Raw genomic sequence first — 57,671 nt, 5'->3', positions numbered from 1 at the left:
CTAAAGAAGACATTTACGATGCTCGCTGTTTGTGGGGCTATTACCATGACTATGCACATCATACTGGACCGCGGCCATTAGATAAAAATCTGTATATAAAATTAAATTGGTTCACAGGTCTTCTAGAAGAAACTAAAGTTGATTTAATTACAGTGCGTATTATGCTACAAAATCATCCAAAATTTTGGAAAGAAATAACTGAATTTATCCTATTAGAACGCATATTCCGTTATCCAAAAGATTCTGATCAGCATATGACATTCGATGCTGGTACAGGGATCTTGCTTTTTGAAATGTTAACGCGGAACAAAGCATTGATTGAAACAAATCAAGGTTATCTTCAATTTGATTTGGAGCGTCTTGAAAAAGTAATAATATTGATGATAGCAGATATAGAAGCACTTGAAACATTAGATGATGACGCTTATTTGGCAGGAGCTAAGGATTATATCCAAAATAATCTTGGTAAGCCGCAAACTTCACAGTCACGATTTAATTTTTCAACATCATATTATGCACAGCGAGTGATTAGGGGATTAAATCATTGAGTTTTATAAAAGGACGGTTACTATTATTTACTTTTGCCATTCTAGCATTGTTTTCCATAAGTTGGTTATTATCTAAGAATTTGGTTAGCAATATACCCGTCATGCATGCGGTTGGACTTAGGTTGTTTGCCACCGCTGCCACCTTATGGCTGATTGCAGTATTTCGTGAGAAAGCTGTTTTCAGATCCCTACCATTGCTTTCCATGATACCTTCTTTTTTAATTCTATCAGTGTTAGGATTCTCGTTATATTTTGTATGCAGCTTTGGTGCATTAAAATCGCTCAAAGCCAGTGATTTAACTATGGCTCTCGCTACTATTCCAGGTATTACCTACATATTGGGTGCACTGACGAATAGCCTTACGTTCTCATGGTTAAAACTTATCGGTATGATAATTGTCAGTGTAGCAGCTATAGCATTTAATATAAACAGTGCAGAGGGTGGATATTACAGCCTAATAGGAATAGCTCTTGCCTTAACAGCAGCACTTTCTTACTCTGCTTATGGCTTATTGTCTAAACGTTATCTTGAAAATCTACCTTTGCTCACCTCACTGGCTTGGATCACGACAATTTCTGCAGCATCATTTATGCCATTATTTATTTTTGATCCTGCCCCACTCTTATATCTTAAGTTAGAAGACATACTTAGGATATTGATTTTAGGAGCTTTTTTATCATCACTAGGTTACGTATTGTACCAAAAAGTTTTAGCCGAAAGAGACGTATTATACACCAATACTATCGGCGTATTAGCTCCTTTTGCAGTCGTAGCATGTGAACGGATAATCGGTTCGAGCACTTCTCTAAGTGCTCTCAAAATAATTGCTATGATTGTAGTTGTTACAGGGATAATACTCTTAATTTATAGACGCGTCAAAAGTATCTGGATAGCAACTAAAACACCGTTCCAAAAATTCTAAATTATAAGGAAAAAATAAAATGAAAAAACTGGCGTTAGTATGTCAGCGTAATACAAAAATACCCTTTATATTTGAAGCTGCAAAAGCAGCTAACATCGAATTAATAATGATTTATGATATTGCTGAAAGTGCACCTATTCAGCTACCAGCGGCAGTAACCTCAACTTGGCAACTTCCTGTTTTTGATAATCCAGAGTTAGCCCTAGACGCTTTTGCAGCCGGAGTGAAAGAACGCAATATTGGTGGAGTTATGACCCTTTTCGAAAAAGCCATCCTATGGACAGCTTTAGCTGCAAAAAAAATCAATACTCCCAGTATTGAGCCAGAAGTAGCGGCATTAACCCGAAACAAATATCTAATGCGTCAAGCTTTTGCTAAAGCAGGGCTGAGAACACCAAGATTTTTTTATATAGATAATCCAGAAGATCTATCACAAGCTCATACTTTAGGCTGGCCGCTAGTCATTAAACCCGTTTCTGGAGCCGGTAGTATAGGCGTAATGTTAGCTAAAAATTCTGAAGAATTTCCTGATCTCATCAAAGCGGTATGGAATGTTCAGCATAAAGATATGGCACGTTTCAACGATAACAATAAATCTTTAGGTTTAGTAGTAGAACAGTATTTACCAGGAAAAGAGTTTGTTGTGGAATGCTTTGTCGATGCAGCAGGTGTGCATGTTCTAGCTATTGGAGACAAGGGACAGCCTGAAGGACCGTGGTTCGAAGAAACAATTTATCGTCAACGCCGTGATATAGATGATCCTTTAATTATTGCTTTATGTGAGGCTGCATGCTCTGGAGTTAAAGCTCTTGGTATAAACATGGGAGCTGCCCATGTAGAGCTACGCTTAGATGCTAATAACTTACCTTATGTAATTGAGATCGGCGCTCGTATAGGTGGGTCAGGTGTTTCCCATTTTATTGTGGAGCAAGGTACAGGGATTTCATTTGCAAAACTATGTATGAATGCCGCTTTAGCTGAACAAAACTTAGACCTTCCCGATATACTCCCAGCTGAAAAAGTGGCGGCAAATTACATTATTCCTCTTCGTGGTCATGGAAGGTTTTCCGGATTTTCAGGTCTAGATAAGGTTGCACAGCATCCACTAACTGCTAGAACTATCATTTTCTTTGAAACCGATCATATTTCACCACCTCCACCAGCATTCGGTGGATATCCTGGTTTTATTTTCTCTGTTCATGACTCAAACGAAGAAGCACGCAATTACCACAAATGGCTCGATGACACCTTAAGCATCATATGGAAACACCATGTTTATCAATAGTCCGATAAAGATATTTCTACTGACGCTCAACTTTGATATAAATCTTATCGATACAAATGAAGTCACAATGCGAATGCGATTGCCTAAAACTTTGCAAACATTTTCCCATTAAAGATGCATATTTCAAAAACCAAGAATTGAGGAAGATATGACCTACTTTTACACCCCATTTTAATAAAAGCTCTTCAATATTTCTATATTTGAAACAATAATGAAAACTTATAAACGACTTTTTTGATACGACCAATTTCTTCTCCCCATATCTCAAAGAAGAAAAGAAAGATCTTACCGCCTCCACTCTAATTTAAAAGTTATATTTCATATCTATTTCACAAATAAGACATGATCTTGTTCATATATTCAATACAGTCATTAGAACATTTTTTTTAAGGATTTATCCTTATAAGAACTAAAGATGTTGCATTTGATTTTAAAAGTATTCACGCTTTACCACTTTTCTCATTATCCACCTACAATAATGCGATTGATACAAACAGCTTCAAAAACGCTTTTTACAAAATTTTAAAGCATAAAAACACGAAACGATAGAGCTCTATATTTTTCAAATCCCCTCCTTTCCTTAACAGCAAAAGCTCTTAATCAGCAGGCCAATACTCCCTGCCTTTCATGATTGATATCAGCGACCTCAAATGACAGTACTTTACAGCATGATAGGATAATAATGCTACTATTTTAAAAAGCTGATGACGAATACATCCCCAATATTTATAGCCCAAATAACACAAATAGATTTACAGTCTCATTGTCAATTTTTTTTGAAGCATTTAAGCACCTTTATCAATCGGATAAAAAACACATCAACGTGATCCTTTGATACTTATTAAAACACATGATACCATTATTAAAAGAAGGGACTAAAATTCTGCACCATCAATGGTTTTAATCTCGACAATAAAACAAAACTTTAAAAATCACATTTATTATTTTTAAAACGATTTATTAAAAATGATAGCGCAAACCACCAGAAAAATGAACTCCAGAAAAACCAGCCTTGGTTAACCTATGCTGATAGCTAAGATCACTGTGAAGTGTAACTTTAGAAGAAAACTGCGCATTAATACCCAAACCTGTTTCTAAAGAAGAACCAAAAGAACCCAACTGGAAAACATCTTTAAAATGAACAAATTGTTTTTTACCAAAACGATTAGAAAGATGAATATTACCATAAAAACAAATGGTACGATCCTTTTCAGATGCTGAAAATGTTTTATTTAAACGCCCCCCAATACGCACCAACCATTGACCTATTTTTTTCATCTCAACATCAAATCCATCAATATCACGAAACTTATCAAATTGAAGATGTTGATAAATAAGCTGGAGTTGCGGATCAAAAATAAGATCTTCATATCCTGTCATAAACACTTTACCAGCAGAAAACGAAACGTTCAAAGGATTTGCTTTTAATGTCGCCGTTTTACCCCAAGCATGGGTAAGCACATTCCCTTTAAACAAACCATAAGATAAAAGACCATCTACATAAAAACCAGTGTTGTGTTTCACACTACCGTATGTCGTAAATGACCATTTATTAAACGTACTCTTTTGGCTTTGTTCCACGTTACGAGGTTGTAAGGAAAGCTTTCCATAGGTTCCCATAATCCCAAAAGATGTCATACTATATGCGCTCTCTATTGTTTTGAGCAAAATGTCTGTTTTTATAGCGTTATAATCAACATTACCATCGTACCCATATTTAAGTGTAGAAAGATCTGAGACATAACGATAACTCCCACCATAACCGTGGACAGATAAAGCAAAATTCCCTTCAACTTTTAATAATTTGCGAGGAATAGACTGCGTAACTTGCAATTCCTTTTGTTGATTACTGATATCCATGAGTCCAATATGAAACAAAGCATTTGGTAACAAAAGATAGGTTGGAACTTGTGGAACAACCTCTCTGACCTTTAACTCAGAATGAGGGATAACAGACACTCCCAAAGAAGGCTGAATATACTTACTTTCAAGGCGAAAATCCCAAAAATCTCCATTTCCTTCAACCAATCTTTGAGAAATTTGTGCATTTCCAAGCGTAGAATTTGGACCATAAGCATGAAGATAATATTGATAAGGCAACCCCTCTAATGCAATATAAGCACGATTTAACTGAAAAGAATCTTCTGCCGCTTTTCCAGAAACCTGAATAAGTGAAATACTATGAGCATTTTCACCGGTTGCTATCTCCCCCTGATTTCCTGCAACAAATTGCACATAAACTGTCGTTTTTCCAGAAACATCGCCATGTATCAAAAGCCGATCAGTCTTTTTATTATCGAGCAAACCCTCACTACTGAAATGTGTATTGAGATAAATATCTGCCCTATCTTGCGCACTATAAACTTCTTTTTCTCCCTTCCCAATATGAAGTGTCTGATACTCCTGAAACATTGGAGTCTCAAAAGCAATAAAACTATCAGAAATTTTTACAAATGAAATAAATGAATTTGTGCGGTTTGCAACTTGCGAATCTATCTCTCTTCTTTTTGTCAAAAACCATTTTGATCCCCCTGTCAAATAAAGCTCAGCAATAGAATTATCGGCAACACGAGTCCCTCCTATCAATGAAGAAGAATCAGCCAAAATCGCTACAGCCCCCCCCTTTTCAACTGTTAATAATAAGTCACCAAAAATTTTTGTACCTTCTGTTACTCCAATATAACTACGACTGTTATTACTATGAACAGCTGTCCCATCTGGAACCTCAAAAATCGTCCTTTTCAAAAAGACAAACCCCTGTTCATACGCATTATTTTCCCCATCCCTCTCAAAATACATACCATGTTTGTTACCTATTGCTTTAATTGTTGAATCTTCAATATTAACCCGCGAAATTAAAATATTTCCTTCCCTGCCATTATTGGACAGTGTATTAGAATCTTGTCCAACTGTTAAAACATGAACATCCGTAGAAATAATATTAGTATTTTTTAAATAAACAGAGCCCTGATGTTTTACATTGAAAACTGTATGTGCAATCTTTTTATTTGTATTTTCATTGTCTTCTGTTTTTTGATATTTTGAAGTAATGGTAACACCATCTAAAGTCGCACTCCCCCCTCTCCCCACATAAAGCGCAGCAGCATCATTCACATCAATAAATCCGCTTTTCATCTGAATACCCGCATCAGCCCTAACGAAAAGAGCACTCTCTTGACCGATACCCAAACCTTCCACTTTAATTTTTGTATTCGTTAACGTAACAGATGCTCCTCGCTTCTCTGCATAAGCTGCAATCTGAGAAGCCTCAATTGTTCCACGATTAACCTCAATCATTCCACTATCAGCTTTAAGACCTATTGACACATTTTTAAAAGCTGAATCACTCAAAACAATTCTTCCCCCTTGTGATACAGAAACACCATAAATATCTTCTATACCCGCAGTAGCTTCAACCTCTACACGCATTGCCTGAATAACTGTATTTGGCTCCTGCACTACTATAGCAGCAGGCAACATGAGAGAACTACCCTCCCCATTCTTTTCTTTAACAGGTACCGTGAACTTATATACTTTATCACTAATTGTATGCTTTACACCATCACTGCATTTATAAGGCAATTTGTTTTCGTCACATAACAGTGATACAAATGCATGAGAATGCGCCTCAATATTTATATTTAATAAAAAAGAAAAAATAGCTGCTGTAAAAACACACAAATACAAGTGATTGTTAGATACCTTGGTTATCATTGTTTTTCAAAACTTTCTTTTTTTCAACAAAACAAAAAATGCTGGCAAAAAATAAAACCACGAATTAAGCACAATAAGAATAAAACAAACAAAATTATTTTATTTTTTCTGATAAATTATAGCGTTTCATAATATGTTTTGTATTTTATGTAAAGAAAGAACAAAAAGTTTAAAAATACCATTTAGGATGACAATCTTTTTAAAGAGTACATCCCAAGAACCACTGAGAACTGCAATACGAAATGCAAAAAAACTAATCTCAAAAAAACGCGAAAAAATGCAAATTTTTAAGAGATATAATATTCAATTTATCTCACCACCGAAAAATAAAAATATAACAAAATGAGAATAATTTTTAAGATCTAAACAATCAAAACGTTTTAATAAAAACACGACATAATGAGATATAGTATATGAAAGCTATAACAGCATCATTTCTTCAACTACAACAAAAAAATAAAAAATCGCACACTAATGTATAAGCTAATGTACACAGTTTCTGTATTAAAAATGCTAGATATCTAATAAAAAATTTGAATAAATAAATGTAATACTTTATAAATATATTATCTCAAAAAAATATCATAAAATGAAAAGATCTTTATATCAAAATTACTTGTATAATACTTTAGATCTTTTGATAAAATCTAAAATACAGTAAAACACTCACCATCTTGAAATTAAAAAACACCAAAATAAAATTTCATCAAAATCAGTTTTATGAAAGCTATCTGTTTATTATCGTTAAAGAAGATATTTTAGAAAAGCTATTATTTACCATTCTTTATATTGAATAAATTTCTCTAAACAACAACTCACTATCCTCCGCTATCATCATCTGACAACAACACTATTGCTAATCTCGTAGCTGCTGAATATAATTATATTGGAGACAAAAGAGCCGTATTTCTCTCTTCTTCCGTTTAATATTTTCATTCAATTATTGCTTTAAAATGAATATTCTACTGTTGATAATCACTTGTGCAAAGCTTTTTTTATTTACTAGCGTTTTTTATTATTCATCAAGACGTAACATCTTTTTCGTCTAATTGGTTACACCAAAAATATCATTATCTATAGCCTGCTGATACCTTACTACCATTAAATTGGCTAAAAATGAATCACTTTGTGATACTGATAAAAAATAAATTCTCTTTGAATGTTACGATTTGTATCGATAACCTTCTTTAGTCATGCATTCATAAATTGCTGCAAACTCACTTGCACACAAATCCATATTTTCAGGAAAAGCGTAGATCGGCTGCCTGCCACATTTGAACAGTGCTTGTGAGATCGTAGATTTATTGACATTGGACTTTTCTCATAATGCCAAGATCGATTGGGGGAGATTTGCTAACACATCCAGCAGCGCTTAATAAAATTATAACACTCAATAATTTCAATATTTTTCATTTCCCCTCCTTCAATATTTACGATAGAAAGGCTGAAAAGCTTGCTAGTATTTTTTCGCATGCAATATGGCTAGTACATTAAAAAAGCAACCTCGCCCCCCCATGCGAGAAAAAGAACACGAGAATTATTGATTACAGAAACATCAACACCTAAGGTTGACATTCAGGTTGTTCTTTATGCTCTTTACAATGAGGACTATTCAAACGCCTCTCTACACTTCGCTGAGGAATAACTGCATCAGGCTGACAAATTGGAAGATGTTCATATTTCTCACACCACTTCACCCTTCCCAATTTATCTCGGAAACCTGCTTGGATCATACATGCATTCTCTGCCTCCTCAGCATTGAATTTCTCATCCATACTTGTTTCTGTATCAAGACGACCATCAAAATGCTGCACTCCGCATTCCAACAGAGCTTTTTTGATCTCAAGCTGATCTGCGCCGGGCTTTTCCCATGCATCTACGGCTGTTCGAGAAGGCTGCTCTTCGTAACATCCAGCCATAACAAATAAAGTTATCCCGCTTAATAATTTTAAAATATGCTTCATTTTCCTATCCTTGAGTAATTTTGATATTACGAAACAATCTATAAATTATTTTACATGCTGTTTTTTTATTTCCAAAACAATGATGGATATTATCAACCTTTATTATTTTTACCTTTCCGAAGATTATACCATTATTGTTATATCAAAAATACGGTAAAATTATTACTAAAATCATATTCTATCAACAGCATACCTATAATTATTATCAATATTTTGATTACAACAAAAATAGATATTTTTATATTATTGCGCCTACAGTTGTAGTACCCATAAATAAATAGCATTGAAATGGTGAATTAAGTCCCCCCCCCCCGCACAGGCATGAGAAACATGAAGGTAGTGATTGTTGATCATCACCAGCAAAAATTAAGGCTGGCATTCAGGTGCGGTTTTATATTTTTTACAAAACGAGCTGTTCAAACGCTTCTTGACACTTCGTTGCGGGATAACAGCACTAGGACGACAAATGGGGAGGTTTTCATCTTTATTAAGTATAACACCAATATAGTCCTCCCCATTTGTAGTGGAATTTTGCTTGGATCATGCAAGAATCAATGGAAGCCTCTGCATTGAGGCTTAACTTTTTATTTTCTGGAAAGACATCATACGAGGTTGGCATGCCACATTCTAACAGTGCTTTTCCTACCTCAGTAAAGTCTGCTCCAAGCTTCTCCCAAGCACTCAAAACTCCTAGTGGGGCTTGTAGATGTTATATCCAGCGACCTTTAACAGAATGAGACCACTTAATAATTTTAAGTTTTGTTTCATTTTTTTCTCCATAAATAACCTAAACCTAAATTATCTAAAATCGAATAAATTGGCATAATATGAAGCGTTCCATACTACCTTGCACACGTATAAGGCGCATGACTATAACAATTCTAGGATCATAGCCCGCCTAGCGCTCTCCCCTCCTTTCGCATGGGAATTGCTGGTGGAAATAATACATAAGGGAACTCCGAGGGTACCTTATAAAAAGTAGGTGGATTGTGACCAAATCCTATACCAATGGGGTTAAGTAAATGATTTTGTAGGTAGACATGATCTTTTTCGCCATCATTTACGACATATAATGGATTCGCTATCGGTAGAGCCTTATCAGCTGTTCCAAAAAGATAGATATCTGTTTTCTTTGCTATATTGTGAATGCCACGCTTTTTAAAGTCACGCAATCCTTTACCTACTGTTATGGCACCTGGAGCTATGTGCACGAACAATCGCTGCTCTATTGCCATTTAGTCCGCCAATCAAACCATTGCCGATTTTGTGTTTCACATCCCCATGAGCAAAACGTTTTGCTACATCTCTTGTATCTTTTATGGTACCAAGAATGCCCACATTGACAGATCCTGTCACACCAGCAAAGGACTTTTCAGGCATCTCTTGTGTCTTAGAGATATCATAGTTTTCCGAAAGCGTGATATTATTGCCAGCATCGACGTTGACATCACACTCTGCCGAAACATTTGTCGGCTTTCATGTTTACATCATGATCAGCAGTAATCCGCACATCTCCGCGCACTTTGAAATAGGATTGAACGGAGGTATTTTCCTATTGATCGCCATTGTCTTTCACACTCGTAACCCCAAACACCAATAGAAGCACCGTTGCTCTTTTCAAACTGAAAGCCAAAGCCTGTGCGCTCTTCCTGTGTACTCGAACTATGATTATTGTGACCCACAAACACATTGACATCATGCGCTGCCGAAAGGTTAATACCCTCCCCTGCAAGATCAGAGTCTACTACGCTCACATCTTTTTTCTTGAGCGTAATGTTGATATTACAGTTAACATTGAGAGAAGAGCCTTGATGTTCAAAACTCTCTTTATTTTTTGTCTTTGTTTCGCTCCCGTATATCGAAACAAAATTTTTGCCTGAACCCACATCAAAACCTGTTGCATGCGTCTGTAAATGGCTGCTATGATGGTCTATCATGCCAACAATCGTCACACTTTCTCCCATTACATTGATATCTTGACCGGAAATCAGATGAGAAACAATAATCATAGCATCTCCGTGTAAATCCGTATCAATTTTGCCCGTTGCCTCAAGGATAGAGGAAATCGTTGTGATATGCGTTTCAGAGCTATTGGAAGATTTCTCGTGTAAAAAGCCACTTTCCGATGATTTTTTTGCTGATCGTAGTGTTCTTGAGCACCTTTTATAATAATATTGAATAATTTTGCACCACAATACAGTTGCGGAGTGCATTTTGTCCTTCTCCACTTGTGATAAAAATTACTCCCGTATCAATTTTATAAAAAATAAGTTTGATCCTTGCTCTTTTGCTCGCAATAACAACAAGAATCGTAAAACTATCACACGTTCATTGTTCTCTTTAATTTACTCTTCTTAATTTACTCTTCTATGAAATTTTATTGTGATACCTTGCTGCTCTTTATTGAAGTTTTTGCAAACACAATGATACAATGCCTCCAATGACTTTATTATCCACTATTTTCTACCAACGCCAATCCTCTTTGAGAAAAAAATAATAGAAATAAAAAACTTCTCCCCTTTACCCCATAACAACCAAAATATCCTTTTAAAGGACACAGAAGACTCCAACCCTTTTTTTCAAGAGAATACATCAAGAACTTTATCTTCGCTTCTAAAAGCAATAGTAGTTCCTTAAACAACAAAATTTAAACAACCAATTTTTTAAAGAGCTTATAAAACAATAAAAATAATTCTTACAATAACTTATCTTGTAAAACAGAAATCCATTAATGCGTTTGAAAAAAGATATCTGCCTATAATCTTGTCTCTAGTAAAATCCATTTGCGTTGTTAGGCATTTTAACATGAAAGACTTATATTGATTGCAGAGCTCACCATCAAAAAACGCCTAATATTTATATGATTTGGTCATTACCATAAGCAATGGCTCACAAAAACTCCCAAAGTAAAATAATAACGAGCAGATTTTCTTCAATCTAGATTATACTAATCTTTAGAGAATAACAATCAAACAACTCTTCTCCTGATAACATCAGCTATTTGTTTTGAGTTTAATCTCTATTCACATTTTATTGCAGTTTCTTTTGCTTAAAATTATAAAGTTTAAGTGCATAAAAACAAATAACAAGCCAAGCAATCCAACTAAAACCTATAATTAAAACTGGTCGTGTCTCATCAAAATACCATAAGAGAATAAAAATAAAAACCATAAATAAAATAGAAAAAATCGATCCTATTGGCCAAAATGGAATTGGAAATTTTAAACTATTCTGTGCTTCTTTAGGCATCTTAATTCGCATAAAAACTTGTGAAAGTAGAATCATCATCCACACAAAAACTGTCGCGAATGTTGCCATTGCAGCAATAAGAAAAAAAAGCTTTTCATGGTAAAAATAATTAAGGACAGCACCAAGAAGAAAAATACCGAAGATCATCAAAATAACAAAAATTGGTATACCATTTTTTGATAAATATTGAAACTTCTTTAAAGCATAACCTTCCTGCGATAAACCATGTATCATGCGACAAGCACCATACATTCCACTATTCATTGCAGAAATAGCCGCTGTAACAACAACAATATTTAAGATATTTGCCGCATATGAAATCCCAAGATTTTCAAAAATGGATACAAAAGGGCTGTCCATAAGACCAATCTCATTCCAAGGATAAAGTGACATTAAAATAGCTAACGTCATGATATAAAAAAGCAAAATACGAACTGGAGTAGAATTAATTGCCTTTGAAATTGTTTGATGAGGGTTTTGAACTTCCATGACTGCCATCCCAATGATTTCTATACCACCAAAAGCAAAGACAACAACACTAAAGCAAGCTAAAAAACCAAACCAACCATTAGGAAAAATACCACCATTCTTCCATAAATTATGAACAGTAACAGTAGAAGAAACTGCACTTTCACCCCAACCACAAAAAATAATTACTATTCCTAAAATAATCATTGCAATGATAGCAATAACTTTAATAGAAGACAGCCAAAACTCTAGTTCACCATATACTTCTACGGCAGCTAAATTAATACCCGTGATAATTAACGTAATACTAAATGCCCATACCCAAGGAGCAACATCAGGATACCAAAAACCCATATAAGTCGCAAAAGCTGTAATATCAGCCAAACCAACAAGAATCATTTCAAATACATATGTCCATCCCGTTAAAAAACCTGCTAATGGCGATATGTAATTTGCTGCATAACGTGCAAAAGAACCAGGCAATGGATTATGAATAATCATCTCTCCTAAAGCCCGCATAACCATAAAAATAGCTAAACCAGCAATACAATAGGCAATCAAAACACTTGGACCCGCAAGCTTAATTGCCTGTGCAGACCCATAAAAAAGACCTGTTCCAATAGCAGAGCCAAGAGCTAAAAAAATAACTTGGCGCTTACTCATACCTCGTTTCAGTTCATTTCGTGCCATTACTTTCCTTCTTTATTGAAATGTTGACGAAAATCCACACCACAATAACAGCTTTATGATAAATAAAGCCTCATGTTTCTCTTTCGAAGATATACTTTAAAAGCATTCAACAATAGCCTTCCAGGTGCTTTATCCTAGGCAATGAAAAATACTTTTATTGCGAATGATTCAGCTTTTTATAGCCTAAGTTTTGTATCATTTTATTGAAATTACGTGATAATAAAATTTTTTATAATTGTCATTTAACTCATTTTTATATTTTCTATTTTTCTGCAGAAAATGTGGGATTGAATGCAAGATAATGTAAACATTTTTATTCATAAGGATAATTTATTGTTTTATATATTGAATTGGCTCCTCAATATCATAAGATTTTCTCTTTTCCAAACCTGTTCATATTGAAGCAATCAAAACTTTTCGTTTACACATTCTAAGCGAGATTGACGTGTGAATAAAAAACACATAAAGAAAGAAATAAAAATGCCTTTTAATAAACTGTCTCAAGTACAAAAAGCTGTCGAAACTCGGAAAATAGATTATCTGATAGTATCAACTCGTATCTTCGTAACATAAAAAATAATGATGCACTATTAATCTTATACTTTTCACGAGAGTTTTTAGATTATACCAGTCACGGATGCAACCCTGACATGTAAGCTTAAGTATTGAGGAAATATTTTCTTAAAACAAACCCGTGTACGCAAAAAACAACACTGTTTTACATGAGAGGCATAAGCTTCCATTCATCATATGTGTTTTTCAAGGCTATAAATAAAAACCTTAAATTGATATCATCGTATTCAAGAGAAACATGCGTTAAACTTTCTATTAATACCGTATAAACCTTCTATACTTTTTAGTTTGTCACATCATCATAAATTGCATTCAACACCACGTGCACTCATTTTTAAAACCAATTGATATAGCTTAATCAATGATAAAGTGAATCTCGCCATTCCTCAAAGGCGTGAGAAATTTTAGCCCCAGCCCATCTTTTAAAAACTCCAGCCGCTTTAAATACAAGCTTTCCAAGCAAAAGAGCAACTGCGGCAAATATCATCTTTTCAACCTTTGGTCCAACAAGAGAGCGACTATTATTTCCACTTCTTTGATCTGAAACATTCATGATAGCTCCTCTTGTTACCTGAACAAAAATATCTTTCTCCTGTACCCATATAGCAATAAAACCACCCTGTTGAGATCTTCCTCTCCAAAAATTCGCGTGAGCCTCCACAATTTGCGAAAAACAAACAATGATTGCCATTAAAATACATAATAGACGATTTTTAGACATTTATTTTCCCTTTCTCGTGATTTAAAAGTACAAAAATTATAAACTATCTTTTAAAAAGAGAAATACTCAATAGAAATATTAATTTTAGTAAGTAATAATAAATATAATACACTCATTCATAAACTTATCTAAATTAGTTTATATCAAAAGATAAGCGTATTAAAGAGATAATTGTGAATAAACACAATACATAACAGCCAATAAATGGAAAAATATTTATTAATTATTATAAAGATATATTCATCATCTCTCCAATTTTTGTATAAAGAAATCTCATAATTAGGTCTCTCCTTCTCTTTTGAACTCAAAAATAAATATTATTTGGGTTCTAGTGAAGGAAAAATTGTTTCTGGTAAAATAGATAATAAGTGCCCTTCACGCACAAGTATATGTGCTTGATGAAGATCTGGAGCCAGATAGCGATCTTCCTTAAGAGAAGCAACATTTCTGCGTAAACATTCCATAACAGATTGCAAAAAAGCACTTGTTTTTAAAGGTGCACGATATTCAATTCCCTGTGCTGCAACAAGCGTTTCAATGCCAATAAGTGTAAAAAGATTTTCGCTCATTACCAATAACCGACGAGCTCCATGGCAAGCCATTGAAACATGATCTTCTTGATTAGCTGAAGTTGGTGTTGAATCAACGGAAGCAGGATGAGCCATTTGCTTATTTTCAGACATTAAAGCTGCTGCTGTTACTTCAGCAATCATAAAACCTGAATTAAGACCTGCATTATACGCTAAAAAAGCTGGAAGTCCATAAGAAACTGCTGGATCAACCATCAAAGCAATACGCCGTTGAGAAATAGATCCTATTTCACATAAAGCAAGAGCAATCTGATCAGCAGCAAACGCTACAGGCTCAGCATGAAAATTCCCACCTGATACAACTTCACCATTCCTTAAAATCAATGGATTATCTGTAACAGCATTTGCTTCAATAATCAGTGTTTTTGCTGCTGCTAGCAAAATATCAAAACATGCCCCCATGACCTGTGGCTGGCAACGTATACAATAAGGATCTTGTACACGCTCATCACCACGTAAATGTGCTGCACGAATTTCTGAATCCTCTACAAGCTTTTCTAATGTTTTCGATACAGCAATCTGCCCATGATGTCCTCGTAAAATATGGATATCAGGATGAAATGGCGCCGTTGATCCCATAATGGCATCTGTCGTCAAAGCTCCTGCCAGCAATCCACCACACAATGCCCGATAAGCTCGAAAAAGACCGGCAAGTGCAAGAGCTGTTGATGTTTGCGTCCCATTAATAAGAGCTAGACCTTCCTTTGCCTCTAAAATAATAGGGGACAATCCCGCTTTCTCTAATGCAACCGCTCCACTCATACGAATATTTTGAAAAAATGCTTCTCCTTCTCCCATCATAACAGCCGCCATGTGAGCAAGTGGAGCTAGATCACCTGAAGCACCAACAGACCCTTTTTCAGGAATGATAGGAATGACACCCTTTGCAAGCATATTTTCCAGCAAATTTACCAATTCTAGACGAACTCCTGAAGCCCCTCTTCCTAAAGAGATAAGCTTTAAGCTCATTATCAAACGCACAATATTTTCAGCTAAAGGCTCTCCTACCCCACAACAATGGGACAAAATAAGATTTCTCTGTAAAACAGCGACATCGTCCGCATCAATTTTAATAGAAGCCAACTTCCCAAAACCAGTATTAATACCGTACACAGGCTCACTTCCAGCAGCAATTTCAGCAATGCGCTGAGCCCCTTTCTCGATAGCTAAATGCGTGTCATTATGAAGTTTACTCACTTCACCATTAAAATAAATAGCTTCAAGTTCACTAAGCGTCACCTCGCTCGGTTTTAGTATAATAGTCATAATTTACTTTCTTTTTTAATCAAAGTATAATGTTTAGCATTATTGATCCTCCTATAAAACAAAAAAACTATAACGACTCTTTAAAACAAGAATGCTTTCTTAAAGGCATTCCTTACAATGGAGCCATTATCCAAAAGTAGAATAGTTGACGATAAATGAAAATGAAATATTGACAAGCACAACCAAGGTCATGGATTTCAAAAATAGATAACGCATTAATTTATAATCATAATCTAGCATTATTCATATTGAATGAGAAAGCCGAACATCTTAAGATTCTCCCATTCTAAATCCGTGTACGTTGAATCAGTCAAAACCATTCGCTTGCACGTCATAAGCGAGATTGGCGTATGGATAAGACTGTACAAAAAAGAACTAAAAACTCCTCTTATGAACCGTCTCAAAGGCTGTCGCAACATTGGGAGATGATAAAGTGTGTGATGGTGCAGGCTTATTCTTGTGTATGAAGCGTAAAGGGAGGACTCAATGAATTTATCATATGGATATATCATTAAGCTATTCCTACTAAACTTATAAAAATCTTAGATAGATAGCTGCCACAATCTATCATGATTGCAAAAATTAAACTCTATAGAAAATTAAAAAACTTATTTACACATCACAACATAGAAGAAATTAAGCTTATTTACCACTTCTTTGCCACTTCTAAAATTGTATTTAAAGCGCCATATTGAAACCTGAAAAGCACATCTTCAATAAAACCACACAAGGCTCGAGCTAACCCGTTATTTAAAATAAAAATAAGATGTAAGATGTAATAAGATGTCAATTTGAATGCTGAAGAAGAAAAAACTCTCCCTCCTCAAAATCTGCCTTAATAATGCGTTAATCTCCTGAATACCGCCTACTCTGATGTGCTAAAAGAGCAAAAGTAATCATCGATATCGGATTATCCTGCATACATATAGAGCTCACTTCGATACAAAAGCTCCAAATTACCTTGCACTTCATATTTCTTTATCAATGCAACCAATTGCCGCAAATATTCTTCCCCATAGCAAGCAATAGCGCGTTGCGCTTGCGTTGAAGAGCGGCTCATTCCAATAAAAGCTTCAGATGGGATCATCATCATCCAATTGTGCGTATGGAAAAAAATCTTTTCTGGATCTACCCCAAAGCCATCACTCATTTCCTGTAAAAAATCAAAATTACGATAATACCGAGAATAGTTCGGACTCATTTTCTCTAACAATGTCTCATAAGCCTCTAGAAATTCACTATGCTTGAAATCACGATTATTTTGAATAACAGCCATGACACCATTGACTCGAAGTTGATCTGAAACAGAACAAAGCAACTTAGGACGATCCGTCCACTGAAACGCTTGCGCTGCAATGACAAAATCGACCTCACCAATTTGAGGCAATAGGTCTTCGGCACGGCCCTGATACCACTGCACCGTAGGAAATTTTCTTCGCCCCTTCTTAATCATATCTGCCGATACATCGATAGCATGATATTGGTGCTCATTTCCTAAAAATTTAACAATTCCCTCTAATGCGATACCTGTCCCAGCCCCCACATCCACAATGGACAAATGCTTTTTGTTCTTAAAAGGATGGAGCATGGTTTTAAATAAAGTGAGAGGATAGCGAGGACGATAACGATCATAATCATTAGCCAATCCATCAAACTTTTCACTTTGCCGTTGAACACTTTCTATCACAGGATTTTCCCCTCTTTCACAATTACTACCATACATAATTAAAAACCCTTTTTTATCCGATGTATTAAGCATAACTTCTAAAGGAGGGAAAATAAGAACTGCCCTACCTTCTATCTTTCCATAAGATTGATGCTTAAATTTTTCCCTTTTTCAATTGTTATCTGCACGTTGTGAAACACAAAAAATACTACAAAAATATATAATTTTCTGTAATAATAATTGATATGAATATCATTGATCTTTTATAAGATGATCTCTATATTACCATTATTATTTTAATATCAACAAATCACTTAAGCGTGCCTAAAATGCATAGAGATGTCGGTTTATTGATAAATATACCTGTTTATAAAATTTAAAATACTTTCCACCAAAAAGATAAACCCTATATATTACATAAAATATCTGTGGAGGCATCTTTATGTTAAACGTACAAACTTCTTCAATGTTTAAAATATTAAAACAATTTTCAATCGTGATTTTTTTGGCATGGTTAGTCCCATTTTTAAGTGGGTGCGGATTTAATACGATACCAACAAATGAAGAAAAAGCACACGCAGCATGGAGTGAAGTGCTCAATCAATATCAACGTCGTACAGATCTCATCCCCAATCTTGTAGAAACAGTTAAAGCTTACGCAGCTCATGAACAAAGCGTTTTCACAAATGTAATTGAAGCACGTGCAAAAGCAACGCAAGTCAACATTAATGCAGATATGTTGAATAATCCAGAAGTTATGCAGCAATATCTCAAAAATCAAGCAAATTTATCAAGTGCACTTTCGCGGCTTATGGCTGTTGTCGAAAACTATCCGGATCTTAAAGCAAACCAGAACTTTCTTGCTCTTCAATCACAATTAGAAGGAACAGAAAACCGAATTTCCGTTGCACGCCGCGATTATATTGAAACAGTACGTGCCTACAATACTGCACTCAAAACAATGCCGACGATGATTTGGGCAAAGCTATGGTTTCGTGATGCTAAACCTATGCCTACTTTTACCATCGATACTGATAGCCAACAAACACCAAAGGTTAATTTTAATTAATGAAAATATTTCAACACTCTATACAACGTCGTACTTTTCTACGTTTATGGGTTCCTTTGAGTATTCTATATTTGATCATTGCATTGGGGAATGTCACTTACGCACACACTAAGTTTCCTCCCTTAACCGGCCATATCAACGATATGGCTCATTTACTTGATCATGCAACACAAAGAAATTTAACGGAAAAGCTAGCTACACTCGAAGAGAAAACAGGAGATCAAATCGTTCTTGTGACGCTCCCTACTCTTTCGGGCAATGATATAGAAACATACAGCAATTCTCTTTTTCGTACATGGAGATTAGGTCAAAAACAAATCAATAACGGCATATTAATCGTCATTGCACCAAATGAACGCAAAGCACGTATTGAGGTAGGCTACGGTCTGGAAGGAGAACTAACAGATGCCATTTCCTCTGTCATTATTAATAGCTTCATGATTCCTAATTTTAGTGAAGGAAATTATCAAAAAGGAATTGTCGAATCCGTTCACGCAATTATCAAAGTGATCACACAAAGTGATGCTGATTTTTCTTTTCGAATCAATCAAAAAGCTAAAGCTGTTGAAGAACAACGCAAACAAGCTGAAAAAGAAGAAATGATTATAAATACAATCACGTTTCTCATTCTCTTTATAGTCGTTGGTTTGCCCATTCTTGCTATGATTTTTGGTAAAAAAATAGGTCCACGAAAGTATCTTTGGCTGGGTATTGTCTTCACACCTTGGTTTTTAAACTTAAATGCGAGCGGTAGAGGTTCTGGTAGAATCTTTGGCGGACCTTCAGGGGGAGGAGGATTCAGAGGTGGTGGTGGATCATCAGGTGGTGGCGGTGCAACAGGAAGATGGTAAAACGAGCATAATGATTTTTTTAATAAAATTCATTGCACTTCTTATAAATATCTCTTAATCCTGTTCTTTTTTTATTTTTCTGATTACAATACAAACTCAAACATCAAGATAAATATTACCAATGACATTTGAATTAAAACATACGGATCGTAATCACTTATCACATCATTTTAATGCAATTCTAGGAAATCCACCCGTTGAATGGAAGATAAGTAATCATCTAGTTGAGTATCCTGAAGCTCTGCGTTATATGCAAGAACGTGTAGAAAAAATTCTTGCAAAAACCGCGCATGAACAAGTTTGGCTTCTTGAACACCCTTCCCTTTATACAGCAGGGACGAGTGCAAATAAAAAAGATCTTTTGGCGCCTAATTTATTTCCTGTTTATGAAGCAGGACGTGGAGGTGAATTTACATATCACGGTCCAGGACAGCGTATTGCTTATATCATGCTTGATCTTAAACGCCGAAAACAAGACATTCGTGCTTTCATTAGTGCATTAGAAGAATGGATCATACAGATGCTTGCAAACTTTAATATTAAAGGCGAACGCAGAGAAGATCGCGTTGGTGTCTGGGTTAAACAGTCTCATTGCCCATCAAAACAAAATGATCTTTCTTCCGAAGATAAAATTGCAGCTATTGGCATTCGAGTGCGCAAATGGATAAGTTTTCATGGAGTTTCTATCAATGTTAATCCTAATTTAGCCCATTATTCAGGAATTGTTCCTTGTGGAATTACAAACCACGGTGTAACAAGCTTTCTTGATCTAGGTTACCCTGTAACAATGCATGATATTGATATTGCTCTCAAACACGCCTTTGAACAAATTTTCGGTCCAACAATTGATGTTTCCTAAGTGCATTGATTTTTAAATAAAAAACAGGCATAAAATTACTTTAATAAATATTTTATTTTATGAGGTAGATAGTTAAACGCTATGAGCGATAACAAAAAGGATCTTTTTAGTGTTTTAAATAAAGCCCAATCTCGGGTAAATACAAAAGAAAACACTCTGCAGTCTCCAATGAAATCAAAAGCGATGATTTCAAAAAAAAGTGCAAAAGATACGCAAGAAGATGACTATAATGCCCTCTCTATTCGAGTGCTTGAGGGTTTAGAGCCCATACGTTTACGCCCTGGAATGTATATTGGTGGAACAGACAGTAAAGCGCTTCATCATTTATTTGCCGAAATTATTGATAACGCAATGGATGAAGCTGTTGCGGGTTATGCAGATTTTATTGAGGTCTCATTAGATAGGAACGGTTATATAACCGTTACAGATAATGGACGTGGTATTCCTGTCGAAAATCATCCTCAAATGCCTGAGAAATCTACTCTTGAAGTTATTATGACACAACTCCACTCAGGGGGAAAATTTGATGGAAAGGCTTATCAAACTGCGGGTGGGCTTCATGGAGTAGGAATTTCTGTTGTCAATGCTCTTTCTGATGATATGGAAGTTGAAGTTGCACGAGAACGAAAACTTTACCGCCAACGTTTCTCACGCGGTATTCCTCAATCTGGATTGGAAGATCTAGGAGATGTTTATAATCGTCGTGGTACGCGCGTTCGTTTTCATCCTGATCGTGAAATTTTTGGTGAAAAAGCAGCTTTTGATCCAGAAAAAATCTATAAGATGGCATGCTCCAAAGCTTATCTTTTTGGTGGCGTAAAAATTCGCTGGACTTGTGATCCCGTCATACTTGAAAGCGCAAAAAATATTCCTGAAAAAGCTGTTTTTCATTTTCCCAATGGGCTTAAAGACTATTTACTCTCGTCACTAAAAGATGAATATCGAGTAACATCAGAAGTTTTTTCTGGCAAAACACAACAAAATAATGGCCATGGCTCCGTTGAATGGGCTATTGCTTGGCATGGTGGTGATTCTTGTGTGCAATCTTACTGCAATACGATTCCTACAGGAGAAGGCGGAACACACGAAATAGGATTACGTCAAGCTCTTTTGCGTGGATTGAAATCCTACGCTGAGTTAATAGGAAACAAGCGCGCAACAATTATTACGTCTGACGATATTATGATTTCAACAGCCGCAATACTTTCAGTCTTTATCAGTAACCCTGAATTTGTTGGACAAACAAAAGATCGATTAGCAACCATTGAAGCACAGCGTATCGTTGAGAATGCAATCCGCGATCCTTTTGATCATTGGTTAGCAAATTCCCCGCAAGAAGCAACAAAACTTCTCGATTGGGTTATTGAACGTGCTGAAGAACGTGTTAAACGACGCCAAGATAGAGAAATAAGTCGAAAAACTGCTGTCCGTAAATTACGTCTGCCCGGTAAACTTGCAGATTGTAGCCAGAACCATGCTGTGGGTGCTGAACTATTCATTGTTGAAGGGGATTCTGCAGGAGGATCTGCTAAACAAGCAAGAAATAGAGCAAACCAAGCAATTTTACCTCTTCGTGGTAAAATCTTAAATGTCGCCAGTGCTGCACATGAAAAAATGAACTCAAGCCAAACAATTAGCGATCTTATCCTTGCTCTTGGATGTGGAACACGCTCCAAGTATCGTGAAAAAGATCTCAGATATGAACGTATTATCATCATGACAGATGCTGATGTTGATGGTGCTCATATTGCGTCACTGCTCATTACCTTCTTCTTTCAAGAAATGCCTGACCTTATTCATCAGGGACATTTATATCTCGCCGTCCCTCCCCTTTATAGAATATCGCAAGGAGGAAAAGTTGCTTATGCTCGTGACGACATTCACAAGGATGAATTACTCAAAACTGAATTTACTGGAAAAGCTAAAGTCGAAATCGGGCGTTTTAAAGGGCTGGGTGAAATGCGCGCGGAACAACTTAAAGAAACGACTATGCATCCTCAAAAACGTACATTGCTTCGTGTTTCTATTGATGCCGTGGAAATGCAAGAAACGAAAAAGACTGTAGAAAGTCTCATGGGAACAAAACCAGAAGCACGATTTCGTTTCATACAAGAAAATTCTACTTTTGCTTCTAATCTAGACATCTAATGTAAAAAATATCCCTTTCAAACCACTGCGGCTGCGTCAATCACACGCAGTTGCGGATTGGTCGTTCCATTCCAATAATTCAAACTAAGATGACCAGCTAAATGAATCATCTCACCAATATTTTCAAAAAGAAAATCACCAAGCGATGTCCCTACAGCACGAAAAGCTATTCCTTGCAGTTTTTTTCCTTCAACATTAGATACAATGAGGCGAAGATGTCCTTTACCAACTTCAGATAGATTCACCAATCGATGAGAGGGAAGAACAAAAACAGGTGTTGCATTCCCTGTCCCAAATGGCCCTGCTTTTTCAAGCAACTCAAACAGCGCTTCATTAACACCAGAAGCAGAAAGAGAACCATCTATACTAAGAGACTTTTTAGCATGCAACTCAGAAACCCTTAAAGAAACTTTTTCTTCTAGCCATTTTCGAAAGATTTCAATTTTTGTTGATTGAATTGTAATTCCTGCTGCCATACTATGTCCCCCTCCTTTTTCTAATAAATTTAATGTAACAGCTTCACGAACGAGTGCTCCTAAATCTATACCATTAATTGAACGTCCCGACCCTACGCCATTTCCATCTTCTTTTAAAGCAATAGCAAAAACAGGACAAAAAAAACGCTCTTTGAGACGGGAAGCAAGAATACCAATAATTCCCGGATGCCATTCTTTATGAGAAATTACAAGTGACAAGGGTATTTCTTGATCTTGATAAAGAGAAGCAATATAAGATTCCGCTTGTGTTAATTGAATGTTCTCCATTTCTTGGCGTTCTTGATTAAGCCGATCTAATTGTTCTGCTATTCTGTCCGCTTCATCTTTATTCTCACAGCTAAGCAAACGTGCTCCCAAAGCTTGATCACCAATGCGCCCTCCTGCATTAATTCTAGGACCTAACAAAAAACCAAAATGAAAACTATTAAGCGGCTCCCCTATTCGTGCAACCTTTGTTAAAGCTGTTATTCCTGGATTATGCATAGAACGAGCAACTTGAAGCCCTTTTATCACAAAAGCACGGTTAACCCCCTGTAATGGAACGACATCACATATGGTTGCCAATGCAACAAGATCAAGCATACTTAAAAGATCAGGCAGCTGCCCTTGGAATTGTTTTTTCCGCAGCAAATGATGAACCCAAGCTAACGTAACAAAAACAACGCCCGCTGCACATAAATGCCCCTGTTTAGAAAAATCATCAGGACGATTAGGATTGACAAGAGCAACGGCTTCTTGATGAATCTCTGACATTTGATGATGATCTAAAATCACAACATCAGCACCAGCAAGCCTCGCTGCTTTTACCGCATCTGGGCTGTTTGCGCCACAATCAACAGTGATAATTAACCGAGCACCTTCTTGCACAAGCATCCTCATTGCTTGTTCATTCGGACCATAGCCTTCAACAATACGATCAGGAATATAAATTTTGACTTCAATACCAAAATAACGAAAAAAACGCGCTATGAGTGCTGAAGAACAAGCACCATCAACATCATAATCACCAAAAACAGCAACCTGTTCTTGATTGAGAAGAGCCTTAACAATACGCTCTGCAGCGCATTGCATATCCCTAAAACTTTCTGGATCAGGCATAAGCGTACGTAATGTTGGATTAATAAAAGCAACAGCCTCAGCTTCATCCACATCTCTTGCTGAAAGTACTCGAGCTAACTGATCTGGAAAACCAAATTTTTGAGAAATAGCGCGCGCATTATTTATCCCTTGAACATCAAGGGCATCTAACCAAGCTTGACCACAAGCAGAAGATTCAACATTCAGAAAATAACGAGACCACTGCATTATTGCTCATTCTATAATGAAGAAAGATAAAATACAATCATGCGGTAAAGATAAAATAGTCTTTTGCAACATTCATTTTAAGTTTAAATGGTACACAAACTTCTTTTAATGAGGTATTATAATACCATTCTCATAACATATTGTTTTATAAAGTTTTTATTTTCTCTTGACGTCAATCAAAAGACATTATATCAGAGCAAGTAGTATGCGTTAAATATTTCGCTATGGTAACAATTTTCAACGCAAAACAGTAAAAATTCCCTTATATTAAAAGGGTTCTAATAAAGGATACTTCTATGGCAACTTTTTCACAAAAGCCAACTGAAGTGGTGAAAAAATGGGTTATTATTGACGCAGAAAACCTTGTTTTAGGTCGTCTTGCCACATTTGTTGCTAACCGCTTACGTGGCAAACATAAAGCTACATTTACTCCACATGTTGATGATGGTGACAACGTTATTGTCATTAATGCAAATAAAATAGCTCTCACTGGCAAAAAATATACGGATAAAAAATATTATTGGCATACCGGCTATATTGGTGGAATCAAACAACGTACAGCACGTCAACTTCTTGAGGGGCGTTTTCCCGAACGCGTTATTGAAAAAGCGGTAGAGCGCATGATTCCTCGTGGTCCCCTTGGTCGCCGTCAATTGAAGAATCTACGTGTTTACGCTGGAAGCCAACATCCACATGAAGCACAACAGCCTGAATCTCTTGACGTTGGTGCTTTAAACCGCAAAAACAAAAGGATTGCTTGATTATGGCTGAAATTAATTCTCTTTCTGAGCTTAGCATAGTAACAAGTATTACAGAAACACATGAAAATGTTGTTCCTGTCCACGTGCAAAAGCTTGATTCACAAGGACGTGCTTATGCAACAGGAAAGCGTAAAGACGCTGTTGCACGCGTATGGATTAAACCAGGTTCTGGAAAAATCACGATCAACAATAAGGAATTTGACAAATATTTTGCTCGTCCTGTTCTTAGAATGATTCTTCGTCAACCAATTGTTGCAACAAACAGGGATACCCAGTTTGATATTATTGCAACCGTTGCAGGTGGTGGTCTTTCCGGACAAGCTGGTGCAGTGCGCCATGGCATTTCCAAAGCTTTAACCTATTACGAACCAGAACTTCGCTCAATCTTGAAAAAAGGTGGTTTTCTCACCCGTGATAGCCGTGTTGTTGAACGTAAAAAATACGGTAAAGCAAAAGCACGTCGTTCTTTCCAATTCTCAAAGCGTTAATTTCATTTTTTGTACAATGCATAAAGCCTCGGACAAAAACGGGGCTTTTTTAACTGCTAAAACAGATTTTTAGTAGAGAAAAATTTACACCGGTTAGAAGAAAACAAGAATGCAAAACAACCGATTCTCCTTAGACAAGAGCTAAAAAATAGATCAAAAAATTCAAAAGCTCAGTTTCAATTTTTAAAAACTTGTATTTTTTTAATAGACATATCCACGTGCTAGAATACAAAATATCTGTAATATAACTTTAGTTATCTCATAAGCTTTCCAATGTCTTTTTCTATCATTACTTAACAAGCTTCAATCCAAGAAATGCTTTACCATTGTGATAAAATGCGGGACAGAAATAGGTTTTGACATATATTCTTCACATCCACTTGCACGAATTCGTTCTTCATCCCCTTTCATAGCAAAGGCTGTTACAGCAACAACGGGAATCGATCTTAGTTCTTCATCTTCTTTTAATTGTTTAATAACATCTATTCCAGAGACCTCTGGCAACTGGATATCCACAAGGATAAGGGATGGCATTGATGAACGCGCCAAATCTAATGCCATAAGACCATTCCGCGTTTCAATGGTTTCATAGCCACTCGCTTCTACGAGATCACGGAATAGCTTCATATTAAGCTCATTATCTTCCACGATCATGACTTTTTTTGACATTAGTATAACTTCCACCCTTCTTAAACAAAATAGGAATGAATCTACATTCTCTTTGCTTAAGATAAAATGATAAAAAAAATTGTAAACCACAAATAGTTGTAAGATTGTATTACCGTATATTTTTTGAGTTAATATGCAAAGTTTATGGATATCTCAATTAATGCATTCGCGTTTTCATCATAAAAAAATATCAGCCACAAACTTAGCTCAAATGCGTATTTTAAAGAGGAAAAAATTTAAGTAGTCTTTAAAATAGCTGATTAGTTAAATTTAATGTGCCATATACTGCCATCCCCCAAACAATATCTTAAGGATAAACTTATCAATATCATTAAGAGTAAAATATAAATAAACCGTGATTAAATATCACGGTTTATTTATATAAAATATTCAACAACAGAATAATTCAAAGTTCATCAAGTAAAATATCTTTTAATTCAAAGCCCATGCACTATAAGCAAAAGCATCGAATGTTCTTCCACCTATCGTTCTTCCGGGACTCGGTGGCTTTCTAGTAAAGAAATATACAAGATATGCGATTAAACCAAAAATCGCTGCCTCCATCCCCATTAAACCCGCGACTTTTTGGACATTTTTCTCAGCCCCTTGTCTTCCAAATTGGCTAATAATCATATCAACAGCTTTAATAACTCTATTTTCCTGTGTCATTACAGAAATGAAACCAGCATTTTGAAATCTACCATTTAAAGAATCGGCATTGGCTCCTAAAACCTGTGAAAAGAAAATAGCGACTGCAACCACACATACTATACAATGCTTAAATATTTTCATCATAACCACCTATTGACAATGTTTAATAAAATAAATTTTCTTTACCGCCCCCTCTAAATAGAAAACATTACGTCATCTATAGATAAAGTATATTTATCTTCTTATAATAAAAAATATAATACAAAACTTTAATTAATAATTTTATTTTAATTGCTATTTTTATATTATATTACATTTACAACATATCCGTTACATGTTTATTTTAGGCTTGTCAATTATTTTATTTGTGTTTTTATTGTATAATTTAATGTTAAAATGTATTAAATTATAATTATTTTATTGTTTTTATTATAATTTTAGCTTTATTGCCGTAAATATTATTATGATATTATAGTATAAAAAATACCAACGTGTTGTTTTTTAGTTACACGTACTGTTTTTTATTTTTTATATAATATAGTAAGATAAATATTTTAAAAATTTACAGAAAACAAAAAAATACTTTATTGAAAGATTCTGATAAAATTATTTGCATTATTATAAATTAGGAAGAAATAGCTGTCCTAGTAAAAAAAATTAGCGTAAACTCCAGCTTAGCTCTTTGATTGAAAAAGCTAAATCAGATACAATAAGAGATAACTTTTGGTGAACGCGCCAAATCTAATGCCATAAGGACATTACACATTTTGACGATTTCACAGCCTCTCGTTTCTACAAGAACGCGGAATAATTTTAATAAAGTTCTTTAATAAAGTTCATTGTCTTCCACGATTATAACTTTCTGACTTTTATATCATCCCCCTAATCCATTAAATTTACGAATTGTTTTTTTTAAACTTATGAAAGTCATAGCAATAAAAAGAAAAGTACTCAACAGAAGATATCCAATATTCCATTCGCCTTTACCAAATAACAGTGAAACGGGCAAAGAAGCAGAAAAAGCCATAGGAAGCATAAACAAAAACCATTTTACGATGCTTAAAGGATAAATGCCTATTGGTACAAATGACAGTTCGTAAATCATTTCATGAAAATATTCGACAGGCATCTTACGGCTAATAATAAATGTTATAAAATTAAACATCATGAAAAAACAAATATTGACGATAAAAACACAAAATATTGCAACAATAAAAGAGATCCATCTGAGCTTAAGATCGGATATATTCGGTAATGATACAAATAAATAGGCACTAACATAAAGAACAAAGAGCTTGATCAGATTAAGTGGTTTACACCAACCAAACAACATCAACAACCAGATTGAAACAGGCTTTATCAAGTATGGCTCAATTTTACCATCCGCTACTTTTTCAAAAAATGTTTCAATAGAATTAGTAAAAATATTCAAAAATATTCCAAGTAAAACAAAGACAACAAAGATAAAATGAATTTCATCTGTGCTATAGTTACCGATCTTTCCTGAAAAAGAAGATATTCTATCAATAAATATGAATTGAATAAAATAATAGCATAGAGAAAGAATAAACTCCCCAGCCAAATTCTTACCATAAACAATCTGTCGGCGGATATTCAGGCTGATAAAATGAAGGATTATTTTCATCTCAACCACCCGCTCCATTATATGCTTTCATTCCTTTATTCCAAGCAATATAAATTAAGAATAAAAGACACAAAATATAAGTAAAACTTCCGAAAATAAACTGCTGAAACAACGCTAAATTTTGCGTCGCGAAAAACTCGGCAGGAGCTGATATCATGAAACGATAAGGATTAAATTGCATAAGCGGAATAAGCCATACCGGCCAAAAAGATGGTGGTAAAAGAACACCCCCAAGAAGCGCTGAACTGAGAATACTGAAAGAGAGTAATATATTGTACTCAATCACCAAAAAGCTTAATAAGGCAATTCCAAAAGAGATTAAAAAACAAAGCAATTGTGATAGAATAACAATGAGAAAAAAGAATAGAAAAGCGATGACCAATCCCAGAATATTTTCATAGGATGAAACAAGCTTAACAACAAAAAGAGCCAATAACGGGATGCTATATAATACACTCTCCCCTAAAAAAGTAAAAAGCATTTGTGTCATATAACTGAAGGGCTTTGTAAGATATACTTCTAATTGACCTTCTTTAACATGATGAGAGAAAAACTTAATCACATTATAACCATTATTTAAGCGTCCTAGGACTAAAGCAAAAGCATAATAATACATCATATCATGAAAGCTAAAGCCATTTATGGTGTTGCCCATATCAGAGAAAAGTGCATTCCATAATAGAAGTTGAATAACAAATGGCGAAAGTGTCCCAATGATAATATCGGTAAAAAACATTACTCTATCACTTAGAACAGTGAGTAATCCATTCTTGGCAAAAAGAAACATACCAAAGCAGTGGTTAGATAAATTCTTTAAATTTAACACGGAGCATCTCTTCAAGCGAGGGAGTGGATACAGAGAACGTACAGTTCAGTTCGGTTGTAATTTCGCGTACAAAACGCGCAAAATCCTCACGGGGCAGCGAAACCTCCAGCGAGCATTCTTCAGCGTTAAAGTGCTTATCCTTTAAAGAAGTAGATGATTTCAACGCAATCTCATCAATTTTTTCTACAACAGTTGAAGATGTAGCTACGTGTTCACAAAAAAGCGTCATTCTCACCAAAGAAGGAATGACATTTTTAAGCGCTTGAAGATTGCCATGAAACTGTTTCTTTCCCTTATGCAAGAGAATAATATCATCAACGTATCCATCAATATCTCCCATATCATGACTCGTGATGATATACCCTGTGCCGCGCTCCCTTTTCAGTTTTTTAAGAAGCTCCCTGATTTCATGCTTAGATGTAATATCAAGACCAATACTTGGCTCATCGAGAAACAACAGTTTAGGTCTAAAGGAGAGATTAAATGCCAATTCACTTTTCACTCTCTCACCCAGACTAAGCATCCGCACTGGCTTATCCATAATATGCTCAAGACCCAGCAACTCTGTAATCTCTCTAAGATCACGGGTAAAAGAGGCGCGTTCAAGACCATATAATGGTCGAACCATATCCAGACTGTAGCGTAAGGGTAAATCCCACCACAAACAATTCTTGTGACCAAAGACCACACCCAAAGACTTGAACAGATCTTTTTTTGCTTTATAAGGATCAACACCAAGGACTTTAACACATCCCTCATCAGCATATTGTATACCAGAAAGTATTTTAATCAGTGTCGATTTACCCGCTCCGTTAGGGCCAAGAATTGCTAATGATTGCCCTGAAAGAGGGTAAAACTCATATCTTTTAACACATGATGATTTGTATAAACCGGCTTGAAGAGAGAAACCACCTTGTTTTTAAAACCAATTCCTCTGTCAATGTTGCGATATATTTTTGAGACGTTATTAACGTCAATCAATAATGATCCCATCAGTCACTCCTAATTTCAACTTATTCCCCCTTTGAATGTTCCCATAATAAATATCTGTTTTTGTTCACTAGACAAAACAAAAGTGTTCAAGCCCTCCTTAGAGCAATAAAACGCACCTGACGTTTTATCTCCATTTTTTTGTCTAGATATTTTTTCAATGTGATGAGTTCACTTCAATGAAGCATTAAGATACTAAAAACTTATTTCTTCTTTCATGAAAGACAATCTTTTGGATAAACTAAGTAAGTAGAAAAATAATTGCTCATTGAAAGAAGAACTTTGCTAATAAACCTTCATATAAACAAAGATACAAAGCATAAATCTATACTATAAGCATATCAAACAACATTGATAACAAACCAAACTTCCTTGACCACAGGAATTCTTTGAGAAGATGCTTTTCCTAAGCATTACTATAAAATGCCTCAATTATCTCCCATAAAAAAATTAAAATTGCCCTCACTATTTTAGTAAATATCCTTCAGACTTTATCTAACCCATCTCCCTCAACAGACAAACCTTCCCAATATATGACCTCTATAGATAATTCAAAGGAGCAGCTTCATCAACTCAGATTATTAATAACATACCATATCCAAAAATAACAATACAATCTATATGGATAAAGAGCTATAGAAAGAAAACTTATGATATTCGAAAATTTCATCACTCAAAAACACAATTTTTTCATAGCGATTGACTTATCAAAAACTTTCTCCAAATGATGCCCTATTCATCTTATCAAATTTATAGACAGAATTTGTATCAATCAAAAAGAACAAATGAAATTTCTTTACTCTGTTTCAGCATCACTCTCATTAAAAGACAAAAGATTAAAACTTTGGACCATATGAGGTGGTAAAGGTGCAACAATATCCAATATTCCTCCTGAAGGATGAGGAATACGAATACGACGTGCATGAAGATGAAGACGGTTTTGAATTCCTCCTGGTAATGTCCAATTACTATCAGAAAAAAAATATTTTGTATCGCCAATGATCGGATGATCCATATAGGCAGCATGCACACGAAGCTGATGTGTTCTCCCTGTATAGGGTTCCATTTCAAGCCACGAAAGAGCCCGCCCTCGCGTATCTAAAACGCGATAGTAGGAAACCGCATGATGTGAATCTGGCTCCCCATGTTCACAAACACGCATTTTATCACCTTGTGCAGTCATTTCCTTAACCATCCACGTTGAAATTTTGTCCTGCTTTTTTTTAGGCACGCCCCGAACCAACGCCCAATAAGTCTTTTTTGTTTCTCGCGCTCTAAAAGCAGCTGTTAAGGACTGAGCCGCTCCCCTTGATCGCGCAACAATAAAGACACCCGACGTCTCACGATCAAGACGATGAACCAAACGCGGCTTTTCACCTTTTTTATTGCGCCATACCTCAAGCATACTATCCATATGACGTGTTAAACCAGAACCTCCTTGTACAGCCAACCCAGCTGGCTTGTTAAAAACAAATACCTTTGGATCTTCATAAAGCAGCATTTTTTTCAAAACGGTTTCATCATCCTGCCCACGAAGTGTTTTATCCGTTATTGAAAGATTTTCCTTGTCACTAATAGGGAGAGGTGGAATACGAACAGCTTGCCCCATACAAAGACGCGTATCGGCTTTAACACGTCCACCATCAAGCCGTATCTGACCAGAACGCAACAATTTCTGCAAAGCTCCAAAACCAAGTCCTGGATAATGCACTTTAAACCAGCGATCTAAGCGCATTCCATTTTCATCTACCTCAACTTTTTTTATTTCTACGCCTGCCATGAAAATTCCCTTACCTGTTAATTTTCTCTGCCCAAAATTTTTTACCTGATAATTTTATTGATCTGTTTTGCGCCTTTATAAACACAAAAATTCATATTTTAGTTGGCTTTATCACACCATATTACAGTTAGTATCCAAAATTGCCTTTTCTTAACGGTCAAATTCTATTAGCTAAAAACTAAGCGTTATAAAAATCAACAGCCTTTACGCTTAATAGCGAATGGAGATAATTAACCGTGTCCTTATTCAAAACCTATGCACGTGTTCTCACTTACCTAAATAGAGAAAAAAATGCATCTCTTTTAATCTGTACCGCTAATGTTATATTAGCTATTATCACCATTGCAGAACCTATTTTATTCGGACGTGTTATTGATTCTATTTCAGAAAAATCAGCTATCATTCCTACTCTTACCCTTTGGGTTTGTTTTGGACTTTCACATATTATTGCTTATGTCCTTGTTGCTCGCGGTGCTGACCGCTTAGCCCATAGACGCCGCTTAACGGTTTTAACGGAATCTTTCGAACGTATCATTGCCATGCCTTTAATTTGGCATCAACAACGTGGGACTTCCAACGCACTCCATACACTTTTGCGCGCAATAGATTCCATGTCAACCATATGGCTTGATTTTATGCGCCAACACCTCTCAACACTTGTCGCCTTATTGGTTCTCATCCCCATAGCGTTTAATATGAATTGGCGTCTTTCAATAGTCTTGGTTGTGCTTGCCATCATCTACGTATTAATTGCACGTTTAGTGATGCGAAAAACAAAAGACGGACAAGCCGCTGTAGAATGCTACCACCACAACCTTTTTAAACATGTCAGTGATTCAATCTCTAATGTTTCCATTGTACAAAGTTATAACCGAATAGAAGAAGAAACTTCTATACTGCATCAACATACAAATGCTCTGCTTAAAGCACAAAATCCTGTTCTCAATTGGTGGGCGCTGGCCAGTGGCTTAAATCGAATGGCTTCAACAATTTCAATCGTTTGTGTTCTTCTCCTTGGAGCTTTTTTTGTTGCAAAAGGTCAATTACGAGTAGGTGAAGTTGTTGCTTTTGTTGGATTTGCACAACTCATGATTAGCCGTCTAGACCAAATGAGTAATTTTATTAATTGTGCAATATCCTCACAAGCAAAACTGCAAGAATTTTTTGAAATGGAAGACTCAACCTTTCATATCAACGAACCGCAAAATCTTCCTTCCCTTCAAAATGTTAAAGGCGCCATACAATTCCATCACGTGACCTATAAATTCCCAAATTCTTCTCAAGGTGTTTTTGATGTTTCCTTTGAGGTTAAAGCAGGACAAACTGTTGCGATTGTAGGACCAACAGGGGCTGGGAAGACAACATTGATCAATCTGTTGCAGCGCGTATACGACCCTGCCTTTGGGCATATCTCCATTGATGGAATAAATATATGCTCGATCAATCGCGAATCTTTACGCAAATCTCTAGCAACAGTATTTCAAGACTCGGGTCTTTTCAACCGTACTATTCATGACAATATTTCAATAGGAAAAACGAGCGCAACGAATGAAGAACTTTATGAAGCAGCAAAATTAGCAGAAGCTCACGATTTTATTCTAAAAAAAGCTGATTGTTATAACACAATAGTGGGCGAACGAGGATCTCAATTATCAGGTGGAGAAAAACAGCGACTAGCAATTGCACGCGCTGTTTTAAAAAATGCCCCTATTCTCATTCTAGATGAAGCAACAAGTGCTCTTGATGTTGAAACAGAAGCACGTGTCAAAGATGCTCTCGATTCCATACGCCATAACCGCACTACTTTTATTATAGCACATCGCCTCTCAACAGTACGCAATGCTGATATGATACTCTTTCTGGAACATGGTTACTTAATGGAAAAAGGAAACTTTCAAGAATTGATCGATAAAGGAGGGCGTTTCTCTAAATTTTTAAAGGCAAGTGGTTTAACAATCAAACCACCAGAAAGAGAAGGAGAAAATGTTATCCCCTTACACGAAGCCATAGCATCATAAAAATGATACTCTTCATAAATCTTATGCAAAAAAATCCTCCTCAATACAACAAGAGCGCTTGTATAATGCAAGTAAAAAGATTTCTAAAAATGCCACAATCCATTTCAGGTATTTAAGACAGATATTAAAACAATTTAGTATTTTCTCTGCTATTGCAATTTTACTAGATTGGGACAAAAATATTGCCCTATATCTGTGCGTATTAACGAGTATACACTCTCATTTAGGGAAAATATAAAGATGTAAAGGTAAAAATAACTTCCAGTTTTACCGTCTTCTTTTAACTCAGCTTTACGAATTTCAAAACGAACTGAAGCAATAGCTTTTTTAATAATGAATATTATGTATTGCTTTTTGTTTATCACGTTCTTTATAATCCTCTCATAAAGAACAGAATGTCATTGTTTTGCACATTCATATGGCTTTTTTAGAAACATTTCTCAATGCTCCTAAGCCCATTTCACAACGACATCCATGAGTGATTTTGATTAATTTAACATACACAGAATTTGAAACGATAAATTATCATTATAAATCAATATATTAAGATAATCTCATCATAATAAATTAGATATTAATCTAAATCTTTAGATTTGTGTAACATTCCTTTGATTTATATTGATAATTCATTATTTTATAACTTGAAATAAAGATTTATAAAGATAGGAGAATATTCTTTTCAAGACCTTTTAATGATAAATAAAAAAACTGTTTGCTTGTACATAACAAGAAAAATGAAAACAATACAATATCTCTAAGATACAACAACTCTTTTATAAGCCTTTTCAAGGAAAGGGATTTTAGTTATTTGAAAGCTAATAAAATAATGACAGCTTATAACTTTATAAGGATAATCGTATGCAATAAATCTTGTATTATCCCTTTCATAAAAAGAGATATTTCTTCAAAAAAATCTATAGGAGCAACACAATAACTAGTCTTCTTAGTAAAAGAATACACAGCAAAGCATGAAGTGCTGCATAATCTATTTTGTCTTTACAATTGGATTTTCCCCCAATTACGCTGTATCTGATTTCAGCAACACACTAGATAGATATTCGTGATACTTAGACGCCAACCCAATATAAAAATGTAAGAAACACCTATGCAGAATGATTTCATTCTTTAATTTTTTCCAGAAAATCTTTTAGTGCCGCAAATGCCTCATCAGCTTTGTTCCCCTCAGGACCACCAGCCTGCGCCATATCAGGACGGCCACCTCCACCTTTACCACCAAGCATACCTGAAAGAATACGAACGAGATCAACAGCATTTAACTTATCCGTTAAATCATCCGTAACGCCAACAACAGCACTCCCTTTTCCATCCTCTGAGACACTAATAAAAGCAACCACTCCAGATCCGATTTGTTTTTTCTCAGAATCGACGAGCGCCTTAAGATCCCGTGGTAAAATATTTTTAACAACGCGTCCGGTAAAAGAAAGCCCTTTAATGATGGTAATATCACCTTGGCTCCTTTCTGTTATTCCACCACTCAACATCATTTTCTTGCGTACATCATTCAATTCTTTTTCAAGTTTACGACGATCATCAAGCAAAATTCGCACCCGTTCTTCCACGCCAGCAGAAGAAGTTTTTAAAAGATCAGCAATTTCATGAATACGTTCATCTTGGCGGCTAAGATAAAGACGTGCTTCTTTGCCTGTTAAAGCTTCAATACGCCGCACTCCAGCTGAAACAGAACTTTCAGAAAAAATATGAATCAAACCAATATCACCTGTTCGCTCCACATGTGTGCCTCCACAAAGCTCTATTGACCAATGCTTTTTTAATCTTCGCTGTTCAAGTGGCTCCCCCATAGAAACAACGCGAACTTCATCACCATATCTCTCACCAAATAATGCCATTGCACCTTCAGAAATTGCATCATCTACAGCCATGAGGCGCGTTACCACTCTACTATTTTGCAAAATAATCTCATTTGCTAAATCTTCTATTTTTTTCAGTTCTTCTGGTGAAACGGATTTTGGATGAGAAAAATCAAAACGCAACCGATCTGGCAATACAAGAGAGCCTTTTTGTGTAACATGAGATCCCAAAACTTGTCGTAAAGCTTCGTGTAACAAATGGGTAGCAGAATGATTTCCACGAATTTTTTTACGACGAACAACATCAACGTTTAATTCTACACAATCAGACCTTGATGCCTGACCAGATTTCACCACCCCAATATGGATAAAAACACCATCACCCTTTCTTTGGGTATCATGCACCTCAAAAATAAAATTTTCACCAGAAATGATCCCACTATCACCAACTTGTCCACCAGATTCACCATAAAAAGGTGTTTGATTAACAACAAGCATAGCTTTCTGACCTAAAGAAATATGATCAACCAGTTTACCATCACACACGAGAGCTGTAAGAATGCCTTTAGCCGTTTCTGTTTCATAACCCAAAAATTCTGTAGCCCCCACTTTATCACGAACAGAAAACCAGATCTTTTCTGTTACAGCTTCCCCAGAACCAGACCAATTGGCACGCGCTTCCTCTTTTTGACGTTCCATCGCTTTATCAAAAGTATCAACATCAACAGATATTCCACGACGCCGCAAAACATCCTGCGTTAAATCAAGCGGAAAACCATAGGTATCATAAAGCTTGAAAGCAACTTCACCATTTAAATGATCTCCTTCTTTAAGATCGGTACTTGCTTCATTTAACAAACCAAGTCCTCGTTCAAGCGTTTTACGAAAACGTATTTCTTCTAACCTTAAAGTTTCTGAAATCAAAGATTCAGCACGCACCAATTCAGGATAGGCCTGTCCCATTTCGCGGTTTAAAGCAGGCAAAAGTCGCCACAATAAGGGCTCTTTAGCACCAAGAAGATGCGCATGACGCATAGCACGACGCATAATACGACGTAAAACATATCCTCTTCCTTCATTAGAAGGAAGCACACCATCAGCAATCAAAAATGCAGATGAACGAAGATGATCAGCAATGACACGATGACTGGCAATAAAATCACCCTTTGCCTCAATCTCTGTAATTTCTTCTGATGCAGCAATTAATGCACGAAAAAGATCAATGTCATAATTATCATGAACGCCCTGTAAAACAGCAGCAATACGCTCTAATCCCATACCGGTATCAATAGAAGGATGAGGCAAATCAACACGTTTTTCCTGAGAAATCTGCTCATATTGCATAAAAACAAGATTCCAAATCTCAATAAAGCGATCGCCATCTTCTTCCATACTTCCAGGAGGACCACCCCAGATTTCATCGCCATGATCATAAAAAATCTCCGAACAAGGACCACAAGGTCCTGTTTCTCCCATCGACCAAAAATTATCAGCCGTCGCAATACGGACAATTTTTTCATCTGGAAGACCTGAAATTCTACGCCACAGTTCAGCAGCAACATCATCACTATGGTAAACTGTCACCAACAATTTATCTTTTGGTAGGCAAAATTCCTTCGTTAAAAGATTCCATGATAAAAGAATGGCTTCTTCTTTGAAATAATCACCGAAAGAAAAATTACCCAGCATTTCAAAAAATGTATGATGGCGTGCCGTATAACCAACATTATCAAGATCATTATGCTTTCCACCCGCACGAACACATTTTTGTGCCGTTGTTGCCTGCTTATAAGGAGGTTGTTCAAGTCCAGTAAAAACATTTTTAAACTGCACCATCCCTGCATTTGTAAACATAAGTGTAGGATCATTTCTCGGAACAAGCGGACTAGAAGAAAGAACTTTATGCCCATTACGATGAAAATAATCCAAAAATATTGACCGAATATTATTAACACTATTCATACTGACACCTGCTCAATACAGCACAAAACCATAAAAGAAAAATCCCCCTCATTAAATATCCTCTTCGCCAAGCATGGAGTCAATTTAATCAAAGAATGGAATATTTGTTTTAAAAAATTGAGAAAAAAATGACTGTGTATTTAAAAACTCAAACAAAAAAACAGAAAAAAATTATAGACGAAAAAAACGCTCCATCAAATGGTTTCATCACTTTCTATATTTTCTGACCCTGCATTTTCTAACAATTCAATCGCAATCAAACCAGCATTTTGGCGCAAAGCTGCTTCAATCTCTGTAGCTATTTCCGCATGTTCACGTAAAAACTGCTTTGCATTCTCACGCCCCTGTCCTAAACGCTGAGAATTATAAGAGAACCATGCACCAGATTTTTCCACAATACCAACCTTGACACCCAAATCAATCAATTCACCTACTTTGGAAATACCTTCACCATAAATAATATCAAACTCAACCTGCTTGAATGGAGGTGCCAGTTTATTCTTCACCACTTTAACACGCGTCTGATTACCAACGATTGCATCCCTATCTTTAATGGATCCAATGCGACGAATATCTAAACGAACAGAAGCATAAAACTTTAAAGCGTTTCCACCCGTTGTCGTTTCGGGAGAACCAAACATCACACCAATTTTCATGCGAATTTGATTAATAAAGACAACCATACAGTTAGAGCGAAAAATTGCTGCTGTTAATTTTCGCAACGCTTTACTCATTAACCGAGCTTGCAATCCGGGCAAAGCATCACCCATTTCACCGTCAATTTCTGCTCGCGGTGTTAAAGCTGCGACAGAATCCACAACAAGCACATCAACTGCACCAGAACGAACCAACGTTTCTGTAATTTCCAATGCCTGTTCACCGGTATCTGGCTGAGAAATGAACAAGTTTTCTAAATCAACACCAAGCTTACGCGCATAAATAGGATCAAGCGCATGCTCTGCATCAATAAAAGCACAAATTCCACCCCCTTTCTGTGCTTCAGCAATAGCATGTAGAGCCAATGTTGTTTTCCCAGAACTTTCTGGTCCATAAATCTCAACAATACGCCCCTTCGGTAATCCACCAATCCCTAAAGCAATATCCAAGGATAACGACCCTGTTGGAACTGTTTCAATTTCAACAACCTGCTCTTTTTGCCCAAGACGCATAATCGAGCCTTTACCAAAAGAACGTTCAATTTGTGAGAGAGCAGCATCGAGAGCTTTTGTTTTATCCACGATTATATCCTTGACCGATTCATAATAACCTAAAACCTAAGTGTACACTGTACTTTTAATTTAACTAAAGGCTTGAGTTTAGATTTTCACAGACTATTTCCATTCCTATCTCCACATTATGTCCATAACATTCATGACCATCACAATAAAGAATTGGCATCGCTTATCTTATGACACAAAATAAACTCCAATAAAATAATATCCCTATGAGAGCATAGTTAACATATTTATATCTCTCTAGAAAAGGAACAATTTAAATTTAAACACAATGTTCTACAGCCCTTCTTCTTATCCCTTTGATTAAGTACTTAAGTGACTAAGAATTCTCCTGCTATTGATCACACAAAAACGCATTATCAATCAACCTCATCCCCTATCGCATCGAAGAACAAAACGCCACTGTGTTGCATATTCATGCACTTGATTTAAGAAACATCTCTCAACACCCCCAAGCTCACTTCGTGACAACACCCATGAATGCGGTATACTGTAAAGCCCTTTGGGAGCCACCATCTTTACACTAAAGAATGAGAAAGTCGGCACCATCACACTATTTATCATCCCCCAATGTTGCGACAACTCTCGGCACTTGAGACGCTTCATAAGAAGAATTTTTAGTTCTTTCTTGTACAGTTTTTATCACACGCTAATCCTGCTTATAACATGCAAGCGAATGATTTGATTGCTTCAACAAATACCAAGCTTGGAATGAGTAAAATTCACGGTATTTAGGACTTTCATTCAACTTACAAAACAGTGAGTTATCGTTATAAATCAATTATATTATTTAATAAACACCACAAAAATAAAGCAGCTTAAAAGTTGAATAACACATTTAAATTTGATAAAAAAATATGCACTTTTGAAGATATCAAAAAAAATCTCTACGAGCAATGCAATAAATATTTAAAATATAAGCTAAACTGCTCATACAATAACATAAGAGATAAAAAATAAATCCAAGATCAATAAAACATGTATTTCCACTCAAATTTTATTTTTGATCTTTACGTTTTTTGCGCAATTGTTTCCACCACTCAAGACGTTTCACAATTTCACGCTCAAAACCACGCTCAACTGGCTTATAATAACTCTGACGCCCAAGTTTTTCGGGAAAATATTCTTGTCCTGAAAAAGCGTCTGGTTCATCATGGTCATAACAATAACCATTTCCAAACCCTTCCTCCTTCATAAATTTCGTAGGAGCATTAAGAATATGCTTAGGAGGTGATAAAGAGCCATTTTTGCGCGCACAACGCAGTGCTGCTTTATACGCGAGATATGTTGCATTTGACTTTGGCGCAGTTGCAACATAAAGACATGCTTGCGCCAAAGCCAATTCTCCTTCTGGTGATCCTAAATAATCATAGGCATCTTTTGCTGCATTACAAATGACAAGAGCTTGAGGATCCGCCAAACCAACATCTTCAACGGCCATACGAACCAATCTTCGCCCAATATAGAGAGGATCTTCACCAGCATCCAACATACGTGCCAAATAATAAAGCGCAGCATCAGGATCAGATCCACGAACGGATTTATGCAACGCTGAAATGAGATTATAATGCCCATCTCGTCCTTTATCATAAATGGGCACACGACGCTGAATAACTTTTTGCAAAGCAACAACATCAAGAATCTCTCCCAATGGTGCAATAGACCAAACTTCCTCTGCCAATGTTAACGCTACCCGCGCATCACCATCAGACATCTCTATCAAAACGTCTCTGGAATCATTATCCAAAGGAAGAGTTTTTCCCTCCACTTCTTCAGCACGCCTTAAAAGCATGTCCAAACTTTCATGATCATGTGAAAGAAATGTTAAAACACGTGCACGCGAAAGAAGAGCAGCATTAAGTTCAAAAGAAGGATTTTCGGTTGTTGCACCTATAAGTACCACAGTACCTTCTTCCATCACAGGAAGAAAACTATCCTGCTGTGCACGATTAAACCGATGAATTTCATCAACAAAGAGAAGTGTTTTATCCCCAGATATAAAACGCCTCTGCGCAACTTCAAAAATCTTTTTAAGCTCAGAAACTCCTGTAAAAATAGCAGAAACCTGCTCAAACGCGAAATTTGTTTCAAGTGCTAACAAACGTGCAACGGTTGTTTTTCCCGTCCCTGGAGGTCCCCAAAAAATCATCGATCCAATTGAGCCAGTTGCCACCATACGTGAAAGCAAACCATCCTCTCCAATCAAATGCTTTTGTCCCACAACATCATTGAGAGAACAAGGGCGCATTCTTTCTGCAAGTGGCTGATTTTTATTAACTTGAAAATCAAAAGACGAAGTAAAAAAATCTTTCTTCAAAAAAAACCTCAACGAATAAATTGGCGAATATACATACCATCACGTTCATATTCCAATTGCCAAGTACGCGAACGAGCTTGCATAAGAACCTTTTTCAACTGATGAACTGTTTGAATTTTATGGCCATTTACAACACGTAGAATATCTCCTGACTGAAAAATTCCAGCTGCATTGCTCATGTCATCAAGGTTGGTAATCACAACCCCTTTTGCAGATATAGGAAGATGAAAACGTCGACTATTTTGCGGTGTTAAATCTAACACTTCAGCACCGGCAAGAGGACTGTCACCCGTGATTTTTTCAGATTTTAAAAATGCAGTTTCTGATATCGATGAAACTATTATTTGTGTTTTTAAAGTTTTTCCATTTCGTAAATATTCCAAAGCAAGACTATGCTCAACGTCAGCTGTCATCAAACGATACCCAAGACTATCTGGACTATCAACGCGTACCCCTTGCACACTCAAAATAACATCACCTACTTTCAATCCAGCTTTTTCAGCAGGACTATCTTTGATAACTTCAATAATCAGAGCACCATAGGGACGTTCTAAACCTAAACCACCAGCAATATCAGGTGTAACATTTTGAAAAGAAGCCCCAATATAAGGCGGCACAAAATATTTTCCACCGCGTTTAACAGTATCAAGCATCACTTTTACAAGATTAACTGGAATAGCAAAACCAATCCCTACAGAACCACCGGAACGCGAATAAATAGCTGTATTAATTCCGATTAATTGACCTTTCATATCAATTAAAGCGCCACCAGAATTCCCTGGATTAATGGCAGCGTCTGTTTGAATAAAAAAGTCAAAATCAGAAATCCCAACACGTGTACGCGCTTGCGCTGAAACAATACCACTTGTAACTGTTTGACCAACACCAAAAGGATTACCAATAGCAAGAACAAGATCACCAACTTCAACAGCATCAGAATTTCCCAAAGAAAGAACAGGGAATTGAGCATCTTTTTCCTCAACTTCAAGAATTGCAATATCAGTTGCTTCATCTTTGAGCACGATCTTACTCTCAAACTCCCGCCCATCAGAAAAAGCCACTTTAATTTCGCTTGCATCTTTAATGACATGGTAATTTGTAACAATCAAACCACGTGCATCAACAATCACCCCTGATCCTAATGACGATTGCTTGCGAACAGGAAAATTATTTTGAAAACGACCAAAAAACTGCTCAAAAAATGGATCCCCTTCAAAAGGTGAGCGTGCTCTAATTTGTCGAGCTGCATAAATATTTACAACAGATGGAACTGTCTTTTTAACTAAAGGAGCAAATGAAAGAGTGATTTCTGTTTGTGTTTGAGGTACATGAGCATATACATGATCAAATGATATCTGCATCATAATTGCAAAAAAAATCCGCACCCAAAAAGAATATCTCATAATCCACTCCTTATAAAATCAGCACATTCTGTTGAAGATTAATAGAATAAAAAAACTCATCCCCGCAAATTAAGGATCTCTATTAATATTTCATAATAGAGAATAAAAACAACCTATTTGAACAATAAATATTATAAAAATAAGATAATTCAATGTCCTATAATTTTCTCTCTGCACCTATTTCTCAACTAAAACAAACTTAAAAATGCTCACAAAAAAACCGCCTAAGACAAGGCGGCCTTTAAAAATCCAACAGAGTAAAAAACTTTACGAAGATGTCCTCTTTTCATTCTCAGAAGCCTCCATGCGAGCACGATCCCCAGCACCCTTCGCTTCAACATCACGATCAACAAATTCTATAACAGCCATGGGCGCATTATCACCGGTACGAAACCCCGCTTTCATAATACGCAAATATCCACCGTTGCGTGATGCATAACGTGGCGCAAGCGTATCAAATAATTTTGCAACCTTTCCTGCATCACGAAGTGCTGCAATTGCTTGCCGACGCGCATGCAAACCACCACGCTTACCAAGAGTAACGAGTTTTTCAACAATAGGACGAATTTCCTTAGCCTTTGGAAGCGTTGTCACAATCTGCTCATGCTCGATCAACGAAGTTGCCATATTTGCAAACATCGCTTTACGGTGACTGGCAGTACGATTCAACTTGCGTCCTGACTTACTGTGGCGCATAAGCCCTCTCCTTAAATTCTAATTTTAATATTGATCTTCATAACGTTTTGCAAGATCATCAATGTTTTCAGGTGGCCACGCAGGAATTTCCATCCCAAGATGTAACCCCATACATGCCAAAACTTCTTTAATCTCATTCAACGATTTGCGACCAAAATTCGGTGTCCGAAGCATTTCAGATTCTGTTTTTTGAATAAGATCACCAATATAGACAATATTATCATTCTTAAGACAATTTGCCGAACGAACTGAAAGTTCTAATTCATCCACTTTTTTGAGAAGAGCAGGATTAAAAGAAAGCTCAGAATCAGCCTCTTCAACAGGCTCCTTCTGTGGCTCTTCAAAGTTAATAAATAACGATAATTGATCCTGAAGAATGCGTGCTGCAAAAGCAACAGCATCCTCTCCATTAACCGCACCATTCGTTTCAATCGTTAAGGTCAATTTATCATAATCCAAAACTTGACCTTCACGCGTATTTTCCACTTTATAAGACACTTTACGAATTGGTGAATAAAGACTATCAATTGGAATAAGTCCTATACGTGCATCATCAACACAATTACGATCAGATGGAACATACCCCTTCCCTGTGTTGACAATAAATTCCATACGAATTTCAGCATCTTCATCAAGAGTACAAATAACATGATCTGGATTTAGAATTTCCATATCCCCAACGGTACTGATATCTCCCGCTTTCACGACACCAGGCCCCTCTTTATAAACAACGACACGTTTAGGACCTTCTTCTTCCATACGAAGCGCAATTTCTTTTATATTCAGAATAATATCCGTAACATCCTCACGCACACCTGGAATCGATGAAAATTCATGTAAGACACCGTCAATCTGCACAGCAGTAATAGCAGCACCACGAAGAGAAGATAACAACACGCGACGAAGTGCATTTCCTAACGTTAAGCCAAAACCCCGCTCAAGAGGTTCAGCGATCACACTTATAACATTTGGATTATCATGCGCACATGATTCAACCTTATTGGGTTTAATAAGTTCCTGCCAGTTTTTCTGGATCATATTTTTATTCCCGTTCTTTAGTTCCGTTACCATTCAATCGTAACGACCAATGTGAACATCAGAGAAATCTCCGACAACAAAAAACAACACCCAATTAAACACGCCGCCTTTTCCGCGGACGACATCCATTATGAGGAATTGGTGTTACATCACGAATAGAAGTAATGACAAAACCAACAGATTGCAATGCACGTAGAGCAGATTCACGCCCTGATCCAGGTCCACAAACTTCAACTTCCAAAGAACGCATACCATGCTCTTGCGCTTTTCTTGCACAATCCTCCGCAGCAACTTGAGCAGCAAAAGGTGTCGATTTACGCGCACCTTTAAACCCCTGAGCCCCCGCAGATGACCAAGCAATTGCATTACCCTGAGCATCAGTAATAGTAATCATTGTGTTATTAAATGTTGAATTAATATGCACAACACCCGATGAAATATTTTTACGTTCGCGACGACGAACACGTGTGGCTTCCTTGGCCATAATTTCCCTTTCAACGATCTCATCACTGCCGTAACATCAGCAGCTCCACCTTCTTTTCCTTGTCAAAACAATCAAACAAGAAACAGAATATATAAAAACCTTCCAAAAAGGCTCTTATTTCTTTTTACCGGCAATTGCCTTAGCTGGTCCTTTACGCGTACGAGCATTTGTATGTGTACGCTGCCCTCGGACAGGCAAAGACCGGCGATGACGCAATCCTCGATAACAACCAAGGTCCATCAAACGTTTAACATTCATAGCAACCTCACGACGAAGATCACCTTCAACTTGATAGCCTTGATCTATCGCCTCACGAATCTGCAGCACCTCAGCATCTGAAAGCTCATGCACACGACGCCCCAAGGGAATGCCAACTCTTTCAATAATTTCTTGAGCAAATTTTGGTCCAATCCCGTGGATATATTGAAGCGCAATAATTACACGCTTATTTGTCGGGATATTGACGCCAGCAATACGAGCCACGCCTACTCTCCTTAGTTATTTTGACAAATTGTTATAAAATACCTGATATACCTTACAGAAAAAAATAGACTCAGAAAAAAATTCTTCCGAATCCTATTATTTCACTAAAATAAATTAAATTTATTTGTTATAGATTTCATCTCAAAAGTCAACTCTTTTCATTTATTCCTAAAAAAAAATCTCATGAAAGAAAACCTCTAATCATGCGTGTCACTTCAGTAATACCAATCATTCCATCAATGACCCTCAACATTCCCCTCTCTGAATAAAATTTTGATAAGGGAGCGGTTTTTTCACGATATTCTACTAATCTTTTTGTAAAAGCAACAGGATTGTCATCTAAACGAACCTGTCCACCAGCCGCTATTGTTTCCTCAACGCGCTTCTTCATACGTTCAATCAACACGTCTTCATCAACACACAACTCAATAACAGCATCAAGCCGCATATTTTTTGACTGCAAAATCCGTTGTAACGCTTCTGCCTGCCCCACAGTTCGAGGATATCCATCCAAAACAAAACCGTTTACACAATCAGTTTCATCAATCCGATCTGATACGATTTGGTTAACAATATTATCAGGAACCAAAGCACCAGAACTTATAATAGCTTTAGCTTTTTTACCAATCTCCGTTTCTTTGGCAATCACCTCACGCAACATATCCCCTGTTGATAAATGAGGAATGTTATATTCCTCAGTCAACATTTTTGCTTGCGTACCTTTTCCCGCTCCAGGAGGACCTAAAAGAATAACTCTCATCGATTCCTTCTACCTCCACGAAGTTTTGATTTTTTTATCAACCCTTCATATTGGTGGGCAACAAGATACCCCTGAATTTGAGCAACCGTATCAAGCGTAACAGTAACAACAATCAACAAGGATGTTCCCCCAAGATAAAAAGGAACCTGCAATGCAGATATCATAAATTCAGGTAACAAACAAACCAAGATAATATAAACAGCGCCCACAACAGTAATACGCGTCAAAACGTAATCAATATACTCGGCTGTACGCTCACCTGGACGAATCCCTGGAATAAAACCAGAATGCTTTTTCAACTGATCTGCAGTATCACTTGGATTAAACACAATAGCTGTATAAAAAAAGCAAAAAAACGCCATTAAAAATGCATAAACAATCATATAAAGTGGCTGTCCATGACCAAGAGCATAAGAAATCGACTGAACCCATTGTGGCATTTTATCAGAAAAATTATTAATAGTGGCAGGTAATAATAATAAAGAGGAAGCAAAAATAGGTGGAATAACACCAGCAGTATTCAACTTTAAAGGAAGATGCGACATATCTCCTTGAAACATTTGATTCCCGACCTGACGTTTTGGATACTGGATAAGAATTCGCCGTTGCGCACGCTCTATAAAAACAATAAGCCCAATAACCAAAACAGCAATAAGAACGATTCCTATTAAAAGAAAAGTTGATAAATCAGCCTGACTATGAGCTGTCAAAAGCTGAGCAAAAGTAGAAGGGAAATTGGCTACAATCCCTGTAAAAATGATAAGAGAAACCCCATTACCAACACCACGTGACGTAATTTGCTCGCCAAGCCACATGAGAAACATCGTTCCGCCAACAAGGGTAATAACAGAAGAAATACGAAACATAAGACCTGGTTCTAAAACAATTTGAAGCCCCGTCCCTATACCGCTTTCAAGCGCAACCGCAATACCAAAAGCTTGTAGAATCGCCAATACTACTGTTACATAACGCGTATATTGATTGATAATCTTACGACCTAATTCCCCTTCTTTTTTAAGAGTTTCCAAAGAAGGAATAATAGATGTTAACAATTGCACAATAATAGATGCCGATATATAAGGCATGATACCTAGCGCAAAAATAGCCATACGCCCAACGGCACCCCCAGCAAACATATTAAAGAGTCCTAATACACCCGACGCGTGATGTTCGAATGTTTGCCGTAAAGCATCGATATTAATACCTGGAAGAGAGATGTAAGTGCCAAAGCGATATACAAGAAGCGCTGCCAGAGTAAACCAGATGCGTTTCTTTAATTCAGTTGCACGAGAAAAGGTACCGAAGTTTATATTGGAAGCAAATTGCTCTGCTGCTGATGCCATAAAACGTCTCCACTTCACTACTCCAGTTCTTTAAATCACAGAAGTATAACCCTAAAATTCATATATGCATACACAAATAAATGCAGAACTTAAAAAACTCTCCACAAAAAATCCCACAGAACAGATGTAACTCTTCTTTAGGTCTCTACTCATATTAAAAAATTATTGAGCAATATCAGGAAAAATAACCTGACCACCCACTTTTTCAATCTTAACACGAGCAGCTTGTGAAGCACCAGAAACATGAAAGGTAATCTTAGCCTTCAAATCACCATCAGAAAGAAGACGAACCCCATCTTTTTCACGACGAATAATACCAGCTTCTTTCAAAGCAATCATATCAACAGGCTTTTCAATATTCAACTTACCTGCATCAACTGCCAACTGAATACGTCCTAGTGAAACTTCATTGTAGGTTTTGGCAAAGAAATTTCTAAATCCACGTTTTGGCAAACGACGATAGATAGGCATTTGCCCACCTTCAAAACCATTAAGGGAAACACCAGAGCGCGACTTTTGCCCTTTTACACCACGACCACCAGTCTTACCCGTACCGGAACCAATACCACGCCCAACACGCTTACGATTTTTTGTTGCGCCTTCACAATCACGCAGTTCATTGAGTTTCATATCTAATACTCCCGCAACCCTTAACCTTCATCTATAACGCGAACAAGATGCCGAACCTGAGCAATCATACCCCGCACACAAAGTGTATCATCTAAAACGCGCCGACGACGCATTTTATTTAGTCCAAGCCCCTTTAAGGTTGCACGCTGAATCTGTGAGTTTCGAATAGGGCTTCCAATTTGCTCCACCGTGATAGTTTTACCACTCCGAGATTTTTTCTGAACCATTTCCTAATTCCTTTTCTGATAATCTCAGAAACTATCCTTCTAGGTCAACTAAATGGCGACGACGCGCCTGCAAAGTCGAATATTTTATACCACGTTGAGCAGCAATATCTCTAGGATGCATTTGATGTTTCAATGCATCAAATGTTGCACGAACCATGTTATAAGGATTAGACGATCCCAATGATTTTGCAACGACATCCTGCATACCAAGAGCTTCAAAAATAGCACGCATCGGTCCCCCAGCAATAATACCAGTACCAGCAGAAGCCGAACGTAGTAAAACACGCCCAGCTCCGTGACGCCCTTCAAGATCATGGTGCAATGTACGTCCAGACCGAAGCGGAACATAAATCATCCCACGTTTTGCAGATTCCGTTGCTTTACGAACGGCTTCTGGAACTTCACGGGCTTTACCATGTCCAAAACCTACACGCCCTTTTTGATCTCCAACAACAACAAGAGCAGCAAAACCAAAACGCCGACCACCCTTTACAACTTTAGCAACACGATTGATATGAACTAGCCTATCGACAAACTCATTATCGCGTTCTTCTCTCTCACCACGTTCTTTTTGTGCCATTCCTCATTCCTTTTTCTTTTCCGGAAGCACGATAACAAAGTCCCTCATCAAACTGGAAGAACTTAAACGAAATACTCTAAACTCTCCTTACTCACTCACAAATAAGAAATTTTAGAAATTCAAACCACCTTCACGAGCAGCTTCAGCTAAAGCCTTGACTCGACCATGATACACATACGCTCCACGATCAAAAACCACTTCATTAACACCCGCTTGCTTCGCACGCTCAGCAATTAACTTACCAACAGCAAAAGCTGCTTTTTTATCAGCACCACTCTTTAACGACTTTTTTAAATCACTTTCAAGAGTAGAGGCTGAAACAAGTGTACATCCCCGCAAATCATCGATAACTTGAGCATAAATGTTCTGATTTGAACGATAAACACTAAGCCGAGGACGATCATGAGAAACCACTTTAATTCTACGACGAACACGCCTTGCACGACGTTGGATAATGTCCTTAGATGAAACCATAATACAAAATCCTTATTTCTTTTTACCTTCTTTACGGAAGATACGTTCATCTGCATGCTTAACACCTTTACCTTTATAAGGCTCAGGTCTACGATACTCACGAATCTCCGCTGCAACTTGTCCAACTTGCTGTTTATCAATTCCAGAAACAACAATTTCTGTCGGCTTAGGAACAGTTACAGTAACACCCGATGGAACTTTATAAACCACATCATGGGAAAAGCCTAGAGATAGTTGGACATCCTTACCCTGCAAAGCAGCACGATAACCAACCCCATTAATCTCCAACCTCTTTTCAAAACCATCCTTCACACCACAAAAAATGTTCTCAATCATTGAGCGCGACATACCCCATTTAGAACGCGCATCTTTTGACTGATCCCGCGGCATAACTGATATGATATTTTCCTCAAACTTGACTAAGACTTCATCATTGACGACGTAGCTCAGCTCACCTTTTGGACCTTTTGCCTTAACCAGCTGACCTTCAACAGTAGCAGTAACTCCAGAAGGAATTGAAATGGGTTTCTTTCCAATACGAGACATTGTTCTAACCTACTTTTTCTTCCGTTTTCTTGACATAACTTAGAAAACACGACAAAGGAGTTCTCCACCAACATTCTGTTCACGCGCCTCATGATCTGCCATGACGCCTTTAGGAGTCGATAAAATCGAAATACCAAGACCATTTGCCACCTGTGGAAGTGACTTAGCAGAAACATACACACGACGACCTGGCTTTGATACACGTGAAATCTCACGAATAGCAGCCAGCCCTTCAAAATACTTCAATTCGATTTCAATTTCAGCTTTCCCATCACCTAAATCAATTTGATTATATCCACGAATATAACCTTCCGACTGAAGAACATCAAGAACGTGCGCACGAAGCTTCGAAGCTGGAGTAACTACTTTACCTTTTTTACGACCAAGTGCATTACGAATACGTGTTAACATATCACCAAGAGGATCTGACATAGACATTAAATAATCTCCTCTTACCAACTAGACTTTACAATACCAGGAATATGGCCAATAGAGCCAAGCTCACGCAACGCAATTCGCGACATTTTTAATTTACGATAATAAGCCCGCGGACGACCTGAAACCTCACAGCGATTACGAATACGAACTTTCGAAGAATTACGCGGCAACTCTGCCAACTGAACAGAAGCTTTAAAACGTTCTTCAAGAGAAACCTTCTGATCCATAACTATTGCTTTCAAACGTGCACGACGGGCAGCATAACGCTTTACCATCACCTCACGACGCTTATTTTTTTCAACGGCACTTACTTTGGCCATACTTTCACCTCACTATGTCTGCCGTTACGAACGAAAAGGAAAATTAAAAGCACGCAATAACTCACGAGCCTCATCATCCGTTTTTGCTGTCGTACAAACAATAATATCCATGCCCCAAATTTGATCAACTTTATCATAGTTGATTTCTGGAAACACAATGTGTTCTTTAATACCCATAGCAAAATTGCCACGACCATCAAAACTCTTTGGATTCAAACCACGAAAGTCACGAACCCTCGGAAGAGCAATCGTAACAAGACGATCTAAAAACTCAAACATACGATCTTTACGCAATGTAACTTTAGCCCCAAGAGGCATTCCTTCACGAACCTTAAAGGTCGCAATAGAATTACGCGCACGTGTAACAACAGCCTTCTGACCTGTTATGAGCCCTAAATCCTCAGCAGCAAGGGAAGGCTTCTTCGAATCAGCAGTTGCTTCACCTATCCCCATATTTATTACAATTTTATCAATCCGCGGAATTTGCATCGCATTTCTGTAATTAAACTTCTCTTGAAGCGCTTTACGAATCACTTCAAAATAATGCGCTTTCATACGCGGTATTTGTCTTTCCTCAGCCATTAATCAACTCTCCCGAACGCTTGGCAAAACGCACTTTATTACCATCTGCATTCATACGAAAGCCTACACGTGTAGGCTTACCATCTTTAGGATCAGCAATCGCCAAATTAGACAGATGAATCGGAGCTTCTTTAGAAATAATTCCAGCTTCTTGCTTCTGCGTTTGACGTTGATGACGTTTAATCATATTAATCCCACGAACAAAAGCCTTATTCTCTTTTGGACTAACCTTAATTACCTCACCACTACATCCTTTATCCTTACCGGATAAAACAACAACTTTATCACCTTTTCGAATCTTCTGCATAACATTTACTCCTTACAGAACTTCAGGAGCGAGCGAGATGATCTTCATATGATTCCTACCACGCAATTCGCGGGGAACAGGTCCAAAGATACGAGTACCGATCGGCTCTTTTTTATTATCCACTAAAACCGCAGCATTACTATCAAAACGAATGACACTACCATCTGCGCGACGAATATCCTTAGCAGTACGAACCACAACAGCTTTCATAACATCACCTTTTTTAACACGGCCACGAGGAATAGCATCCTTAACCGAAACAACAATAATGTCACCGACCGAAGCATATTTCCGCTTTGAACCGCCTAACACCTTGATGCACATGACACGACGAGCACCAGAATTATCAGCAACGTCGAGGTTTGTTTGCATCTGAATCATGACTGGCCACCTTCTCTTAACACATATATCCGATTGTACCTTTTATACACTCGGATTTGCCTGCCAAATAACGATAAAGTCATCGCCTTTAAATTTATCAATGATAAAAACACTGTTAAATTCTAAAACAATAAACTTAACTCATTACGCTACATTGTCTTTTACAACAATCCAACATTTATCTTTCGAAATTGGTCTAGATTCTTGAATAGAAACTTGATCCCCAATCTTGAATTGGTTGTTTTCGTCATGCGCTTTATAATTTTTGGACTGCCGAACAGTCTTCTTAAGAAGCGGATGAGAATAACGGCGCTCAACTTTGACAACAACAGTCTTATCACTTTTGTCGCTAATAACAACACCCTGCAAAACGCGTTTAGGCATCTCTCATTTCCTTAAACCTTACTTTCACTTACCTTTTGACGAAGAAAAGTTTTAATACGCGCAATATCACGACGAACTTGTCTAACACGCGCAGTCTTTTCTAATTGACCTGTTGCTTTTTGAAAACGCAAATTAAATTGCTCTTTCTTTAACTTAGCCAATTCATCTTTCATTTGGTCGAGCGTTTGCGCCCGTAATTCTGTGGCTTTCATCGCTTAACCTCATTATTCAGCAATACGCTGGATGAAACGCGTTTTTATAGGCAACTTTGCAGCACCCAATCTTAGTGCTTCACGTGCAACATCCTCAGGAACTCCATCAAGCTCAAACATGATGCGTCCAGGAGAAACACGTGCAGCCCAATAATCGACACTTCCCTTACCTTTACCCATACGAACTTCAGTCGGTTTAGACGTAACCGGAAGATCTGGAAAAATGCGAATCCACACACGACCAGAACGCTTCATATAACGCGTAATCGCACGGCGCGCCGCTTCAATTTGACGAGCAGTAATCCGCTCCGGCTCAACAGCCTTCAAACCGTAGGCACCGAAATTCAAATCCGTACCACCCTTCGCAACACCGTGAATACGGCCCTTGAACTGTTTACGGAACTTTGTGCGCTTTGGCTGCAACATTGTTCTCTACTCCAAATTTTAGTTCAATCTCAAAAACTAAGCATTTTCACGGCGACGATTCGATGAAGAACCAGATTGATCAACTTCCGTAGCACGACGTTCTGAAGCCATCGGATCATGCTCAAGAATCTCACCCTTAAAGACCCAAACTTTAATACCACAAATACCATAAGCGGTCTTAGCTTCTGCTGTACCGTAATCAACATCAGAACGCAAGGTATGAAGTGGAACACGACCTTCACGATACCATTCCATACGAGCAATTTCAGCACCACCAAGACGGCCAGAACAATTGATACGAATACCTTCCGCACCAAGACGCATAGCAGACTGAACAGCACGCTTCATTGCACGACGAAAAGCAACACGACGCTCTAACTGTTGAGCAATTGATTGCGCAATAATCGTGGCATCAATCTCCGGTTTACGAATCTCCACAATATTTAATGAAGTTTCAGCATCCGTCATTTCTGAGAGCTTACGACGAAGCTTTTCGATATCAGCACCCTTTTTACCAATAATCAAACCAGGACGTGCAGAATGAATCGTAATACGACACTTCTTATGAGGACGCTCAATAACAACCTTCGAAATAGCCGCCTGTTTAAGCTCCTCCAGCACATATGAACGAATTTTCAAATCTTCATGAAGAAGGCGCCCATATTCACCACTATCAGCATACCAACGAGAATCCCAAGTCCGATTAACACCAAGACGAAGTCCTATTGGATTGATCTTCTGACCCATTACGCGGCCTCCACTTTTTCGGTAACTTCACGAACAATAACAGTAAGATGCGAAAATGGACGTTCAATTCTACTAGCACGCCCTCGACCACGAACATGAAAGCGCTTCATCACTATCGACTTACCAACATAAGCTTCCGCCACAATAAGCGAATCAATATCAAGATCGTGGTTATTCTCTGCATTTGCAATTGCTGATTCAAGCGTTTTTTTCACAGTAGCAGCAATACGCTTGCGTGAAAACATCAAATCAGCGAGTGCTACATTAACTCTTTTACCACGAATCATTGCAGCAACTAAATTAAGCTTCTGCGGACTAACACGAATTGTCCGCGTGACAGCTCTTGCTTCATTATCTCTAAGCTGGCGCGAAACTTTAGCTTTTCCCATTCCTATTTCCTCTTCGCTTTTTTATCGGCACCATGACCATAATAAGTCCGGGTAGGAGCGAACTCACCAAACTTATGTCCAACCATCTCTTCAGAAACAGAAACAGGAATATGCTTATTACCGTTGTAAACACCAAAAGTTAAACCAACAAATTGCGGTAAAATAGTAGAGCGACGACTCCATATTTTTATAACTTCATTGCGCCCACTTGCACGTACCTTCTCTGCTTTACCAAGAAGATAGCCGTCAACAAACGGACCTTTCCACACTGAACGAACCACTTCAGACTACCTCTCTCATTTCTTGCGTTGATGACGCGTACGCATAATAAATTTATCAGTGGCTTTATTGGAGCGCGTACGCTTACCTTTCGTAGGCTTACCCCAAGGAGATACTGGATGGCGCCCCCCCGATGTACGACCTTCACCACCACCGTGCGGATGATCAACGGGGTTCATAGCAACACCACGAACATGTGGACGTTTACCACGCCAACGTGACCGACCTGCCTTACCATCATTAATATTCCCATGATCAGGATTTGAAACAGCACCAACAGTTGCAAAACAGCTACTAGGAACCAAACGCTGTTCACCAGAATTTAAACGAAGAATAGCCATACCATGATCTCGTCCAACCAACTGCGCATAAGTACCCGCTGAACGTGCAATCTGCCCCCCTTTTCCTGGCTTCATCTCAACATTATGAATAATTGTACCTACAGGCATATTAGCAAGAGGCATAGCATTACCTGGTTTAACATCCACATTTAAACCAGCCATAACAGAATCACCAACCGCAAGACGCTGTGGCGCAAGAATATAACTCAATTGCCCGTCCTCATAGCGAATTAAAGCAATAAAAGCAGTACGGTTAGGATCATATTCTAAACGCTCAACCTTTGCCGAAACATCACGTTTAAGACGCTTAAAGTCGACAAACCGATAACTACGTTTATGTCCACCACCCTGAAAACGAGCAGTAACACGACCGCGATTATTGCGTCCACCCTTTGAAGACAAACCTTCAGTCAACATCTTTATAGGTTTTCCCTTATAAAGACAAGAACGTTCCACAATAACAAGCTGACGCTGCCCAGGTGTCGTTGGATTAAATTGCTTAAGTGCCATTATTCCTATCTCCGAGCCTCTTTAAAGACCTGTCGAAACGTCGATAGTCTGACCATTGGCCAGAGTTACGATCGCTTTTTTGACATCACTTTGCCGACCAACTATACCTTTGAAACGCTTCACTTTACCCTTACGGACTATCGTGTTAACTGCTTTAACTTTTACGCTAAAAAGCGCTTCAATAGCAGCCTTAATCTCAGGCTTCGTCGCTTTCGGCGCGACATTAAAAGCAACTTGATTACATTCAGAAATCATAGTCGACTTTTCAGTAATAACTGGACTAATAATTATATCATAATGGCGAAGATCTGTCATTTAAAACGCTCCTCAAGAGCCTCAACAGCTGCCTTTGATAAAACAAGTTTGCTGCGACGCAAAATATCATAAACATTAATTCCCTGAATAGGCAAAATATCAATATTAGGGATATTAGAGACTGCACGAAAAAAGTTAATATCAATCTCTTTACCACCAATCAAGAGAGCGTTATTAAATCCAAGCTTAGAAAAATGAGAAACAAGCATTTTCGTTTTCGCATCCTTAACAGTCAACTCATCCACAATAATTAAGTCTTTTGCTTTTAATTTTGCAGATAAAGCAAGACGTAACCCAAGAGCACGAATCTTTTTAGGAAGATCATGCGCATGACTACGAACCACTGGTCCATGTGCCTTACCCCCACCTCTAAACTGCGGTGCACGGGCAGATGAATGTCGAGCACGCCCAGTTCCTTTTTGCTTAAACATTTTTGCCCCTGTTCGCGACACATCAGAACGACCTTGGGATTGATGACTCCCCTGCTGACGACGTGCAAGCTGCCAACGAACAACACGTTGCAAAATATCCTCACGTGGAACAAGATCAAAAATAGCTTCAGAAACCTTTAATTTGCCAGCTTCATTACCATCAAGAGTTTTAATTACAAGATCCATTATTAGGCTCCCTCAACTTCAGAGGTTTCCGTCACCGGAGTAACCATTTCCGTTTTCTCCTTCACAAGACGGCGAATACCAGCAGGCTTTGGAGCATTATCAGGAAGAGGCTTCTTCACAGCATCCCGTACCAAAATCCAAGAACCTTTAGAACCAGAAACAGCACCACGCACTAAAATTAAACCACGTTCACTATCCGTGGAAATAACTTCAATATTCTGTGTTGTTACACGCACTTGCCCCATATGGCCAGCCATTTTTTTACCTTTAAAAACTTTACCAGGATCTTGACACTGCCCTGTAGAACCATGAGCACGATGTGTAATCGAATTACCATGGGAAGCACGATGCCCACCAAAGTTATGTCGTTTCATAACACCAGCAAACCCCTTACCAATACTGGTACCAGTCACATCAACTCTTTGTCCTGGAACAAAATGTTCCACCGTAATCTCAGTACCAACATCAAGAAGATTGTCGGGACTTACACGAAACTCTGCTATTTTAGCTTTAGGCTCAACAGAAGCCTTAGCAAAATGTCCACGAAGAGCTTGTGAAGTATTCTTAACCTTAGCAAAGCCTACACCTAATTGAACAGCAGTATAACCATTCTTTTCAACTGTACGCTGAGCAACGACTTGACAATTCTCCAAACGAAGTACGGTCACCGGCACATGCTCACCAGCATCATTATAAATACGGGTCATGCCCAGCTTCTGTGCTATTACACCTGAACGCATCGGGTCTGTTCCTTCTGTCCTCAAACCTCAGAGCTTAATTTCTACATCCACACCAGCAGAAAGATCGAGCTTCATAAGCGCATCCACTGTTTGCGGCGTTGGATCAACAATATCAAGAAGACGCTTATGTGTTCGCATCTCAAACTGCTCACGACTCTTCTTATCGATATGCGGTCCACGATTGACCGTAAACTTCTCAATCCGCGTCGGAAGCGGAATGGGACCACGGACATTTGCACCGGTACGTTTAGCAGTCGATACAATCTCACGCGTCGACGTATCAAGAATTCTATGATCAAACGCTTTTAAGCGAATGCGAATATTTTGACTGTTCATGCTCTTTATTTCCCTGTTATACAAAGTGCCTTCAATAATGAAAGCACTCAACAAGCATTATTTATTCAATGATCTTAGAGACGATACCGGCACCAACAGTACGACCACCTTCACGAATAGCAAAAC

At 37.4% G+C, this 57,671-nt stretch carries 55 protein-coding genes and 3 pseudogenes (1 of these 58 running past the window's edge); 10 read left to right on the top strand and 48 right to left on the bottom strand.

All coding sequences use genetic code 11. The annotated features are described in order from the left end of the window. The 3 genes in view from ACFIKY_RS06480 to ACFIKY_RS06470 are tightly spaced (at most 19 nt apart) and all read left to right on the top strand, a layout consistent with a single transcriptional unit that may run on beyond the window. On the top strand, positions 1-548 hold the end of the coding sequence (locus ACFIKY_RS06480; protein WP_375661557.1) for a DUF6421 family protein. The gene continues 658 nt to the left of window position 1, outside the view; the window shows 548 of its 1,206 coding nt (coding positions 659-1,206); its start codon lies off the left edge, out of view; the stop codon is at positions 546-548. After that, positions 545-1,471: a DMT family transporter gene (locus ACFIKY_RS06475; RefSeq protein WP_375661556.1), complete on the top strand. Its 927-nt coding sequence runs from the start codon at positions 545-547 to the stop codon at positions 1,469-1,471. Before ACFIKY_RS06480 ends, ACFIKY_RS06475 begins: the two co-directional genes overlap by 4 nt. A 19-nt stretch (positions 1,472-1,490) precedes the next feature. After that, positions 1,491-2,756 (top strand): acetyl-CoA carboxylase biotin carboxylase subunit family protein, encoded by a 1,266-nt coding sequence (locus ACFIKY_RS06470; protein WP_375635868.1) that lies wholly within the window; start codon positions 1,491-1,493, stop codon positions 2,754-2,756. A 960-nt stretch (positions 2,757-3,716) separates the two neighbouring features. Here the strand turns inward: ACFIKY_RS06470 and ACFIKY_RS06465 are convergent. The 9 genes and pseudogenes from ACFIKY_RS06465 to ACFIKY_RS06425 form a co-directional block, all read right to left on the bottom strand. Beyond that, the gene (locus ACFIKY_RS06465; protein ID WP_375661555.1) at positions 3,717-6,470 is read right to left on the bottom strand and encodes an autotransporter outer membrane beta-barrel domain-containing protein; all 2,754 of its coding nucleotides are present in this window, start codon (positions 6,468-6,470) and stop codon (positions 3,717-3,719) included. Between the two features lie 1,562 nt (positions 6,471-8,032). Then, entirely contained in the window at positions 8,033-8,434 is a 402-nt protein-coding gene (locus ACFIKY_RS06460) for a hypothetical protein (RefSeq protein ID WP_015856534.1), read from the bottom strand. 366 nt (positions 8,435-8,800) lie between these two features. Beyond that, positions 8,801-9,202, bottom strand: a pseudogene (locus tag ACFIKY_RS06455) (hypothetical protein). A 119-nt stretch (positions 9,203-9,321) separates the two neighbouring features. Beyond that, complete coding sequence (locus tag ACFIKY_RS06450; protein ID WP_375635866.1) at positions 9,322-9,645, bottom strand: hypothetical protein; 324 nt, start codon at positions 9,643-9,645, stop codon at positions 9,322-9,324. 19 nt (positions 9,646-9,664) lie between these two features. After that, a pseudogene (locus ACFIKY_RS06445) lies at positions 9,665-10,610 on the bottom strand (hemagglutinin repeat-containing protein); the annotation flags it as partial. Positions 10,611-11,464: 854 nt separating this feature from the next. Next, complete coding sequence (locus ACFIKY_RS06440; RefSeq protein WP_375635865.1) at positions 11,465-12,841, bottom strand: amino acid permease; 1,377 nt, start codon at positions 12,839-12,841, stop codon at positions 11,465-11,467. 931 nt (positions 12,842-13,772) lie between these two features. Beyond that, a complete protein-coding gene (locus ACFIKY_RS06435) occupies positions 13,773-14,135 on the bottom strand; it encodes a hypothetical protein (protein ID WP_375635864.1) in 363 nt (120 codons plus the stop codon). Between the two features lie 317 nt (positions 14,136-14,452). Beyond that, positions 14,453-15,991, bottom strand: coding sequence for a histidine ammonia-lyase (hutH, locus tag ACFIKY_RS06430; RefSeq protein ID WP_375635863.1), 1,539 nt, complete (start codon positions 15,989-15,991; stop codon positions 14,453-14,455). A 910-nt stretch (positions 15,992-16,901) separates the two neighbouring features. After that, positions 16,902-17,714 carry a class I SAM-dependent methyltransferase gene (locus tag ACFIKY_RS06425; protein ID WP_375635862.1) on the bottom strand — a complete coding sequence of 271 codons (813 nt, stop codon included), beginning with the start codon at positions 17,712-17,714 and terminating at the stop codon, positions 16,902-16,904. A 385-nt stretch (positions 17,715-18,099) separates the two neighbouring features. Here ACFIKY_RS06425 and ACFIKY_RS06420 point away from each other — a divergent pair, with 385 nt between their 5' ends. The 4 genes from ACFIKY_RS06420 (at position 18,100) to parE (ending at position 22,584) form a co-directional block, all read left to right on the top strand. Then, positions 18,100-18,726, top strand: a complete 627-nt coding sequence (locus tag ACFIKY_RS06420; protein ID WP_015856539.1) for a LemA family protein — start codon at positions 18,100-18,102, stop codon at positions 18,724-18,726. After that, a complete protein-coding gene (locus ACFIKY_RS06415) occupies positions 18,726-19,577 on the top strand; it encodes a TPM domain-containing protein (RefSeq protein WP_375635861.1) in 852 nt (283 codons plus the stop codon). Before ACFIKY_RS06420 ends, ACFIKY_RS06415 begins: the two co-directional genes overlap by 1 nt. 121 nt (positions 19,578-19,698) lie before the next feature. Further along, positions 19,699-20,436 (top strand): lipoyl(octanoyl) transferase LipB, encoded by a 738-nt coding sequence (gene lipB / locus ACFIKY_RS06410; RefSeq protein WP_375635860.1) that lies wholly within the window; start codon positions 19,699-19,701, stop codon positions 20,434-20,436. Between the two features lie 81 nt (positions 20,437-20,517). Beyond that, the gene (parE, locus tag ACFIKY_RS06405; protein WP_375661554.1) at positions 20,518-22,584 is read left to right on the top strand and encodes a DNA topoisomerase IV subunit B; all 2,067 of its coding nucleotides are present in this window, start codon (positions 20,518-20,520) and stop codon (positions 22,582-22,584) included. A gap of 17 nt (positions 22,585-22,601) precedes the next feature. Here parE and recJ read toward each other — a convergent pair whose 3' ends face one another. Beyond that, complete coding sequence (recJ, locus tag ACFIKY_RS06400; protein ID WP_375661553.1) at positions 22,602-24,386, bottom strand: single-stranded-DNA-specific exonuclease RecJ; 1,785 nt, start codon at positions 24,384-24,386, stop codon at positions 22,602-22,604. 296 nt (positions 24,387-24,682) lie between these two features. Here recJ and rplM point away from each other — a divergent pair, with 296 nt between their 5' ends. Continuing rightward, the gene (rplM, locus tag ACFIKY_RS06395; RefSeq protein WP_375635857.1) at positions 24,683-25,147 is read left to right on the top strand and encodes a 50S ribosomal protein L13; all 465 of its coding nucleotides are present in this window, start codon (positions 24,683-24,685) and stop codon (positions 25,145-25,147) included. Positions 25,148-25,149: 2 nt separating this feature from the next. After that, complete coding sequence (gene rpsI, locus ACFIKY_RS06390) at positions 25,150-25,635, top strand: 30S ribosomal protein S9 (protein ID WP_015856545.1); 486 nt, start codon at positions 25,150-25,152, stop codon at positions 25,633-25,635. Positions 25,636-25,938: 303 nt separating this feature from the next. On the opposite strand, the gene ACFIKY_RS06385 is transcribed toward rpsI, so the two are convergent. The 6 genes from ACFIKY_RS06385 to ACFIKY_RS06360 form a co-directional block, all read right to left on the bottom strand. Then, positions 25,939-26,304, bottom strand: coding sequence for a response regulator (locus tag ACFIKY_RS06385; protein WP_015856546.1), 366 nt, complete (start codon positions 26,302-26,304; stop codon positions 25,939-25,941). 432 nt (positions 26,305-26,736) lie between these two features. Then, positions 26,737-27,096, bottom strand: a complete 360-nt coding sequence (locus ACFIKY_RS06380) for a hypothetical protein (RefSeq protein ID WP_375661561.1) — start codon at positions 27,094-27,096, stop codon at positions 26,737-26,739. Between the two features lie 733 nt (positions 27,097-27,829). After that, positions 27,830-28,618, bottom strand: a complete 789-nt coding sequence (locus tag ACFIKY_RS06375; RefSeq protein ID WP_375635856.1) for an ABC-2 family transporter protein — start codon at positions 28,616-28,618, stop codon at positions 27,830-27,832. Further along, positions 28,602-29,426, bottom strand: coding sequence for an ABC-2 family transporter protein (locus ACFIKY_RS06370; RefSeq protein WP_375635855.1), 825 nt, complete (start codon positions 29,424-29,426; stop codon positions 28,602-28,604). The genes ACFIKY_RS06375 and ACFIKY_RS06370 overlap by 17 nt, the downstream gene beginning before the upstream one ends. Further along, positions 29,401-30,216, bottom strand: coding sequence for an ATP-binding cassette domain-containing protein (locus ACFIKY_RS06365; RefSeq protein WP_375661560.1), 816 nt, complete (start codon positions 30,214-30,216; stop codon positions 29,401-29,403). The genes ACFIKY_RS06370 and ACFIKY_RS06365 overlap by 26 nt, the downstream gene beginning before the upstream one ends. A gap of 996 nt (positions 30,217-31,212) precedes the next feature. Then, entirely contained in the window at positions 31,213-32,196 is a 984-nt protein-coding gene (locus tag ACFIKY_RS06360; protein WP_375635852.1) for an RluA family pseudouridine synthase, read from the bottom strand. Positions 32,197-32,432: 236 nt separating this feature from the next. Here ACFIKY_RS06360 and ACFIKY_RS06355 point away from each other — a divergent pair, with 236 nt between their 5' ends. Beyond that, a complete protein-coding gene (locus ACFIKY_RS06355; protein ID WP_375635851.1) occupies positions 32,433-34,214 on the top strand; it encodes a glucan ABC transporter ATP-binding protein/ permease in 1,782 nt (593 codons plus the stop codon). Positions 34,215-35,332: 1,118 nt separating this feature from the next. On the opposite strand, the gene alaS is transcribed toward ACFIKY_RS06355, so the two are convergent. From alaS to ACFIKY_RS06195, 32 genes and pseudogenes are all read right to left on the bottom strand, one after another. Continuing rightward, on the bottom strand, positions 35,333-38,005 hold the full coding sequence (gene alaS / locus ACFIKY_RS06350) for an alanine--tRNA ligase (protein WP_375635850.1): 2,673 nt from the start codon (positions 38,003-38,005) through the stop codon (positions 35,333-35,335). Positions 38,006-38,199: 194 nt separating this feature from the next. After that, positions 38,200-39,243: a recombinase RecA gene (gene recA / locus ACFIKY_RS06345; protein WP_375635849.1), complete on the bottom strand. Its 1,044-nt coding sequence runs from the start codon at positions 39,241-39,243 to the stop codon at positions 38,200-38,202. Between the two features lie 994 nt (positions 39,244-40,237). Beyond that, complete coding sequence (locus tag ACFIKY_RS06340) at positions 40,238-41,557, bottom strand: replication-associated recombination protein A (RefSeq protein ID WP_375635848.1); 1,320 nt, start codon at positions 41,555-41,557, stop codon at positions 40,238-40,240. Between the two features lie 8 nt (positions 41,558-41,565). Next, positions 41,566-42,960 (bottom strand): DegQ family serine endoprotease, encoded by a 1,395-nt coding sequence (locus ACFIKY_RS06335; RefSeq protein WP_375635847.1) that lies wholly within the window; start codon positions 42,958-42,960, stop codon positions 41,566-41,568. 267 nt (positions 42,961-43,227) lie between these two features. Then, positions 43,228-43,656: a 50S ribosomal protein L17 gene (gene rplQ, locus ACFIKY_RS06330; protein ID WP_273788262.1), complete on the bottom strand. Its 429-nt coding sequence runs from the start codon at positions 43,654-43,656 to the stop codon at positions 43,228-43,230. A gap of 24 nt (positions 43,657-43,680) precedes the next feature. Beyond that, positions 43,681-44,694: a DNA-directed RNA polymerase subunit alpha gene (locus tag ACFIKY_RS06325; RefSeq protein WP_015856568.1), complete on the bottom strand. Its 1,014-nt coding sequence runs from the start codon at positions 44,692-44,694 to the stop codon at positions 43,681-43,683. Positions 44,695-44,788: 94 nt separating this feature from the next. After that, positions 44,789-45,178: a 30S ribosomal protein S11 gene (rpsK, locus tag ACFIKY_RS06320; protein ID WP_007347762.1), complete on the bottom strand. Its 390-nt coding sequence runs from the start codon at positions 45,176-45,178 to the stop codon at positions 44,789-44,791. Positions 45,179-45,292: 114 nt separating this feature from the next. Continuing rightward, positions 45,293-45,661: a 30S ribosomal protein S13 gene (gene rpsM / locus ACFIKY_RS06315; protein ID WP_026500557.1), complete on the bottom strand. Its 369-nt coding sequence runs from the start codon at positions 45,659-45,661 to the stop codon at positions 45,293-45,295. Between the two features lie 181 nt (positions 45,662-45,842). Then, entirely contained in the window at positions 45,843-46,421 is a 579-nt protein-coding gene (locus tag ACFIKY_RS06310) for an adenylate kinase (protein WP_375644758.1), read from the bottom strand. Further along, positions 46,418-47,764 carry a preprotein translocase subunit SecY gene (gene secY, locus ACFIKY_RS06305; protein WP_375635926.1) on the bottom strand — a complete coding sequence of 449 codons (1,347 nt, stop codon included), beginning with the start codon at positions 47,762-47,764 and terminating at the stop codon, positions 46,418-46,420. Before secY ends, ACFIKY_RS06310 begins: the two co-directional genes overlap by 4 nt. A gap of 162 nt (positions 47,765-47,926) precedes the next feature. Continuing rightward, positions 47,927-48,394 (bottom strand): 50S ribosomal protein L15, encoded by a 468-nt coding sequence (gene rplO, locus ACFIKY_RS06300; protein WP_015856572.1) that lies wholly within the window; start codon positions 48,392-48,394, stop codon positions 47,927-47,929. Between the two features lie 20 nt (positions 48,395-48,414). After that, positions 48,415-48,621: a 50S ribosomal protein L30 gene (rpmD, locus tag ACFIKY_RS06295; protein WP_375635845.1), complete on the bottom strand. Its 207-nt coding sequence runs from the start codon at positions 48,619-48,621 to the stop codon at positions 48,415-48,417. Positions 48,622-48,652: 31 nt separating this feature from the next. Next, positions 48,653-49,201 carry a 30S ribosomal protein S5 gene (gene rpsE / locus ACFIKY_RS06290; protein ID WP_015856574.1) on the bottom strand — a complete coding sequence of 183 codons (549 nt, stop codon included), beginning with the start codon at positions 49,199-49,201 and terminating at the stop codon, positions 48,653-48,655. Positions 49,202-49,312: 111 nt separating this feature from the next. Further along, the gene (gene rplR, locus ACFIKY_RS06285) at positions 49,313-49,675 is read right to left on the bottom strand and encodes a 50S ribosomal protein L18 (RefSeq protein WP_375635844.1); all 363 of its coding nucleotides are present in this window, start codon (positions 49,673-49,675) and stop codon (positions 49,313-49,315) included. Between the two features lie 12 nt (positions 49,676-49,687). Continuing rightward, positions 49,688-50,221: a 50S ribosomal protein L6 gene (rplF, locus tag ACFIKY_RS06280; RefSeq protein WP_015856576.1), complete on the bottom strand. Its 534-nt coding sequence runs from the start codon at positions 50,219-50,221 to the stop codon at positions 49,688-49,690. A gap of 39 nt (positions 50,222-50,260) precedes the next feature. Then, entirely contained in the window at positions 50,261-50,659 is a 399-nt protein-coding gene (gene rpsH / locus ACFIKY_RS06275; protein ID WP_015856577.1) for a 30S ribosomal protein S8, read from the bottom strand. A 14-nt stretch (positions 50,660-50,673) separates the two neighbouring features. Beyond that, positions 50,674-50,979 (bottom strand): 30S ribosomal protein S14, encoded by a 306-nt coding sequence (gene rpsN, locus ACFIKY_RS06270; RefSeq protein WP_005773283.1) that lies wholly within the window; start codon positions 50,977-50,979, stop codon positions 50,674-50,676. A gap of 24 nt (positions 50,980-51,003) precedes the next feature. After that, the gene (gene rplE / locus ACFIKY_RS06265) at positions 51,004-51,561 is read right to left on the bottom strand and encodes a 50S ribosomal protein L5 (protein ID WP_015856578.1); all 558 of its coding nucleotides are present in this window, start codon (positions 51,559-51,561) and stop codon (positions 51,004-51,006) included. Beyond that, on the bottom strand, positions 51,554-51,868 hold the full coding sequence (rplX, locus tag ACFIKY_RS06260) for a 50S ribosomal protein L24 (RefSeq protein WP_015856579.1): 315 nt from the start codon (positions 51,866-51,868) through the stop codon (positions 51,554-51,556). The genes rplE and rplX overlap by 8 nt, the downstream gene beginning before the upstream one ends. A gap of 12 nt (positions 51,869-51,880) precedes the next feature. Then, the gene (gene rplN, locus ACFIKY_RS06255) at positions 51,881-52,249 is read right to left on the bottom strand and encodes a 50S ribosomal protein L14 (protein WP_004855715.1); all 369 of its coding nucleotides are present in this window, start codon (positions 52,247-52,249) and stop codon (positions 51,881-51,883) included. 144 nt (positions 52,250-52,393) lie between these two features. Then, positions 52,394-52,633, bottom strand: a complete 240-nt coding sequence (gene rpsQ, locus ACFIKY_RS06250) for a 30S ribosomal protein S17 (RefSeq protein WP_012231991.1) — start codon at positions 52,631-52,633, stop codon at positions 52,394-52,396. An 11-nt stretch (positions 52,634-52,644) separates the two neighbouring features. Then, the gene (gene rpmC, locus ACFIKY_RS06245) at positions 52,645-52,845 is read right to left on the bottom strand and encodes a 50S ribosomal protein L29 (RefSeq protein ID WP_273788260.1); all 201 of its coding nucleotides are present in this window, start codon (positions 52,843-52,845) and stop codon (positions 52,645-52,647) included. A 12-nt stretch (positions 52,846-52,857) separates the two neighbouring features. Further along, positions 52,858-53,271 (bottom strand): 50S ribosomal protein L16, encoded by a 414-nt coding sequence (gene rplP / locus ACFIKY_RS06240; protein ID WP_375635843.1) that lies wholly within the window; start codon positions 53,269-53,271, stop codon positions 52,858-52,860. 36 nt (positions 53,272-53,307) lie between these two features. Continuing rightward, the gene (gene rpsC, locus ACFIKY_RS06235) at positions 53,308-54,018 is read right to left on the bottom strand and encodes a 30S ribosomal protein S3 (protein WP_015856582.1); all 711 of its coding nucleotides are present in this window, start codon (positions 54,016-54,018) and stop codon (positions 53,308-53,310) included. Then, on the bottom strand, positions 54,018-54,407 hold the full coding sequence (gene rplV / locus ACFIKY_RS06230; protein WP_208439680.1) for a 50S ribosomal protein L22: 390 nt from the start codon (positions 54,405-54,407) through the stop codon (positions 54,018-54,020). Before rplV ends, rpsC begins: the two co-directional genes overlap by 1 nt. A 2-nt stretch (positions 54,408-54,409) precedes the next feature. Next, positions 54,410-54,688: a 30S ribosomal protein S19 gene (gene rpsS, locus ACFIKY_RS06225; protein ID WP_004855734.1), complete on the bottom strand. Its 279-nt coding sequence runs from the start codon at positions 54,686-54,688 to the stop codon at positions 54,410-54,412. A gap of 15 nt (positions 54,689-54,703) precedes the next feature. Further along, entirely contained in the window at positions 54,704-55,537 is an 834-nt protein-coding gene (gene rplB, locus ACFIKY_RS06220; RefSeq protein WP_273788259.1) for a 50S ribosomal protein L2, read from the bottom strand. 21 nt (positions 55,538-55,558) lie between these two features. Further along, positions 55,559-55,852 (bottom strand): 50S ribosomal protein L23, encoded by a 294-nt coding sequence (locus tag ACFIKY_RS06215; RefSeq protein WP_375635842.1) that lies wholly within the window; start codon positions 55,850-55,852, stop codon positions 55,559-55,561. Beyond that, positions 55,849-56,469 carry a 50S ribosomal protein L4 gene (rplD, locus tag ACFIKY_RS06210; RefSeq protein ID WP_015856586.1) on the bottom strand — a complete coding sequence of 207 codons (621 nt, stop codon included), beginning with the start codon at positions 56,467-56,469 and terminating at the stop codon, positions 55,849-55,851. Before rplD ends, ACFIKY_RS06215 begins: the two co-directional genes overlap by 4 nt. A gap of 2 nt (positions 56,470-56,471) precedes the next feature. Beyond that, positions 56,472-57,209 carry a 50S ribosomal protein L3 gene (rplC, locus tag ACFIKY_RS06205; RefSeq protein ID WP_375635841.1) on the bottom strand — a complete coding sequence of 246 codons (738 nt, stop codon included), beginning with the start codon at positions 57,207-57,209 and terminating at the stop codon, positions 56,472-56,474. A gap of 27 nt (positions 57,210-57,236) precedes the next feature. Then, the gene (gene rpsJ / locus ACFIKY_RS06200) at positions 57,237-57,545 is read right to left on the bottom strand and encodes a 30S ribosomal protein S10 (RefSeq protein WP_005773267.1); all 309 of its coding nucleotides are present in this window, start codon (positions 57,543-57,545) and stop codon (positions 57,237-57,239) included. 61 nt (positions 57,546-57,606) lie between these two features. After that, positions 57,607-57,671: pseudogene (locus tag ACFIKY_RS06195) on the bottom strand (elongation factor Tu); the annotation flags it as partial.

The organism is Bartonella sp. CR127HXZ (genome assembly GCF_042194555.1).
Classification (GTDB): Bacteria; Pseudomonadota; Alphaproteobacteria; order Rhizobiales; family Rhizobiaceae; genus Bartonella; species Bartonella grahamii.
The sequence above is the reverse complement of the archived record's forward strand: the minus strand, read 5'-3'. Positions and strand labels throughout refer to the sequence as shown.

Excerpts from the sequence above, each read along its gene's own strand:
- ACFIKY_RS06470 (WP_375635868.1), top strand. The coding sequence starts at position 1,491 with ATGAAAAAACTGGCGTTAGTATGTCAGCGTAATACAAAAATACCCTTT.
- ACFIKY_RS06465 (WP_375661555.1), bottom strand. The coding sequence starts at position 6,470 with ATGATAACCAAGGTATCTAACAATCACTTGTATTTGTGTGTTTTTACA.
- ACFIKY_RS06460 (WP_015856534.1), bottom strand. The coding sequence starts at position 8,434 with ATGAAGCATATTTTAAAATTATTAAGCGGGATAACTTTATTTGTTATG.
- ACFIKY_RS06440 (WP_375635865.1), bottom strand. The coding sequence starts at position 12,841 with ATGGCACGAAATGAACTGAAACGAGGTATGAGTAAGCGCCAAGTTATT.
- ACFIKY_RS06435 (WP_375635864.1), bottom strand. The coding sequence starts at position 14,135 with ATGTCTAAAAATCGTCTATTATGTATTTTAATGGCAATCATTGTTTGT.
- hutH (WP_375635863.1), bottom strand. The coding sequence starts at position 15,991 with ATGACTATTATACTAAAACCGAGCGAGGTGACGCTTAGTGAACTTGAA.
- ACFIKY_RS06425 (WP_375635862.1), bottom strand. The coding sequence starts at position 17,714 with ATGTATGGTAGTAATTGTGAAAGAGGGGAAAATCCTGTGATAGAAAGT.
- ACFIKY_RS06420 (WP_015856539.1), top strand. The coding sequence starts at position 18,100 with ATGTTAAACGTACAAACTTCTTCAATGTTTAAAATATTAAAACAATTT.
- ACFIKY_RS06415 (WP_375635861.1), top strand. The coding sequence starts at position 18,726 with ATGAAAATATTTCAACACTCTATACAACGTCGTACTTTTCTACGTTTA.
- lipB (WP_375635860.1), top strand. The coding sequence starts at position 19,699 with ATGACATTTGAATTAAAACATACGGATCGTAATCACTTATCACATCAT.
- parE (WP_375661554.1), top strand. The coding sequence starts at position 20,518 with ATGAGCGATAACAAAAAGGATCTTTTTAGTGTTTTAAATAAAGCCCAA.
- recJ (WP_375661553.1), bottom strand. The coding sequence starts at position 24,386 with ATGCAGTGGTCTCGTTATTTTCTGAATGTTGAATCTTCTGCTTGTGGT.
- rplM (WP_375635857.1), top strand. The coding sequence starts at position 24,683 with ATGGCAACTTTTTCACAAAAGCCAACTGAAGTGGTGAAAAAATGGGTT.
- rpsI (WP_015856545.1), top strand. The coding sequence starts at position 25,150 with ATGGCTGAAATTAATTCTCTTTCTGAGCTTAGCATAGTAACAAGTATT.
- ACFIKY_RS06385 (WP_015856546.1), bottom strand. The coding sequence starts at position 26,304 with ATGTCAAAAAAAGTCATGATCGTGGAAGATAATGAGCTTAATATGAAG.
- ACFIKY_RS06380 (WP_375661561.1), bottom strand. The coding sequence starts at position 27,096 with ATGAAAATATTTAAGCATTGTATAGTATGTGTGGTTGCAGTCGCTATT.
- ACFIKY_RS06375 (WP_375635856.1), bottom strand. The coding sequence starts at position 28,618 with ATGGAGCGGGTGGTTGAGATGAAAATAATCCTTCATTTTATCAGCCTG.
- ACFIKY_RS06360 (WP_375635852.1), bottom strand. The coding sequence starts at position 32,196 with ATGGCAGGCGTAGAAATAAAAAAAGTTGAGGTAGATGAAAATGGAATG.
- alaS (WP_375635850.1), bottom strand. The coding sequence starts at position 38,005 with ATGAATAGTGTTAATAATATTCGGTCAATATTTTTGGATTATTTTCAT.
- ACFIKY_RS06335 (WP_375635847.1), bottom strand. The coding sequence starts at position 42,960 with ATGAGATATTCTTTTTGGGTGCGGATTTTTTTTGCAATTATGATGCAG.
- rplQ (WP_273788262.1), bottom strand. The coding sequence starts at position 43,656 with ATGCGCCACAGTAAGTCAGGACGCAAGTTGAATCGTACTGCCAGTCAC.
- ACFIKY_RS06325 (WP_015856568.1), bottom strand. The coding sequence starts at position 44,694 with ATGATCCAGAAAAACTGGCAGGAACTTATTAAACCCAATAAGGTTGAA.
- rpsK (WP_007347762.1), bottom strand. The coding sequence starts at position 45,178 with ATGGCCAAGGAAGCCACACGTGTTCGTCGTCGCGAACGTAAAAATATT.
- ACFIKY_RS06310 (WP_375644758.1), bottom strand. The coding sequence starts at position 46,421 with ATGAGAGTTATTCTTTTAGGTCCTCCTGGAGCGGGAAAAGGTACGCAA.
- secY (WP_375635926.1), bottom strand. The coding sequence starts at position 47,764 with ATGGCATCAGCAGCAGAGCAATTTGCTTCCAATATAAACTTCGGTACC.
- rplO (WP_015856572.1), bottom strand. The coding sequence starts at position 48,394 with ATGAAACTCAATGAACTGCGTGATTGTGAAGGCGCAACAAAAAATCGT.
- rpmD (WP_375635845.1), bottom strand. The coding sequence starts at position 48,621 with ATGGTTCAGAAAAAATCTCGGAGTGGTAAAACTATCACGGTGGAGCAA.
- rpsE (WP_015856574.1), bottom strand. The coding sequence starts at position 49,201 with ATGGCACAAAAAGAACGTGGTGAGAGAGAAGAACGCGATAATGAGTTT.
- rplR (WP_375635844.1), bottom strand. The coding sequence starts at position 49,675 with ATGGTTTCATCTAAGGACATTATCCAACGTCGTGCAAGGCGTGTTCGT.
- rplF (WP_015856576.1), bottom strand. The coding sequence starts at position 50,221 with ATGTCTCGTATTGGAAAGAAACCCATTTCAATTCCTTCTGGAGTTACT.
- rpsH (WP_015856577.1), bottom strand. The coding sequence starts at position 50,659 with ATGTCTATGTCAGATCCTCTTGGTGATATGTTAACACGTATTCGTAAT.
- rpsN (WP_005773283.1), bottom strand. The coding sequence starts at position 50,979 with ATGGCCAAAGTAAGTGCCGTTGAAAAAAATAAGCGTCGTGAGGTGATG.
- rplE (WP_015856578.1), bottom strand. The coding sequence starts at position 51,561 with ATGGCTGAGGAAAGACAAATACCGCGTATGAAAGCGCATTATTTTGAA.
- rplX (WP_015856579.1), bottom strand. The coding sequence starts at position 51,868 with ATGCAGAAGATTCGAAAAGGTGATAAAGTTGTTGTTTTATCCGGTAAG.
- rplN (WP_004855715.1), bottom strand. The coding sequence starts at position 52,249 with ATGATTCAGATGCAAACAAACCTCGACGTTGCTGATAATTCTGGTGCT.
- rpsQ (WP_012231991.1), bottom strand. The coding sequence starts at position 52,633 with ATGCCTAAACGCGTTTTGCAGGGTGTTGTTATTAGCGACAAAAGTGAT.
- rpmC (WP_273788260.1), bottom strand. The coding sequence starts at position 52,845 with ATGAAAGCCACAGAATTACGGGCGCAAACGCTCGACCAAATGAAAGAT.
- rplP (WP_375635843.1), bottom strand. The coding sequence starts at position 53,271 with ATGTTGCAGCCAAAGCGCACAAAGTTCCGTAAACAGTTCAAGGGCCGT.
- rpsC (WP_015856582.1), bottom strand. The coding sequence starts at position 54,018 with ATGGGTCAGAAGATCAATCCAATAGGACTTCGTCTTGGTGTTAATCGG.
- rplV (WP_208439680.1), bottom strand. The coding sequence starts at position 54,407 with ATGGGAAAAGCTAAAGTTTCGCGCCAGCTTAGAGATAATGAAGCAAGA.
- rplB (WP_273788259.1), bottom strand. The coding sequence starts at position 55,537 with ATGGCACTTAAGCAATTTAATCCAACGACACCTGGGCAGCGTCAGCTT.
- ACFIKY_RS06215 (WP_375635842.1), bottom strand. The coding sequence starts at position 55,852 with ATGACAGATCTTCGCCATTATGATATAATTATTAGTCCAGTTATTACT.
- rplD (WP_015856586.1), bottom strand. The coding sequence starts at position 56,469 with ATGGATCTTGTAATTAAAACTCTTGATGGTAATGAAGCTGGCAAATTA.
- rplC (WP_375635841.1), bottom strand. The coding sequence starts at position 57,209 with ATGCGTTCAGGTGTAATAGCACAGAAGCTGGGCATGACCCGTATTTAT.
- rpsJ (WP_005773267.1), bottom strand. The coding sequence starts at position 57,545 with ATGAACAGTCAAAATATTCGCATTCGCTTAAAAGCGTTTGATCATAGA.